The organism is Microcoleus sp. AT3-A2 (assembly GCF_036705685.1).
Taxonomy (GTDB): Bacteria; Cyanobacteriota; Cyanobacteriia; order Cyanobacteriales; family Microcoleaceae; genus Microcoleus.
In genome coordinates, this window is record NZ_JAUBVF010000047.1 from 1 (window position 1) to 50042 (window position 50042).

The window sequence follows — 50042 nt, forward strand, 5'->3', positions numbered from 1 at the left end:
ACTAATTATAAAATGGAACCGAAAAATAAAAAATAAAGGTAACTTAGTTAATGCAGTTTAGATGTCGAACAGCTTATGCCGGACAATTAAATCAGGTGTTTATGAATATTCTGGCTAATGCGATCGACGCCCTGGAGAGTTACAACCTCGATCGCGGGCCCAAAGCAGCGAAAGCCAATCCGATCGCGATCGCCATAACCACAGAATATTCAAGTCCCGATAAAATAATTGTGCGGATATCTGACAACGGCCCCGGTATGCCAGAAAATGTCAAAAAACTGCTGTTTGACCCGTTCTTTACGACTAAACCTGTGGGAAAAGGGACAGGATTGGGACTGTCAATCAGCTATAAAATTATCGTAGAAAAGCACAAAGGTATGCTGCGCTGCGATTCGACACCGGGATTGGGGACGGAATTCTCGATCGAGATTCCGCTGCAGCAAGAAGTCAGACAAGCTGTACCGTTTGTTTCGCGGAAAATATCGGAGGCAGCTTAGAAAGGGCCTGAGAAAATTTTTTTCTCATTAACTACTGTAATTCGGTAGAGTTATAGTATTATATGTAATAATGCCAAAACCAATACTGCTTTATGCAGCTTAAACCGTCGGCACTGCCGATACTGTATAACCGAAACACGGCGGGACTAAATATGTTCAGTGACTTGCAAATTATTTACGAACGCGACCCGGCGGCGCGCAACTGGCTGGAAGTATTATTTTGCTATCCCGGACTGCAAGCACTTTTTTTGCACCGGATAGCAAACTGGCTTTATTCCGCTGGGCTGCCGTTTGTACCGCGCTTGATTTCCCAACTGAGTCGGTTTTTAACAGGTATTGAGATCCACCCAGGAGCGAAAATTGGTAGGGGCGTGTTTATCGACCACGGCATGGGGGTGGTAATTGGCGAAACTGCGATCGTTGGAGATTATGCTGTCATTTATCAAGGAGCGACCATTGGTGGCACGGGTAAAGAAATAGGAAAACGGCATCCAACCCTGGGAGAAAATGTAGTGGTAGGGGCCGGTGCTAAAGTTTTAGGAAATATTCAAATTGGCAATAATGTTCGGATTGGTGCGGGTTCGGTGGTGCTGCGGGATGTCCCTAGCGATTGCACAGTTGTAGGAATTCCCGGTCGCATAATTTCTCGGAAAAAGCAGGTGGAAGATGCTCAAAATTCTCAAGACATACCGGATTTGGAAGCTCAAGCGATTCGAGCTTTGTTCGATAGAATTAAGGATTTAGAAGAGCAGGTTGATTTTTTAAAATCTCAATTATCTCCGCTCAAAACAACTCAATCAGAGCAAGCAGAGGTCGAAAAATATGAATTATTCCTCTCTTCGGATTTATTCATTACCCAGTTTTTAGATGGTGCAGGAATCTAGTAAAGCTTGAATTTATATAGATTTTTGCCAGCCACACTATCCTGCTGTCATTGGACAAACTAACTTTTATTCTTTCAGTAACTGGCTATGACTATTGCTTCTCTTTCCACTAAAACTTTTGATGAAACGAGCCGCCATATATTTCCTCGCCGCTCGCACTTGCCCAACAGAAGCAATGCTCTGTGGCGGATTGAAAGTGGAGTAGTGCGAACTGTAACGTGGCTTGAAGATGGCACAATTATCACCTTGGGATTGTGGGGGCCTGGTGATACGATCGGCAAACCGATATCAAAATGCGATCCTTTTCAAATTGAATGCCTCACTAAAGTCGAGGCAATTTTACTATCGGGCGAGCGCTGGCTAAATAGAGATATTTTGCTCACTCACATTCAGCAGGCTGAAGACTTTATGGTAATGCGAGGTTACAAAAGAGTTGATTTTATGCTCTATCAACTATTAATTTGGCTGGCTAAGAGGTTTGGTTCTGAGGTAGAGCAAGGACATCTGATCGATATGATTTTAACGCATCAGGACATTGCAGAAATCATCGGTACAAGTCGCGTAACTGTCACTCGCACCCTCGGTCATTTTGAGGAGCAAGGCTTGATCGATCGTCTGCCGCTCCACCGGATTATTCTGCAACCTTCAGATGTGTGGCACTACGAAATCTAAAAGGTTATTAACTGTTAATAGTTTACGAGCGCCGATGTAGGTGATAGGAATGCGCTGGAAAAGAATGTCTTCGGTGACAATGCGATATTCGAGCAAATTCAGAGTTCTCTAGACAGATAATTTGTAGCGAATTTGCGTTAATTGAATTTTCTCATCGACTTGTCAATAAGTTCAAAAGCAAGGGCGACGATCGCACTTGCTTTTATATTTCTCCTGATGTCTTTCTTCTCACTGCCAACAGAAGCGATATCTCGCACCTGTTGACTGCTGCCAAGTAGGTGAGTATGAATAAACTTAACGATGACACAGCATATATCCGCCTACCTACTTAGCAATTACTTTAAGGCGGTATTGCCTGTAAAATACTCGCTCCGTGCAACATTTGAGACTTTCGGGCTCTACCCGCTTCGGGGTGTTCCCAAGACGGTGCAAAGGGTGGAACCAAGAAGGAGCAAGCTTTCCACCCACCCTGTACCCCCACGCCGAGCATCAGGCAGTTTCCGCCCCTGTGTCCGTGCTGCTCGTAATACCGACAGTGCCGACAGCTTAAATTCCCTACATTTACGTTGCTCACGGGATTTCTCCAACCGTTTTTGTAATAAAAATATACTAACACCTGTATGTCTACCGGAATTATGTACTATTATATAATGTACAATTTAAACTCGATCGCCAGTGGGGAATGTGGAACTATCTTCTAGAGTACAATATGCCCTGTTAGCGCTCTTGGAACTGGCGAGTCACTACCCGAAGGATTCGCCCCTAACAGTAAACGAAATTACTGTTTCTCAAGAGATACCGGAACGCTATCTAGACCAAATTCTTGCTGTGCTGCGGCGTGCAAGTATTGTCCAGAGTTTGCGGGGTGCTAAAGGCGGTTATTTGCTGGCGAAAGATCCTTGGCAAATTACTTTGCTAGAGGTGTTTTCGACACTCGAAGGATCGGGCAGTGGCCCGGCCCAAAAAGTTTCGGAATCTGTAACAATAGAAAAAACTGCGGTGCTAGAAATCTGGCAGGAAGCTCAACAGGCATCTTGGGCTGTTTTGGGGAAATACACATTACAAGATTTGTGCGAACAGCGGGATGTTCGCAAACAAGCACATCCCATGTACTACATTTAAGGGGAGATAGATTAAGCCATGAGAATTGCTAAGGATGTTACAGGAATAATTGGCAGAACTCCATTAGTTCAGCTCAATAAAATTCCCCAAGCCGAAGGAGTAGTTGCTCAAATTGTGGCCAAATTGGAAGGGATGAATCCGGCTGCTTCGGTGAAAGATCGGATTGCGGCGAGCATGATTCATGCGGCAGAAGATGCGGGGTTAATTCAACCGGGGAAAACTATTTTAGTAGAACCGACTTCAGGAAATACTGGAATTGCTTTGGCAATGATTGCGGCGGCGAAAGGCTACAGTCTGATTTTAACGATGCCGGATACGATGAGTTTAGAGCGCCGATCGATGCTGAAAGCTTATGGAGCTCAGTTGGAATTAACTCCGGGACATGAAGGGATGTTAAGCGCGATCGCCCGTGCGGAAGAAATTGTAGAAGAAACCCCCAATGCTTTCATGCTGCAACAGTTTCGCAACCCCGCTAATCCAAAAATTCACCGTGAAACAACGGCTGAGGAAATTTGGGAAGATACAGAGGGTAAAGTAGATTTTTTAGTTGCTGGAGTTGGCACCGGCGGTACGATTACTGGAGTTGCTGAAGTAATTAAACCGCGAAAGTCCAGTTTTAGGGTAATTGCAGTTGAACCAGCCACCAGCCCCGTCCTTTCTGGAGGCAAATCTGGTGCTCACAAAATTCAAGGGATTGGCGCAGGATTCATCCCAGAAGTGTTGAAACCAGAGTTAATTGATGAGGTAATCGCAGTTAGCGATGCAGATGCGATCGCCTACAGTCGCCGACTTGCCAGAGAAGAAGGATTTTTGTCAGGAATTTCTGCAGGCGCCGCTTTGTGTGCCGCAATTCAAGTCGGCAAGCGTCCCGAAAATGCGGGAAAACTGATAGTTTTTGTGCAGCCTTCTTATGGCGAACGCTACCTCAGTACAGCCTTGTTCAAAGATTTAGAATTGCCAACGATCCGCGAACTCGAATCATTAGTCAGCAATTATTAAATTGTAGGTAGGGCCTTGGTGACAACTTAACGTCAAACCGACCGTCTCTCTTGTTGTATCGAAGTCGAGATCCCCCCTCACCCCCCTTAATAAAGGGGGGACAAGATTCTTCTCAAAGTCCCCCTTCTTAAGGGAGGACAAGATTCTTCTCAAAGTCCCCCTTCTTAAGGGGGATTTAGGGGGATCTCGACTCGGCTATAAACAAAATATACAAAGGTTTTTACGGGATTTTTGACAGCAATACTCCTGGCATTACCCTACTTTTCAGACTTGATACAATTTCCAACTAGCCATCGCCAACATTCCGTAAATTACAAACTTTAGTGGGCGTTGAGGCATAATTTGGCAGAATTTAGCACCTACCAAAACTCCCGGCACCGAACCCAACCAAATCGGCAAAACTAAACTCCAGTCTACCGTTCCGAGGCTGAGGTGTCCCACAGATGTAAACATCAACAAAATTGCCGCCTGGGAAATATCTGTACCCACCAATTTAGAAGTATCCAGGCGGAAAAAAGCAATCAGCAACAGTGCAAACATAGCACCGGAAGACACGCTAGTGATTCCCACTATGCAGCCTAAAATTGCTGCCGCACTCACAGTACAAATACGGCCATAATTAGTATTTAAGTCCCATTCACGGGGCGAAGGCAATTTAAAATTAGGGAAAAATGTTTTGACCACTAATTGGGTCAGCGATAAAGCGACAATGAGGGCGAGCCCTACTCCAAGACAGCGCAGCAATATGCTGTCTAAGTTCTGACTGCCGCTGGATTTGATGCAGTGTAAAATCCACACGCCAGTCAGCGAACCGGGCACGCTGCCCAAAGCCAGCCACTTCACTATTTGCAAGTCGAGGGTTTTTTGCTGCCAGTGTTTGAAGCCACCAACAACTTTCATCAGTGTAGCAGCTACGACATCCGAACTAATAGCAATTGATGCCGGAACCTGGAAGACGAAAATTAACATTGGGGTGATGAGCGAGGCTCCGCCGACTCCGGTCAAACCAACCAGAATGCCCACAAAAAAGCTGAGAAAGGATAGTAATAAGTAGTTCACTGTTATGCCCAAAAACTGTGTATTTAAGCGCTGCCAACCAACCAACCAACAAATAGATAACTGGCGCGGCTCCGGCAACACAGCTACACAAGCAAAATCTTACTCGCCTTCCAATCTTTCTAGTCAGGAATTTTGCTATTCAACGCTTGAGACTTACCGCGCTTTCAGCTACAGAATTTTTGGTAAAAGTAAGTAAAGACCAATAAACAAAACTACATAACTTGTAGTGCAAAAGCTCCCTGATTTTCTGATATCTACCTGTGTAACTGATTAAAAACCCTCGATTTATTTATGGGGTTTATATTCGACTTTTTACCTTGAAGTGACGAGCGTCACAGGTAAAGCAGAGCTGAGGTTAACCGACTGTTGGCTGGAAAAGAAATCGGGAGTATCGAGAACATTAAAATGAATCAATGCCACAATGACAACTGTGAAGGCAGTTGATGATATTAAACCCGTCAATAACTCTTTTTTGAGGTTTTTTTCCTTGGGTTTGTCTGTAACAATATCTAAAGTTCCTAGCTGCATCAACAGAATTCCCGCAATATTGGAAAGCCAGTAGCCGACAATTGTGCAAGGAAACAGTAAATCTGGGGAAAGCCAACTAAAGATATACCCAAAGGCGTAGGCAATTGGCAGATTGAAAAATATGTCGTTCCACCAACATAGCGGTGATAGCAAATATCCAATTGCCAGAAGCAACCCGCCTCGGATTTTTTTAAACCAGACTTCCTTAAAGCTTTTAGCTTGTGGCAACTGTTGGGTGAGTTGTTCTGCAAGCTGGTACTCTTTGCTGACTTTTTTAGCGTTTTCCACGTTGATAACTCATAACTCTATCGACTTACCGTAGTTTAGCATCCCTGCAGAGCTATGTCTAGTAAGTCAATCGAGTTACCGTATTTTCTTGGTGATCGGCTGAAGATACTTTGTTTCCGGTAGAAAAATATCTATCCGGGAGAGGTTGTTGAGAATGCTGCCTGGTGTGGGTTTAGGCTGCGATCGAGAAATTGAAAGCTTCAGGCAAATGCTTGACAGTTTGCCAAAGATATGCAATATCGATACCCCAGTAAAATTGCAGGTAAACGAGCAAAAGCCCGATCGCAACTGTCACGCCTAGCAATTTAGGGACTATTTTCGCGACAGTCTCCAGCACTACGAATGCGGCCCAGATAGCAGCACCTAAGATGAGAATGGAAGCACTCGTGGCAACTATATCGCTATTCATGATTAACTCCTGTTGACAATCAATCGGGTATTACAAAACTACTTGGGCTCAGGGCAGTTGCCAAAATTGAATAAATTACTCCAATTCCCAATAAGCCCACAGCAAAACTGAAAAATAAAACCATGGCGTCTGGGGGATTGTAGGTATCGTGGTCAATTTGGTGGCGAACGGTGAAGTAGTGCTTAGTTGAGATTAAGACTGTCGCCCAACCTATTAGAGAAAAGATTAAACCCAACTTCCACCCCATCGCCTGGCGGTAATGTGCGGGCATTTGCACGACGCGAAGTCGGATGATGACGACGCCAAAACCCATGAGGGCGATCGCGGCCCGCATCCATGCTAAGAAGGTGCGCTCATTTGCCGATCGATCGATCGCCCGCGACAGATTGGGCTGCTTTGGTTTCTCATCATCTACTTGCATCGGTTGGAACGATAATTGCACGCGATCGAACTCTTTAATATTCATCTTAAACGGTCACCATTATTCAGGTGCCATCAAACCTTCTAAGCTAGAAGGAACGGTGAACATATAATAAATTACCCCAGCGCCTAAAATGGCGATCGCCAGACTGAAAAGAATTACCCAGCGATCGGTAGGTTCATAAGTATCGTAATCGATATCGTGGCGGACGCCGAAGTAGTGCTTAGTTGAGAATAACACCGTCAGCAAACCCACTGCTGAAAAAAGCAAACCCAACTTCCAACCATTGCCGGGAGTTGGCAGCAGAGGGGCATGGAAGGTGCGAAGGCGGACGATAACAACGCCAAAACCCATCAGCGATATTGCTGTCCGCATCCATGCTAAATAAGTGCGCTCGTTTGCCAAGTGATCCCGCACCCGCGACGGATTTGGTCGCCTAATCTTTTCTGTATTTACTTTCGTGGATTTCCAATTTAATAGCATAGATTAGCCTTTTAATATTAACTCCAAATATCAAGGTAAATTGATAGATTTCTGCTGGGACGATTATCCGCCGGGGATAGCTCCCCGGCGGGTTGTTGCGTTGGAACAAACTTTACACAGCCGATCGCATTACAAGTTCACCAAAACTAATCATTTTCCTCAGTTGGTGCGTTGGGAACTTGTGCATCTATGTAAGCCTGAGTCACATCAGGAACAAACCAATTCGCATCCCCAGGCTGGAAAACTTTAGCAGTAGGAACGTTGAATTCTACAGCGCCCGTATCGGGATTAGCTATCGCTACAACTTGAGTTCCGTCAACTATCTTAACAGCTAGACCGCCAGTCAATTCTTCTGAAGGTTTATCGACAGACCTTAAATCGGTTGCTTTGAGATCGCTGGGCAGATAAATTCCATCGCAATCCCATTTATGTTCAGTTGTTTGGCCGTCAGCTAGAAAATAAAGGGCATTCTCGTAAGTAGAAGAAGCGGCTTTTTTGCCTTTCGGGCCGTAGACAGCCAGGGTTTTTCCTGTCTCGTTGCGGCACTGACCCCAAGCTTTTCCCGTTTCTAAAGTGTATTTTTGAAACTCCAATTGAGAGATTTTTTGCTGAAGTTGCTCAGGGGTATAAGTCTGGGCGAGATTGGGCGCATCTTTCGCTGTCCTGAGAGTGTTTAGAGCTTGAGTCACCTCTATGTAATCGGGATTTGTCGCATATTTTGGCGTTTTTGGAGCGTCGGCCCAGGAGGGGGGAACAAATACTAAATTGGCGGCCATTACCAACAGCACTAAAACAAATTTGAAGATTTTCACAATTTTTGTCCTTTTCTAGATTGTCAGGTTTTTTCCAACTTTCTGTTTGCTTGCTATCTTAGGACTTAGGCCAAAACGATATCTCTTTAACTGGTTTGTCGGAAAAACCAAATTGTGCAGAAGCGAAAAATCGGTTTTTTCAGCATTCTACCTATTGTCAGAGTCGCTCTGCGTAGAGTAGGGGCGAAGTGTTCGGGCGATATTTTATGGATTAATCCTCAAGTTTTTAGCTTGGTTGGATTCACCACTACTACAGAATTTATTGAGACAAAAGGTATATTGTTGCCTAAGTCGGGCAATTGGCTAGCTCAAAAGATGGTTTCAGCTTTCGTGAATACTTGAGGCTAAATTAGTTTGAAGCTGCTTTTAGCTTGGTTACTCACTTCATTATTAACTTAGCATATTTGTTGATAAAATTCAAGCGATATAGCGCAAACTTTAAGCAAACAATTGTTAAGGCAAAAGTGATGAGTTAGGACTTATGATTTATGGCAAATTATCTATCTATAGAGGGAGGAAAGTAGCAGAAAATTGGCGAATACTTAGTTAGATTGAAATGCCGGGAGCAGGCGATACGTACCGCTTTCAATCAGAATAAATATTCCCAAGCCAATTAATACAAAAGGGACAACAGCCTGGCTATACCGAGTCAAAATACGGGCGATCGCCCTTTGGCGAGTTAACCGGTAAGCGGCATAAGACCAAACACCTACCATCACCGAGAAAACCGCCAAAATCACCACCAAGCTCGGCAAATCGCTGCTAGCAAACAGCGGCAAATAAATACCGATGTTGTCACCCCCGTTGGCGACTGTTACCGCAGCCACATTCAAAGTTTGGGGATTGAAAAGATTGGCGAGTTTTGACAGAACAGATGAGTTAGATTGACGGTTAAATTCGCCCGATACGGCTTGTACGTCATTTTCCTCATTTTCTCTCTTGACTAAGTGACTGATGCCGATCGCGATCGGAACCAAACCTAGCAAGCCAATCCAAGCTTTCGGCACAATTAAACCGCCAAAAAAACCGGGCAAACTAGCAGCGATGAGTGCTGCAAATCCGAGGTACTTACCGACAAAGATATGCCGGGGGCGGAAAGTATCATTTACCTGGGCGAAGAACAGCATCGAAAGCACCATATCGTCTATATTGGTTGCGGCAAAAGATGTAATCCCGGTAATAATCGCTGCTGCAATCCAATTCATGTGCTGTCCCTGCAATTTTTCTAAACTTCTGTTTCGCTGGTGTTACTTCTGCTCATAGTTATCAAACAGAAACCGCACCCAACTAAAGATATTATACTTAAAGTTGGGCTTGCCAGAGTGCCGCTTTTCACCAGAATTGCCATTCCCAATCCGATCAAAACAAAAGGCACAAGCTGATTGCCGTAACGAGTCAAAGTATCTGCGATCGCCCGCATTTGAATTAACCGATAAGCAGCGTAGCACCAAACGCCTACCATCCCGAAGAATACAGTTAGAACCACCGCCAAACTTTCTAAAGTATTGCTAGCAAAAAGTGGCACATATATCCCGATATTGTCGCCCCCATTGGCCACCGTCACCGCTGCTACGCTGTAAGTTTGAGGAGACAGAAAATTGCTAAAAAAAGAGTTCTCAGATTTCTCTAATTCTCCCTCAACTTCCGAATCGTCAGTTTCTGAATTCAGCAAGCGGCTAAGCCCGATCGCAATTGGCAGCAAACCCAGCATTCCGATCCAATCTGGCGGAAAGATTAAGCGGCCAAAAAAGCCGGGAAGGCTAGCCAAAACAAGTGCAGTAAAGCCCAGAAACTGACCGAAGACGATATGCCTGCGCCGAAATACTGCATTCACCTGCGAGAAAAATAGCAGCAAAATCAGAATATCGTCAAGGTTGGTAGCCGTAAAAGCTGTCATCCCCGTAGAAATTGCTGTTAGTAATTCATTCATTTATGTGTCTCCTCAGATTTTTTATTTCGTTGTACTTGCTGGGCTCGTATCTTCGGAACGGGCAAGATGCCCGTTGCACAAAAATTAAATTTTATTGTGGGCTGTTGATCGGAGCAACGCCTTTGAAATGCTGAGCGAGAATGCTGCAATATCTCAGTAAAAGCCCCGTTGCTTAAAAACTCTTTCTCCGAACAGCGAACTGGTAACTGTTAATCAAAAACGATCGCTGTCAAAGGGAACGGCTTTCAATCGAACACCGCCGTAAATTGGATTTTCTTCCTCGAATTTGGCGTGAATTGCGTCAATACCCTGCTGCATCGATCCCGTCAGTTCAGGGGAACGCAGCCGCTGCCAGAAAAACCATCCGCAAGTAACCACCAAGTACATCAAGAACAAGTAAGGAAACGCATCGTAAGGAGCTTCGGGAGGTGGGAACATAGTGCTGCCGGGAATGCCCACGCTGCCCGCAATCGGAATCATCATAAATGCGATCGCCACAGCCGAAAATGCTACATCCCGCAGGCGCAATTTACCAATTTTGTGTAGGTAAACCGGGGCTGCGATCGAAATTAAGACGTACACGGTTAAAAATCCGTAGCTGCAAATTGCCCCCAAATAACCCATACAATCGAACAGTTTGATGTCAAACATAGACATCACAGCAGGCACCAAAAATGTCAGAAATGTACACAGGGTTACTGCAACGTGGGGAGTTTTATTAGACGAATGCGCTACACCTAATGAAGAGTGAAACAAACCGTGGCGCGCCATCATAAAAAACACTCTCGCGGCTGGATTGATGCTGCCGAGCACGCAAGCAAAAAAGCTAAATAAAGCGCCGAAAGCAACTAACTGTCCCAGCCAACCCATCCCGACTTGTTGCGCTAGAAAAGTCAGAGGTTCTTCACTATTAGTAATAGAAACTCCAGTACCGCTAAAACCCAAAACCTCAATATAGGTCATCAGAACGAAGAATAAGCCTGCCATGACAGCACTGCCCATCACAGCCCTGGGGATATTTTTTAAGGGTTTTTTCGCTTCGTCGCCCAGAGATGTAGCGCTTTCAAAACCAGAGAAACCAAACATTACTAATACAAGTCCCGTCGCTATGTTCCCCGGAGTTACGCCTTCCAAAGTTAATTGGGACATATCTAAGGCAAAACCTTTGTGCGCCCAGATGATAATTCCTAAGATAAAAATCGCCGCCACTGATGCCCCCTCCAGCCACAGCATCGCCATAGCTGAAAGCTGGATATCTTTATAACCTGCATACCAAGCAACGCCAGCCCCGATCGCTAACAGCGTAATCGGTGACGGATGGATGCCTAAATGACCGATGAAAGTACCCGTAAAGTTGGCAAAACCACACAAAACGGACATCGCAGTAAATAGATAAGCCAGTACCAAACTCCAGCCGCAAATTACGCCGGCAGTCGGGCCAAGTCCTTTAACAATATAAGAATAAAGAGAACCGGCAGAAGCCGATCGACTCGCAAATTGGTTGATATTGATGCTGACAAATACTAGGCCCATCAAGCCGATGAGAAAGCTCAGCCAAGCCCCGTTACCCGAAAGAGCGACAATTAACCCTAGATTAGATGCGGGTATAGTTGTAGGTGCAATCACCGCAAAGGATTGAGCTAAAACCTCCCCGAAGGAGAGGCAGTCCGGCTTTAAGCCGTGTGTACTCTGATTTTTTGGTGTTTTCTTAGTCATTTATCTTCTCTATTTTTGTCGATCGACTTTTGGCGATCGGCTTAAAATTGTCGGTGCTGCTTCAGCATTGGGCCCTGCGTTAGAAGCTTGAACATAACTGTAATCCCCTTCTGGGGTAGAATCAAATGTTGTTTTTTATCGAATTAATAAATACAAGTGATGCAGTGCCGCCACAAAAGAACTGTTGGAATAGCAGATGTATCTGTCGCCAAAATCTCAAACCCTTGACGTTAAAAGGAAACTTTAAATAACGGCTGGCAACCGTGCTTTTTTGGTAATTCCAACCTGTACAATAGAGTCGAAAACTTCAGGTCAAAGCTTAGCCGCAAGAGATTTTAATCTCAAAAAATAACTGTATTTAGTAAAAGGGTACTCAGCATGGCCGGAATGACACTTGACCAACTGCGAGTTTTTCTAGCTGTCGCGGAACACCTGCACTTCAGCCGCGCAGCGGAGGAACTTTACATTACCCAACCCGCTGTCAGCGCGACCATCCAAAGCTTAGAGGCGCAATACGGAGTAAAACTATTTCACCGCATCGGCCGCCGCATCGAAATCACAGATGCTGGGAAGTTGCTGCAAGTTGAAACTCAGAAAATTCTCGACCAAGTTGCTTTGACTGAGAGAGGTTTGCGGGAGTTGAACGACTTGCAGCGAGGCGATTTAAACTTGGGTTGCAGTCTGACCATTGGCAATTATTGGTTGCCTGATAAACTTAGCAAGTTCAAACAAAAACATCCTGGTATTTGCGTGAATTGTACTCTGGCAAATGCCGAAGAAATTTGTGCGGGTACGGCGACGGGAACATTTGATTTGGGTTTAGTGACGGGAGACATCAAAGCTTCGCTTAAGAGCACGCTGGAAGAAGAAGTTGTAGGCAGCGAACGCTTGCTGATTGTAGTTGGCAAATCTCACCCTTGGTTTGAACAAACAGATGTGAGTTTAGCGGAAATTGCGAAAACGGATTGGGTGATGCGAGAATCTGGTTCGGGAGTTCAGCAAATGTTGGAACAAGCTTTGCAAAGTTGGGAAATTAATCCCCATGAATTGAATGTAACTTTAGTGTTGAACAGTAGTGAAATGGTAAAAGCTGTGGTGGAAAGTGGCACAGGTGCAGCGGCTATTCCTGAATTGATGGTAAAAAAAGAATTGCAGCTATCTACACTGCGATCGATTAAAATTATAGATAGCAAACCAAGTTCTAATGTATCTTTTGAAATAATTAAACCTGTTTTAAAACTGAAGCACCGACAGCGTTTTCAAACTAGAATTACTAAAGCTTTTGAAGAGATATTAAGTCAAGGTGCTGGTAATTGCTAATTCAGGACTTAGGCACGAATACTCAAGAAACCTATTTTTTTACCGACATCAAAAGCTAAACTCCCTGTATTTTCGTAAAGAAACCCGGTTTTTGGCTACCCCTGCGTCCACGATTATAATTATCTCTCAACCAACTTCCTCAAGTCCAATAAATTTTTACCCCCATCACCAACAATCAGCGGCAATTTCCCATCCCATTTTTCTATAGCCTGCCTTTCCAAAAGTTCCGGAGTCAAATTGTCCCGCAGCAACCTTTGCACTTCGGCTTCTCCCTTGGCTAAATTCACCTTAGCGTCCGCCTGTTTTGCTGCCTTCAGCGCTAAAAACTCCCCTTTTTTTGCCTCCTGTTCGGCAATTTGTTTCGCCTCCACTGCCTCGCTAAACCGCTCAGAAAAGTGAACGTGTACTAAAGAAATATCGTCAACGGCAATGTGATACGTAACCAGCCTCAAGGTCAAAGAATCATCAACTGCGGCTTTAAGTTCTCCCCGTTTAGTAATTATTTCTTCAGCCGTATATTTTGCCATAACTGCTTTTAATACTTCTTCAACAGCAGGCTCTATAATGCGAGCTACGACTTCTTTCTCGTCACCTATTTGTTGAAAAATAGCATTTGCTTCTTCTGGGAGAATATGCCAGTTGAGCGCTACATCCGTGAAAACATCTTGCAAATCTTTTGAGGAAGCTTCAGCGGAACTTTCCTGTTTTTGCACCCTAACGCTCAACTTTTTTACAGTATAAACTGTGGGTACTATTACGTTAATTCCTTCTCCGAGTACCTGTTCTTGCACTTTACCAAACTGCATCAGCACGCCCCGTTCTCCGGCGTTGACAATGACAAAGAATTTGGACAAAATAGATAAAAATACTATCAATAGAGCTAGCTTAACAGCTAGGTAAACATCCTTATTTTTTTTAGTGCTTGATTTGAGTAAGTCAACGTTACTGGTAGATTCTAAAACCATATTTCACCCCGAATATCGCACTTAATTATCGGCTCAATATTGACTGAATAGATATTTTATTTTCCTGCCCTCAACAACTGTTCAAAATCCGCTGCTGCCAAAGGAGGACTGAACAAATATCCTTGCATTATATCGCACTTATAGCGCCAGAGAAAATCTTTTTCTGCTTCGGTTTCAACTCCTTCGGCAATTACCTCAAGACAGAGACTATGCGCCATTTCAATAATAGCTTTCACAATCGCTGCATTTGTGCAACCATCGGTTATCTTGCTGATAAAACAGCGGTCTATTTTTAAAGTATCGAAGGGATATTGCGTCAGATAGCTTAAAGAAGAATAGCCAGTTCCGAAATCGTCAAGAGATATACAAACTCCCAAATTTTTCAAGTGTTGTAAAGTCGCGATCGCACTTTCGGCATCTTCTACCATCAAACTTTCTGTCAGCTCTAATTCCAAACTGCTCGCTTCCAAACCAGTTTCTGCTAAAATTTGGGCAACTCTACTGCTGAGATCCGGTTGGTGAAATTGGCGTGGCGACAGATTCACCGCTATTCGGAGCGGAAAACCAGCATTTTGCCAAACTTGCATTTGCCTGCAAGCTGTCTTTAAAACCCACTCGCCTAACTGTACAATGAAGCCAGTTGCTTCGGCATGGGGGATAAATTCTGTGGGCGAAATCAGCCCTTTTTCTGGATGTACCCAGCGCACTAAAGCTTCTGCGCTCATAATTTTACCAGTCTGGACATTGACCTGCGGCTGATAGTAAACTTGGAATTCTTCTCGTTTCAGTGCATTGCACAAACAAGTTTTTATCTGCTCTAATTTGTCGGTCGTATTTTGGGTATATTCGCTGCTTTGCGATCGCAAAGTATTGTACTGTTCGGCGACAGCTTCTTGTTTTTTCAAGCGGCTCGATATCGCGCCCACAAGTTCAGCTTTACTAAAAGGTTTAGTTAGGTAATCATCTGCTCCCAATTCCATACCTTGCCGCATTTCAGAGCGATCGGCTTTACCTGTGAGAAAAACAAAAGGTACTGTAGCAGTAACAGGATTCGATCGCAAAGCCACTAGCACCCCATATCCGTCAAGTTCTGGCATCATCACGTCGCAAATAATCACGTCGGGAACATTTGACACCGCCGCATATAAACCTTTTGCTCCATTTTCTGCACCCGTCACGTCGAAACCTTCAGCTTTGAGGAGTTTGAGAATATTCTCCCGAATTACTTGCTCGTCCTCAATCACTAGAATCTTTTTCATACGTCATTCCCTGAAAGCGGTATAATTGATAGGCGTTACTGAACGCGATAAGCGTCCCAATAACTGAGAACGCACAGATCGATGGGCCCAACAGCCGAATATTTTCCGACACAAATAGCAAACACCGGAAAAACGCTAATTTTTCAAGCACAACTAGATTAATGTTTCTCTGCTTACTCAGTGCCGTCCGTATTATTACGAGGTTAATTAATAATCTCTCAACTAATTCTAGGCGATCGATAGTTAGCAGCGCCTTAAATAACTGCTAAACTAATTGTGCCACCTGAACGATTGTCTGCAAACAATCTCAGCCTATTTATAGCAGTTGCCAAAAACCATGCAACTGTAAGCAAGTTCCAAACCCTTGCGGAGTCAGTCTTCCCCATTCTTCAATGTAAAATCTCAACTTTTCAATCTCAAATGGTATTACCTACTGGATTCCCTGAACCCGCCCAGATTGGGGTCATAGAAGTTAAGCAATATCCTCAGTACCGCGCTGTCACCTACACCCATGCGGGCGATTTGCGACAAGCAACTGGCATCGCCTTCAATCCCTTATTTCAACACATCAGCAACAACCAAATTGCGATGACAACGCCAGTAGAAGCGCGCTACACCGAAACTTCCGGGCCAATCGATGCGGTTCCCCAAGCAAAAGTTTCGTTCCTCTATCCCGAACCAAATATCGCCCCCAGCAGCGTTAACTCCGCTGTAGAAGTCACAGATACTTCGCCGATGACGGTTGTCAGCATCGGCGTAGGCGGGGCCTACACTTGGGAAAGCTACGAAAATAACCTCCAGAAACTCAAAGATTGGCTTCAAGAACATCCTGAATACGAAATAGTCGGGCCGCCGCGCCGCTTTTTTTACAATTCCCCGATGACGCCGGAAGCAACTAAAATCAGCGAGGTACAAATTCCGATCAAGTGCCGCTGACGTGAACAACTAATTCGCGAATGTGACCCCGCTGGCGGTGTTCCCACAGGTAAATTCCCTGCCAAGTTCCTAACAGCAACCTGCCGCGATCGATCGGGATTTGTTCAGAAGTATGAGTCAGCGCCGTGCGAATGTGTGCCGGCATATCGTCTGGGCCTTCGGCATCGTGAATGTAGCGATCGCCCTCCGGTACCAGTTTAGCTAAAAAGTTAGCCAAATCCTTAAGTACATCCGGGTCAGCATTTTCTTGAATCACCAAACTAGCAGAAGTGTGGCGCAAAAATAAGCTACAAAGTCCCGTTTTAATACCTGAATTAGCCACCGCATCTTCTATCTTAGGAGTGATTTTGCACAGAGATTTCCCTGTAGTTTGAATCTTGAGTATCTGTTGATAGTGATTCATTCGATTTTAGATTTTAGATTTTGGATGAGACTGATGCAAAAGTCTTCTGTCGGCGGAGGTAGACTTTGTTTGTGTACGATCGATTTCTAATCGCACTTATGAAAAATAGTCTACAACAGCTTGGGCGATAGCTTCCGTACCATTTTTATCCAATTTATCCGACAAACAGGGCGGATGCAGCGGTTGTCGCAAAAACTCCCAATCCCCCTCAAAAAACTCCCTCGCCGTCAAGATTTGATGTTCCGCATAATTTTGAATCCCTTCCAGCAACACCGCAGCTTCTGCAAAACCTTCTCTCATTATAGAAACAACAGGTATTTCCAAGCGCAAAGCTTCCGCAAAAGTGCTGTATCCCGGTTTAGAAACTAAGCGCCCGCAGACAGGCATAATATCAACCGGACGCGGTAAAATCGGGAAAGATTGTGCAAACTCCTGATTTTTGACATAAATCAAATTCGGCAAATCGGGAGCTCCCGCATCAAAAGTAATAAATTGCCAGTCACTAAATTGCTGTAAATTTTGATAAGGAATTTCCTCTAAACCCAATCCGCCGAAAGTCAACAATACAGTTTTTTCCAGCGGTGTTTCGATCCCGAATACTTCCCGAATTTTTTCGTTACTGTAGCGAGGATTGCCGCCAGTCAAGCCAACATCTTGAATATTTGGGAAAGCTGCCATCGGTTCGTGCAAAGGAAGACGAAAAAGCCGATCGCACATTCCGAAACATTCACCAATCCAATCTGCCATTTCTACAAATTCCCCGCCCCAATCGCGATAGATAAAATCCCACCCAAAATTGCTCATCATCCAGCAAGGAACCCCAGCCGCTGCTGCCATTCGCGTTGCCAAAGGAGGAATATCTGCCAGCACCAAACCCACCCGATTTTGCTTGATAAAATTAACTTCGCTTGCAATTAGGGAATTTTGCTTTTTCCGAATTTCCCGTAATTTTTCCAGCGTCGCGTCTTTATCCATATTCAAACTGTCAGCTTGAACGACACCCACATCAAAAGCGCGGGGACGGTGTATAAAGTCGCCACCAATATAAGATTCTAGCAGCCAGCGAGGTGCTGTTGTTGTGATAATTAGTAAAATATCTGGATTTAATTCTTGAATTTTTGCAGCTACGGAGGAGACTCGGACAGCGTGGCCGAATCCGTGATTCGTGATGGCAATATATAATGTTGGTCGAGACATTGATAATAGGGAATGGGGAATGGGGAATGGGGAATTGGGAATTGGGAATTGGGCATCGGGGAGCGGGAATTGCGGTAGAGACTGGAAGGCAACAATGCCAAGCTTCAAGCGACGCACCACCCACAATGACACAATTAATAACGAATGACTAATGATTAAGCGGTTGTGTATTTTACTTGTATATTCCTAACCTTGCTCAGAGCAACTGCCCAGAAGAGTCTTATTATTATTGACTATAATAAAATTAGTTTTTAATGATGAACGCCACTCCTCTCTTTATGAATAAATTAAAACTAAAATTTTTCCTCATAACTTAATTATAAGTGTACAGGCATCGAATATGCCAGAACTCATCAATCGGACGCACCCTCAGACCAAACAGGCAATTGATTAATCTTGTCCAGAGTTATATCTACATACTTTTTACCGTCCCCCGCCAGATTTTCCCCAAAATATCCCTCATCGCCGTCGTGCTTGTGAGGGCCGCTCAAAGCTGCTGCATAGCGGCCTTGCAAACGAGCTTGATTGAAAGGAGAATTCGCGTACCAGTACCAGCGACTCGGAAAAACTATGCCGCCGATATCCTCAATTGAATCGCGAGTGCCGCGAAAGTGGAAAATGCGATCGGCCTCTGCAAAACCATTTTCTCCCGAAAACACGCCTCCAACCGACACAACCGTAATTTCTGCCTTCAGCCATTCTTTAAGATAGGGAGTAGCACCCAAAGCAACTTGTGCACCGCCGCTAGTGCCAATTAAAATAACTTTCAAAGGTTTTTGAGGATTAACTGAAATGGGAGATTTAGCATTCATGCGATCGATAATTGCCTTAGCCATTCCCTGATTGTATGCAAAACCGTAGCGATAATCTAGAGAAATTGCAAACCTCCAGAGATTGCGAATTTTGATGAATATATCCCCCGCAATCGGCCCGCTTTTTGCCTGTTCTGCAAACCGCCAAAAAGGACCTAGCCACCGCACTCCTCCTAAACTTTTGTTAGAAACTGAGTAAGGAAAAACATCGCCCACTGCTACGCACTGCGGGTGACTTTTAACTAAGTGCTTGAGAAAAAACTCTTCGCCCGGGGTTAATTCGTCCCCCGAAAAATCGCCAACTCCTGGTAAAAAGATGATATAACAATTGAGTGGCGCAGACTTACGCGCTTCTAAATTGCCCTTGTTTGAAGGCAATATCTCCGGCGGATTTTTCTTGATACCCAACGTTTCGGCACTTTGATTCAGCCACCATATAACCGTCCCCACCGGCGAAAGAATTCCCCAAATTATTAGGATTACACCTGCGATGAGCAACAAATTTAAACTTCCCCCCCGCAGCCATGCAAGTATGCGTAAAATCAATCTTAGCATTTAATTAAATCTGGTAGAATGCCAATTAATTACCTAATTACGTAGAAATAGTTCGGTGATTCTGCTGTATTAGACATTATTTTGTAAAAGTTGTCAACTATCTTGAGGAGCAGGAGTTCAACGTGAAGGGAGAAGATTCAATCGCAGGTTTGGGCGCAACGCTTTGGAATGCACTTTCTTTGAACGGCAATTTTTACGAAAAAACTCCCTACACTCGCAGAACTAAGCGAATAGCTTTAACAATTGTAATTTTAGCTGCGCTGTCCCGCGTGTTGGGTAGTGCAGTCATCTTGTTGATCAACCGAACTGAGCTATCAGTATTATTTCTAGGACTTTGGATAGAGGGTTTCGCTATCGCGGGGGGTTATTATTTTTGGACTTTCACTATCTTTAAAATCGGGCAGTGGCTGAAATCGGGACACGTAACTTATGGGGAGTTGCTGGTTCCGATCGGCTTTGCCTACGCCCCCCAAGTGCTGAATTTCTTAACGTTAATTCCTTTGCTGGGAGAAGGAATACAGCGGATATTAGCTGTGTGGAGTTTGCTAGCTGTAATTGTAGCGGTTCGCCAAGGTTTGGATATTAAAACTCGCTGGGCGGTGTTAATTTGTTTTGTGGGTTGGCCGTTGATTCAAATTGCGATCGGCTTTGTGGAAGTATTTGAACAGTTGCTTTCACGATGGCTTTAATTAATCAATACGGAAGCAGTATAGTAAACTCGCTGCCCTCTCCAGGTGCCGACTTGCAAATTAGCTTTCCTCCATGCTGTTCTACCACAATTTGATAACTAATAGACAATCCCAAACCAGTCCCCTTACCTACCTCTTTAGTAGTAAAAAACGGGTCGAATATTTTACCCCGCACCTCCGAACTCATACCCACACCATTATCAACTATGCGAATCGCTACTTGACTGCCTTCCGCGACTTCAGTCCCAATCTGAATTGTTCGAGTGTGTGTCGAGTCAACTTTACTCCCTCTTTCGCGAGACAAAGCATCAATAGCATTAGTCAGTACATTCATAAATACCTGATTAATTTCTCCCGGATAGCAGTTCACTAAAGGCAAATTTTCGTACTCCTTAATCACTTGAATATCAATTAATTTGTGATCCAAAATCATCAACGTGCTGTCGATACCTTCGTGGAGATTAACCCATTTTCTATCTGATTCATCTAGTCGAGCAAAGTTTCGCAGCGACAGCACAATATCGCGAACCCTCGCAGCACCAACTCTCATGGAATCAATCATTTTAGTGAAATCATTCATCAAGAAATCTAAATCTATTTCCTCACTTTTATTTACTATTTCGGAGTCGTAATCTGGGTATTTATTTTGGTATAAACATATTAAATCTAGTAAGTTTTGAGCGTATTCATTGGTATAGTGTAAATTCCCATAAATAAAGTTAATCGGGTTATTAATTTCGTGAGCAATTCCCCCTACCACTTGCCCTAAACTGGACATTTTTTCACTTTGAATTAGCTGCAATTGAGTGTGGCGGAGTTCTTCCAATGCAGTATGCAAATTCTCAGTTCTTTCGGCTACTCGCGTTTCCAGAATAGTATAAAAGCGAGCATTTTCTAGAGAAATAGCTGCTTGTGCAGACAAGATTCCCAAAATTTCTAGCCTGTCGCTAGTAAAAGCACCCTTTGTTAAATTATTTTCTAAATAAAAAATTCCCGTAAGGTTGCCTTGATGGATAATTGGCAATACCAGGATAGATAGGGGTTGATTGGCCACAATATAAGGATCAAATTGGAATTTATCGGCTCGCGTAGCATCATCTAAAACCAAGTATTGTTGGGTTCTTTCTACGTAGTTAATCAATGAAAGTGGGAGGCTCTCCGATTCTGCAATCGGGAGAGATTGTAACACGTTTACATCATTAAACTGACCCGTAAGTCCAGCTTCTATGAATAATTGATTACCTGTCTTGGCAAGAAATAATACTTTTTGAGCGCCTGCGTTTTCCTTTACAAGCTGTACGAGTTTCTCTAGCAAACGGCTGAGAATAATTTCGCTCGAAACAGCTTGAGATGCTTTGACAACTGTGGACAAATCCAGCACCAAACTATTGTTGATAGTAGTTTTGGCAGTCGTGAGAGCAACATTTTTAGATATTGTTCCTTGATTGCGATCGACTAAATAATGATAACGGGATTCTAAGTCTTTAACTTTGGCTGTAGCTCCCCAGCGGATGTAAGCATAATAAGCTTTGGTCAGATAAGCTCGAGCACTTATCTCTTTATCCAAAGATTGATAAAACTCTCCAGCTAATTCATAAGCTAATGCTTCTTCGTGGATGTAACCGTTAGCAGCCGCTCCTTTAATAGCTAAGTCATAATAATCCATGGCTGCAAGTTTATCGTTGATAACTCGCGCTTTTTCTGCTTCAACTAACTCGTATTTATGCTGATAATTCATGGGTGCATGGTAGACCCACTTTTTCATAAGTTGCTGATTAGAGTTAACAATAGCTAGGGAGGCTTCTTGATTGTCACTGTGAGGATAGTGAGCGAGGAGGGCCAGCGAATAGTAGAAATTGTGTACCCCAACAGTGATTAAGCCGATCGCCCCATCTGCGTATTCTGCCGCTAATTTACCGCAGGCAACAGCCGGAGCATAATCTTTAAATAAATAAAGCAGCATCAATTTAGCAACATAAGCTGCAAACAGGGACATTCGATTATTTTCTTCCTGCCAACGCGATATCACAGCCGGTTCATCCAAACTGTCGCTAACTAATCGTACTTCCTCTGCTGTTTTGCTTCTTAAGCTTGAAGCAATTACTTGCCATATTTTAGCATAACCTATGGCAAATTCGTGTTTATTTTTTAGCAAGAATTCCATATAAATTCTTTGTTTCTCCTTGACATATTCTACCGATTCTCCAACCAAAAATATATTGGTAATGTAGTGCATAGAATTATAAATTGCCCATTCTAAATCCCCAGTATCTACACCAATTTCCAGCCCTTCTATAAACGAAGTAAGTGTATTTTTAGTAGACTCTTTCCAGATTTTTATATGAGCATTAAACATTACATAAACCTTAGCTTTCTGTTGGCTAGCATTAAATTGTTCTAGCAGCTTTAAAGCTATTAATCCAGCGTAGTAGCCAGCTTCGATGTCGCCTTCGATGCCGCACAGCATCATTCCATAAAGAGTATAGGGAAAAGTAGCTAATGCTGAATGACCGTGATCGATACAAAGATTGACCATAGTCAAGACGAGGGAGGACACAATTTCAGGTTTGGCAATATAAGCAGGAGGATAGAGGGCTGTCAGGATTTCCATAGCTGCCAGTTGATAAGGATCTGTCATAACTGGCAGGTTTTCTAATTCCTCAATTCGCGGCAGTTTTGGCACTGCAATGGTTTCGTTGTCTAATAGGTTTACTCCCAGCATTGCCAGCACTTCTAGACCTGTTTCAACAGCTTTTAGCATCTGGCTTTGAGCTTGATAAAATAGGATTCTTAGCTGATACACTTTAACTATGTCAAGCTGGTGTTTCGCCGATCGCAAAACCACTGCTGCCAAAACTTCTGCTTGCTCAAAGTTGGTGTTTAAATATTCCGCTTCCAGCGTCTCTACATACAGCCGCAGGGTCATGTTATAGTTGCGATCCCAGCTATCAGGTGCTAATAACGACATTCCCGCATTCAAATACTTAACAGCGGGTTCATAAGCGTTAGCTGCTTTTGCCTTATGTCCAGCAATTAAATTTAATTCGGCTAATTCATCTTTTCCTGATTGCAGGCTCAGACAATCAATTCCTACATTCAACTGGTTAATAATATCAAAAATTCTCTCTTCTACTTGATCGGCTGGCGTATTTTCCAACAGCAATTTACCGATGCTAAGATGAGTCGCTTTCTTTTCATCATCAGGAATCAGTGAATATGCAGCTTGCTGGACACGATCGTGCAAAAATTTATAACTGACTCGCGAAGAATCGAAAGTTAAATTAACTCCGGCTTCTCCATCTAAAAATAAAGGAATTAGGTAACTCTCATTCAATGGAAGTATTAACCCCGCTTGCAAAGCATCCCAGAGTTCAGTCGCAGTGAGTGATGGAGATTTTGCGTTAACAGTAGAGAGAACATCTAGAGTAAAATTGTCCCCAACACAAGCGGCTAATTTCAAAATTTCTTGTGTAGTCTTTGGCAGTTGTTGAATGCGACTGGCTACCAGTTCAACTACACTCTTATCTGTGATGCCAATAGCCTGAATCTCCTCAATGTTCCACTGCCACTGCCCTTTTATTCCGGTAGACAGCAGTCGGGTAAAGTCAAATCTCAAAAGTTTTTCTTGATAAAGAGTGTTGAGCAATTGCGTCAAGAAAAAAGGATTTCCACCAGTCTTATTCCAAATTAACTCCGCTAAAGGTTGAATTCTTTCTGAGTCATTCAATGTCTCCGAAATCAACTCAGTCACCTGGGCCAAACAAAGAGGCTGCAGCACTAAATTGTTGATAATAATCCCCGTTTCTTGAAGGTACTCTACTGTTTGCATTAAAGGATGTGTAGAGCTAAATTCATGGTCTCGATAGGCTCCAATTAATAGTAAATATCTGCTATCTGGGTCAGTCGCCAGCAATTGCATTAATTTCAATGTCGCTGAATCTGACCACTGCAAGTCATCGATAAATATGACTAATGGATGATCTTTTTGCGCGACTACGTGAATAAATTCTTTGAATAGCCTGTTAAAGCGGCTTTGTGCTTCTGTGGGGGCAAGTTCCGCAACCGCAGGCTGTTTGCCAATTAACAATTCTAGTTCGGGAATCACGTCAATAATTACTTGTCCGGAATCGCCTAGTGCGGCTAAAAGTTGATGTTGCCAATATTGTAATTTTTCGTTATTTTCCGCAAGTAACTGCTGGATCAAAGATTGAAAAGCTTGAATTAAAGATGCGTAAGGTATATTCCGTTTGAATTGATCAAATTTACCTGAAATAAAATAGCCCCGCTGTCTGGTGATGGGTTTTTGAATTTCGTTGACTACTGCCGATTTGCCTATACCTGCATAACCCGACACTAGAATCACTTCAATTTGGGAAGGGGAAGAATTTTCCTGGCAAGGATTAGCTACACGTTCAAACGCTGCCAATAGTTGGCTGACTTGTGTTTCCCGACCGTACAATTTTTGAGGAATCAAGAACTGACTCAATATATCTAAGTTTCCGGGCGTAAAATTGACTATTTTGCCTGTTGTTTCTAACTGATGTAAACAAATTTCTAAATCGGCCAACAATCCGCCTGCTGTTTGATATCTATTTTCGGCATTTTTAGCCATTAATTTTATCACAATTTGTGAAATGGCTGGTGGAATGTCTGAATTAATTTGATGAGGTAAAATTGCTTGAGAAGCTATGTGACTGTAAACTATTTCTAACGGGTCGTTGCTCATAAATGGCAATTGACCTGTCAGCATTTCATATAAAGTGATTCCGAGAGAATAAAAGTCGGTGCGGTAGTCGAGGGTGCGGTTCATTCTCCCGGTTTGTTCGGGAGACATATAAGCAAAAGTACCGACTATCGAGTTAATATTATTAATTTGGGGATTTTCTTTGGACAATCGTGAAGCAATCCCGAAATCTGTCAGTTTAATAATTCCTGTTTGGCTGTTGATGATGATATTGCTAGGCTTAATATCTTTGTGAATAATTTTTTGAAGGTGTAGATATTCTAAGGTTTTTATGAGTTGAATGCCAAACCTCAAACAGGTGATGACTTCGAGCTTTTTTCTGGACATGAGGAGATCGAGAGATTCGCCCTCAAAGTCTTCTAAAAGCAAGCCGAGACGGTTATCAAAGGTTTCTAGGCTAATGACTTTAACTAAGCCAGGATGGTCTAAATGTTGGCGAATGCGATACTCGTGCTTGATCCGGGTAATTGCATCGAGGGTCGGATATTCAGCTTTCAGGATTTTGAGTACAGTTGTCTCCTGCTGGGTGGGGATTTTTCCTCGATAAATAATCGTTTCTATACCTTCGTGGAGAATAGAGTGGATTTGGTACTGCGATAGAAATTGCATGGAGTTCTCCTCTGAGTTGGAAATATATCTGATCCGAGTCGCTATTCGCTGTTGACTGTTGGCTGACGGCACGACTACCGTCAATCGTCAAAAGTCTTGACAGGGCAACCGTTATATGCTTAGCTTAGTTAAATGGTTTACTTAGAGTAAAAAAATAAATTTTATTTCCTGGTATAAAATTTTGATATATAAAAAATTATAGTATTTATGCAACAAAGCCATTTTGCTACTATTATTCTCAATTAATAGTCGTTGGTGGCGGACGGCAACCACACCCCTACTATTCGGCTCTCCCCACTGTCCCTCCCCCTTTAGCAAGATACATTGTTAGAGAAGGAAATACACAAAAATTTACATCTATAATTTGTGTAGTGTTCCAAATCGCTCCTCACCAGCAGCGATACAGCCCTCGCCAAGACAGTAGGATAGAAAAAATATGTTTGAACGCTTTACAGAACAAGCCATTAAAGCAATCATGCTAGCCCAAGAGGAAGCGCGGCGCCTCGGTCACAATTTTGTAGGCACCGAGCAAATACTTCTGGGGCTCGTCGGCGAAGGCACTGGCATCGCTGCAAAAGTATTACTGGATATGGGCCTCAACTTGAAAGAGGCGCGCAATGAAATCGAAAATATCATCGGTAGAGGTTCGGGGTTCCTCCCGCCGGAAATTCCTTTTACGCCGCGCGTCAAGCGCATTTTTGAGACTGCGCTGAACGAAGCACGGCAGTTAGGCCACAATTACATTGGCACCGAGCACATCCTGCTGGGGCTGATTCAGGACGATGAAGGGGTGGCGGCGAAGGTGCTGCAAAACTTGGGAATCGATCGCCAGAGAGTCCGCACGCAGGTAATTCGTGCCGTGGGAGAAGTCGCGGCGGTACCCGGAGGTAGGGGAGATAGCGGCGATCGCAAAATCCCGACTTTAGAAGAATTCGGCACAAACCTGACCAAGTTAGCCGCAGCAGGCAAACTCGACCCCGTAGTGGGCCGCGAAAATGAAATCGAGCGCGTGATCCAAGTGCTCGGCCGCCGCACGAAGAACAATCCAGTGTTAGTAGGCGAACCGGGAGTCGGCAAAACAGCCCTCGCCGAAGGCCTAGCCCAGCGGATTGTTAATAGAAACGTCCCGGAAATTTTAGAAGACAAACAAGTAATCAGCCTCGATATGGGTTCGCTGATTGCTGGTACAAAGTTCCGAGGCGAATTTGAAGAACGCCTGACGAAAATCATGGCCGAAATTCGTGCTGCCGGCAACATCATTCTGGTAATCGACGAAATTCACACCTTAGTAGGTGCAGGCGCAATTCAAGGCAGCATGGATGCCTCCAATATGCTCAAACCCGCCCTTGCTAGAGGCGAATTGCAGTGTGTCGGCGCCACTACCTTGGACGAATATCGCAAACACATCGAGCGCGACGCTGCGTTAGAACGCCGCTTCCAACCGATTAAAGTCGGTGAACCGAGCGTGGCTGAAACAATAGAAATATTGTACGGCTTGCGATCGGCTTATGAACAGCATCACAGACTGACAATTTCCGACGCAGCTTTAGAAGCAGCGGCCACACTGTCAGACAGATACATTAACGATCGGTTTTTGCCCGACAAGGCGATCGACTTAATTGACGAAGCAGGTTCCCGCGTCCGCGTGATGAATTCACAAACCCCGCCCGAAGTTAAAGAACTCAAAAAGCAACTGCCTGCAGTCACAAAAGAAAAAGATGCAGCAGTGCGCGAGCAAGACTTCGACAAAGCTGGAAAATTGCGCGATCGCGAATTAGAAATTGAAGCCGAAATCGCCGAAGCTACGATCAACAAAAGCCAGCTCAAAACTTCTCCCATCGTCACCGAAGAAGACATCGCTCACATCGTGGCTAATTGGACGGGAGTACCAGTCAGCAAGCTGACAGAATCCGAATCGGAATTGCTGCTGCACATGGAAGATACTTTGCACCAGCGCTTGATCGGTCAAGAAGAAGCTGTCACCGCAGTTTCTCGGGCCATCCGCCGCGCGCGGGTAGGCTTGAAAAATCCGAATCGCCCGATCGCCAGTTTCATCTTTTCCGGCCCCACAGGCGTCGGCAAAACGGAACTTACAAAAGCCTTGGCAACTTATTTCTTCGGTTCCGAAGAAGCCATGATTCGGTTAGATATGTCCGAATTCATGGAACGCCACACGGTTTCTAAACTCATCGGTTCACCTCCGGGTTACGTTGGCTACGATGAAGGCGGCCAACTAACAGAAGCAGTCCGGCGCCGTCCTTACACGGTCATCTTGTTCGACGAAATCGAAAAAGCTCACCCGGATGTCTTCAACATGATGCTGCAAATCTTGGAAGACGGTCGCTTGACTGATGCTAAAGGTCGGACAGTAGACTTTAAGAATACGCTGCTGATCATGACCTCCAACATCGGTTCGCGAGTGATTGAAAAAGGCGGCGGCGGTCTCGGTTTCGAGTTTGCTGAAAGTGCTGCTGACGGTCAGTATAACCGCGTTCGCAGCTTGGTAAACGAAGAACTGAAACAGTTTTTCCGTCCCGAATTTATCAACCGCTTGGATGAGATTATCGTCTTCCGCCAGTTGAACAGGGAAGAAGTCAAGCAGATTGCGGACATTATGTTGCAGCAAGTCTTCAGCCGCTTAACCGAACAGGGTATTACTTTGTCGGTGACAGACCGTTTCAAGGACTTGTTAGTTACAGAAGGCTACAATCCCAGCTACGGTGCTCGACCTTTGCGCCGCGCAATCATGCGGTTGTTGGAAGATGTACTGGCTGAGGAAATGCTGTCTGGGAAGCTGAAAGACGGCCAAAAGGCGATCGTTGATGTAGATGAAAATGGTCAGGTTAAGGTGTTGCCCGATGGTTCATCTGAGCCGAAATTGCCTGAATTCGCATTAAGCCATTAATGCACTCTACCAACGGATAAATACTGTTGATTAAAAACCCGGTTTCTCGGAGAAGCCGGGTTTTTAATTAAAAAATACCAGTTAAAAAAAAGCAACTTTAGGCAAGCTCCAAATCCTTATATAATATCAAATCCGGTAGCATCGTCGGGCGTAAAATTCCGTCAACAATCACGGACACAGCAACCGGAATTGATATAATTAATCTGCGTTAATCTGTGTTTATCTGCCTGTATCTGCGGTTAAAAAAAGAGAAATTTTCGGGTCGCAGATGACAAGGGATTGGCGCAGATTCACGCAGATCAAGAGAATAGATATATGAATAATTCCCAGGTAATAGATTTGAGATAATTATAAAATCTAAAATCTAAAATCGTATGAGTTTTGGCTCTTTTATCCCAACACATTATCTACAGCAATTTCTACATCTGGAAAAGCTAGAATAGATAAAGTCTGACCTCGCTGGAATCTTTGAATATTTTGGTATCCCGATGGAGAAGGTTGGCGATAAACTACTACACATTGCTCGTTAATATCTACTAGCCAAACTTCTACAATATTGTCTTCAGCATAAAGAGGAATTTTGATATTTCTGTCAGTTTCAGCGGTTGCATCCGCTACTTCCACAATTAGTAAAATATCCTCAGACTGAGGATGTCCCGATTCGTAAAAATCATCGCGCCGCCGCAGCAAGGAAATATCCGGTTCCGGTTCCGAGCGATCGTCCAATTCTACCGGATCTTGAACTCCAATGGTTACTCTCGATAATAAGCGGATATAGAATAACTCTGTCAAACGCTTGACATGAGATGTATGCCTTCTACCGACGGCGGCCATTTGAACAATTTCTCCTCGAATTAATTCAACTTTATCATCTTTTGTCAAGATGCCAGCTTCAATCATCTGATGATATTCTTTTACTGTAAATAACCGCTTGATTAACTGAGTTGTCATCATTGTTTCGTACAAGAATATTGGAGTTTTTGCCTGCGACCCAGGTTTAATAATGTGATTATACTATATCGACCAGTAGTCGTTTAGTAGGGTCGGCATTGCCCGCCTTACAATCGACGAATCTAATCCCACGATTGCAATTGCCCAACCCAATGCTGTACAAAAGCCGAAATGCGATCGCGCCTCGTTTCAAAAGTAGCAGCAATCCAGATAAACACAATCCCAAAAGCCAAACCAATCGCCCATTTAATCAGCGGATAATCGAATATCAGAACCACCAACTGATAGAAAACATTGATTAAAAAAATTCCCGTTCCCACAAACAAAAACGCCCGAACTCGCAACGCCAAACCCGCTGCAATAGCCGCCAGACTAAAAGCCCCCGCAACTAAACCGTGGCTTTGCTGAGTAAAAAGAGGCATCCCGCAAATCAGCGCAGTGGCGAGCATTCGCAGAGTGTGGCGCAGCGGTTTTTCTGCTGGTAATTTGAGAGTGCCATCGAACTGAGTAATGTAAAGTAAAGAAAGTCCTAAAGGAGTAACATAAAACTCTGGCTGAGTCAATCCTATTTGCCAGAACCACCGCAGCATTATCCAGTCAATTATCGCCACACTCACATAGGTAAAACGGGCTTCCTCCCTTTCCCAAGCCAGGAAAAAATAGAAGGTAGCAGCTATCAGCAAGCTAATCGGATAAAACTTAGCCGGACTTTCCAAAATAGTAACTATTGGAATCAGCGAAGCAATTACCTGCCAAGGTTTTTTTGACCAACCCCAGTTGTCCCAAGGCAAAATGTAAATGAAATAAGCTAATAGAGAAGCGAGGGCAACTTTCCAAGGCCCCAGCGGCCCGGAAATATACTTAACTAAAGGTGTATTGATCCAGTAAAGCCGGATGCCAAAGGCTTCTAGCCAACCCAAGTAAATCCAAATTTCTGCCCATTGGCGATCGAGGTTATTTCGCCCTTGCAAGAAAGCGTATTGAACTAATAAAGCACCAGTGACTAATCCTAAATTGAGGCCGGACTTAATATCATCGGCAGAAGCCCAAATCAGCAGCAAACTGCTCAAAACCCAGTGCAGGTGAGCAAAGATTTTTAACTCTGCATTAGTTAAATGTAAATAATTACTGAGCCAAGGAGATAAAATGCGATAGATATATGTTAAAGTTGTGCCGAGAGTTGCCAGGACAATTAAGCCATCTCCAAAAGCTCCTCCTGGTGTTTGAAAAAGTTGATATAGTAGCGATTCGTAAGCAGCAACGGAAACGCCAATTAATCCTAAATAAACCAAAGGTTTGAATTCTGGCTCACGCCTACCAATGCCGATCGCAATTAAAGACGCCCCCAACACAGTTAAACCAGTCCAATTCGTCAAAGTGTGCGATCGGAAAGTTAAACCCAATACCCCGTAAACCAAAGGTATAAAATGAATGCTAGGTAAATTTGTTCGATCGGGGTGGCGTCGCCTCCACCAATCCCCCAACAATTGAGTAAACAATCCGAGAGCGATATTAGCAACTGCCAAATTAATCGTCGTGCGATCAACAAAACTCAAACCGACTGCTGTTAACAACTCCAAACTCCAAGCCAAGGCATAAATTGCCAGAGGGGAAAGCTGACGTAAACTTCGGAAAATAATCGCAGCCATTATCACCAAAATAGCAGCCAAAACTTCAGCAGAGGGCAGGAAACTTAAGCTACTACCTGCGTAGAGTTCATAGGAATAAAAAGTAATAGTTGTTAACAGCAAGCTTGCCAGTAAGATGGCCCACCCATCTAAAGCTCGATCGTAAAGTTCACCTAATTGAGAAGGCTCAGGTAAACCGCTGGAAAAACGAACAATCATGCTGCGAAGCAACCACAGACACAAAAGAGCGATCGCCCCGGCAATTGCCCAATCCCAACCCGACACAAAACCTAATCGATCGATCGCCGCAGCTACGAAACTCAAGCCAAACCCGACTCCAATCACAGCCGCTGGTAGCTCTACTAAATAGTAAGTATTGACCAACATTAAGACGGCTGCAAAGCCAAAACCAATTAACCGATATCCCGGAAAAGTAAAAATCAGAAATTGTGCGAATATTAAGGCGATCGCACTAAAGGTACTGGCAACTTGTTTGTGAGCAGCCTCAGTATATTTAGCAACAGCAGTCAAAGCCAAAGGAGTCGCCAGCCAGAGCAAACTCCACTGAGGGCGATAAGTGGCAGTACCCGCAATCACATAATTTTGCAACAATATAAAGCTGCATCCTGCTAATACTAAGCCCAGATACCAGGAAGTTTGAAACCATGCAGGATGCCAGCGAAAAAATGCAGAGTTTTCTCGGAAACTTGCCGCTTTCATCCAGACAAAAAATCCCCATTCACTCGCCATGAATATTAATAATATTGCTGACCAAATATTGGGTGTCAGGTTTGGGAAAAATAACTCAATTGCCGAAGCGATCGCGCCTAAACCCATAATGTGAGTTACAGGAACCAAAATTGCCGGATTTCCCTGTTGTTGAGCCGCAGAAGCCGGCCTCGAAACTCGCCGGGAATTATCGGAAATTATGTATTTCCAAGTAATCCAACCTAAAATTAAAGTAGAGACTAATAAATTGAGCGATCGCCAAAACGGATTAACAAAACTAATAACAGTTAAAACACTCCCCAAAGCGAGAGCAATGTTTTCGCCAAAACTGGCAAGTTGAAACTTTCGCTTGCGGTAGAGCAACTCGGCCGCACTTACCATTAAAATTAGATAAGGCAACAGCAGAACACTCCAAAAAGCCCAAGGAGTTTCCTGAGAGTTTGTAAGCTGACTTAAAAATGCAACAAATTGTGTTTTAATCCCTAAAGGAAGCACTCGCCAAAACAGCCAAATACTCTGAAGTCCCACCGCCTCTAGCATTAGCAAATCAAACTCTTGCCAAAACCGCACTAAACGGTTATAAAAAAACCAAACAGCCAATCCGCTAACTGCGATCGCCTGTAGCGGAATGTCGCGGAAACAAACTAGGTATCCCAAACCCAACAAACCCCCTCCCGCTAATTGCCAGTAAAAAAAATTGCTGGGATTTGGCTGGTCGGATATATTGTTTTCAATAGTCCTAGATGCGAGGGGGTTCTGCCAATCCAGCCATGCTAAAAGCACGCCACAAATCGCCAAAGCTAAACCCATTTCAGCGATATTTACATCCTTGACAAATATCGCTCGACCCAGTAAAATTCCTAACGAATAAGCTACTAAAGCTGCTTTTTTGTAAGTCAAAAAATCTCTGCTCAAACTGAAAGCAGCGGGGAATGTTTCAGTATTTCCCCCAAGTTGGGTAGATTGCAATCGTTGTTGCTGAACTTGATAAACTGTAATAGCAGCAGTTCCTACTGTACCCACATAAACCGCAGTAAGGGCAAAGCCGGCCAATGCCCACCAAGAGTGCAAATAACTCAATCCCAAGTGATTTAGGGCGATCGATCGAGTGATGTTTTTTCCTGAACAGCTTTGATATTGATATTTGATAATTCGGGCAGTTATCCAAGTCAAAATAAGTGCCGCTGCGATTGCTACCGCCCAATCCCAAGGATACCGCCACAATCCAAAAGTATCCATTGCCCAAAAATTGATTGGCACTAGCAACAGCGTCACTTCTTGCAAAGTTTGAGCAGTCAAGTGCAAATTCTGCTGTCTGTTTGCCCAACTGCTAATCGCCCAAAAGGTTAAAGTATAAGCTAACAAAACTCCATATTGTCCGGCGGCAGGAAATCTTTCCCACTGACTGGCAGCTAAGACTCCAGAGGAGACAACTACCATGAACACTCCTAAAAACAACAGCCACACCACGCTAATTTCTGCCATTAGCGAGTGCAAAATTTGAGCGATAAAATTAGGGGTTTGAGTAGTTTCTGTTGGCCTAGCAAGGCTTTCTCTGCTGCTAGGTACTGCTTGAGGTGTTGATAAGGCAGGTACTTTTGGCTCGGCAATAGGATCTCGCGGGTTTTCAATTTCAGAAAAATCTACAGCGGGCTCTCTGATTGGGCAGACTAAATACTGTCGGCACAATTCCTCAACCTCAGCGGGCGAAAGTAAACCTAGCCGCAGCCACGCATCTAAACCTGTCAACAACTCAGGATGCGACGCTAAGATGCTCAATTCAATTTTGCTCGATCGATCTTTGGGAGACGACATTGGCTTAAACTTGTACTAAGTACCTTCAAGCTATAGCCTAGATTAATGTCGAGCGAATATGGCAACATTCCGACATCGCAATTGGCACAATAAGTATTTATAACTAAAGAGCTGTATCAACCAGTGTCAACCGGTGAAAAAATAACGCTGATGGGCCTAAACCAGCGTGCATCAGCGGTGAAAAACTCCAAATTAGGACACAGCAGCGGTGTCCTTACCGATCGACATATTTCAATAAAGTGTCCACACTAGCATTGTGGTCTATGAAAGAAAACAAATGTTTGAAGAGGAGTTTTCCATCTGCATCCAAAACAAACTGAGCAGGCAAAGGAGCACCTAAAGCCTGACCGACTTGATAAGCCCGAAAAACTTGACAGCCTGGATCAGAAAGCAGAGGCATTTTCAAGCCTAAATCTTTAACCACAATTTGGCTTTGGCGATCGTCGGTACTGGCAACCATCAATAATTCTATATTGCGATCGGCAAATTTTTCCCAGTTTTCATTCAAAGCTTTAATGTGAGGAAAACAGAAAGGGCAATATTGCTTTTCTGTAAAAATCCGCGTAAAAGCCAGAATTACCGGTTTATCGCCCCGATAATTCGACAGCCGCACCAATTTGCCATTATTAATATCCGGCAATTCAAAATCTGGCGTCCTCTGTCCCAGCTTCAGAACATTACTTGCCGGAACAGGCAATAAATTTTGGAAAAACCGCTGATTTAACAAGCCGCTAAAATTAGTAGAAGTCAGCATATTTCCTAATTGGGTAATTGCTAATTGCTAATTAAAAATCCGGTTAAATGAATGCCCCGGCGCGTAGGGACACGACACTGCCGTGTCCCTACAAATATCATCTGCTTAAACCGCTGCAAAGAATACCTTAGATTTGACGGGATCGGGAGTCATGGTTTTGTCACCGGGCTGCCAGCCAGCGGGACAAACTTCATCGGGGTGAGACTGGACGTGTTGGATAGCTTGCAGAGTACGGAGAGTTTCATCCACGTTGCGGCCGAAGGCAAGATTGTTAATAGTAGAGTGTTGGATGATGCCTTCTTTGTCGATGATGAACAGACCTCTGAGGGCAACGCCTGCTTCTGGGTCGAGGACGTTGTAGTCTGAACTAATTGTTTTTTTGAGGTCAGCAACTAAGGGATAGTTGAGGTCGCCAACACCGCCTGACTTGCGGTCTGTTTGTATCCAAGCGAGGTGAGAGAATTCGCTGTCAACGGATACGCCGAGGATTTCGGTATCGATTTTCTTGAAGTCCTCGAAGCGATCGCTAAATGCTGTAATCTCAGTCGGACACACAAAGGTGAAGTCCAAGGGGTAGAAGAACAGGACTACATACTTTTTGCCTTTATAGTCTGACAGTTTAACAGTCTTGAATTCCTGATCCACTACGGCTGTTGCGGCGAAATCGGGTGCAGCTTGACCAACCCGGAGGCATTCACTGGTCATAAATTTTGTTTCCTTTTTTACGAACTGTTACAAATATATCATACTCATAACGACTACAAGTATCTTCTTGAAAAACCAAAAAAACACGCTCTCAATACTGAGAGCGCGGTTTTTTTGATTAAATAATGGCTCAGGCGGGATTTGAACCTGCGACCTTGGGCTTATGAGTCCCCTGCGCTAACCACTGCGCCACTGAGCCAAATCTACTTCACGATTTACTATCGTAGCACGGTAGGGCTAGCTATGTCTTGTTTTCAAACAACACTATTTCTAATAACTTCCAGTAAAAGTTATGAGTTTTGGTAATCATTCAAAACCCATAACTTCCGACCAGTCGTTACCGAGAAGCGCTGGACGCATCGTCGGGCAGTAAAGCCATTGGGTTGATAGCACCCTGTCCGGCGGGATGAATTTCAAAGTGCAAGTGCGGCCCGGTACTGAAGCCCGTGCTGCCCATTTCTGAGATCTGTTCCCCTTGAGCAACTCTCTGACCTTTTTGCACCAAAATTCGGCTGTTGTGGGCATAGACAGTCTCAGTGCCGTCAGGATGGGTAATTTCCACCAGATACCCGTAGCCGCCGTCGTTCCACTGAGCATAGGTAACCACCCCGTCTGATGCTGCCACAATTGGCGTGCCGATCGGCCCTGCAATATCAATTCCTTTGTGCATCCGTCCCCACCGCCAACCGTAGCCCGAAGTAAGAACGCCCTTAGACGGCCAAATAAACCCGTTAGCCGACTGTTGTTTGCCGTTAGGCAGATAAGTATCAGGGTTCGACAGCGGAGGCAGTTCCGGAGAAACCATGCGTCCCAAAGACGGGTTGCTCAGGGGGTCGTAACCCTCAGATCCCAAAGGAGCAGTTGCTACCATAGGCTGCTGCCCAGGAGAGGTTGGCGTCAGGTTTATCGGTTCCAGTTCCGCTGCGCGAGCGGGGTCTAAACGCTCTTGCTGCTGCTTCTGAACCTGCTCAGACCAGGCCCTCGATGGCGGTCTGCTGATTTCATTCTGCACCGCCTCAGTATAGTCGGGGGTGTAGAGATATGGATTGACACTTGGCATATCCTCAGACGGGTTGACCGAGGGCCCGTCATTTGGAGCCAGGGACACCGCATTGGCGCCGATCGAATTGCGCGAGGCACGATATTCCTCTCGCAGCCTGACAACTTCTGCTCTCAAGCGTTCGGAATAAGGGTTGAGAGCTTCTGCATTGGGGAGAGCCTCCGAATTCGACTCGGGTAAAGCGCTAGTTGGATCGGCATTTGAACCCTGGGCGCTAGTATTTGCCACGAAGCTGATCGGCTGCGGGTATTCTCCCGTAGCGATGGCGGTAGCAGTTGCACTGGCTGGCGAGGGCAGGGCACGGGTGTCAACTGCACCTGTAAATGTTGGTTCGCCTTGAAGATCCAGCTTCCGTGGATCGCTAATGGTTTGGGAAACTTGAGTCAGCGGAATGCTGTTAATTTGGGGAACCATCGGCGCTGAAATATTGTTCAGACCTTCCAGGTTCTCCAGGGGAGAGACAACAGGCACTGTGGGCGCGGGAGCGGCAACGCCAGCACCGGCTATTTCCGAGGTAGACGAGCTGGGGTTCAAAGATGCGGGAACCGAACTTGCCGCCCAGACAGATGTAGAGTTGGAGGCAGAATAAGAGGCTGCCGCCTGCACCCCTGGATTTTTTAACCCAACTGGGGGAATTTTGAGCCGTTGATTGACATTCAGAAAGTTGGGGTTGCCGAGCTTGTTGACGGAGATCAGATCTTTGGGCGATACGCCGTGACCTTTGGCGATCGCATCTACCGTATCTCCCGGACGCACGCTGTAGAGAACCTCAGCCGGCGCGGCGGTACTTCCTGCAGGGGGGACTAGCACAGCCGAGGGCAAACTGGGTGTTGCCAAAGACTGTTCAATTGACTCGAATGCTCGATCGGGCGATGCTGCTTGACCTCCCCCGGAATTGGGAATTACAGGTGTGGCATCAAGGTCAGGAATAGTTGTCCCAGTTGCATATCCGGGGGAGGTCAGCGTCGGTGCTGACTCCGGCACAAATGCCGCAGATGTAGATAAATTTGCTCCCCCCTCCGACCCGAACATCGTTCGACCCGATTCTGTGGTGCGGTTTTCCTGTTTTTTCAAACTGTCGATCGCCCCGTCTGCATTCGGGATCTCGATCAAACTTTGTTCCGGCACCGTCGTGACCAGCGGGGTCGCTGCGGTTGATGGCAGCGCTGTCATGGCTGCATTATCCAATGGCTCGGAGCCAGTCAGATTTAACTCTTGTTCGGGATTGACCGTCGCTGCGCTATCTAGCGAAGCCGATGTGCTATAGCCGGCGTTCTCTTGTGGTGTGGCTTCCGTCGCAGTCGGAATTCTGAGCTGTTGGCCAACTTGGAGTATGGTATCGGGTTTGATGTCGTTGGCAGTTGCTAGTACCAACGGTTCAACTTCATAATCCCGAGAAAGCTCCCAAAGGCTTTGCCCCTCCTGCACCTTAACCGTCACCGGCTCAGAAGGTGATCCGGGCTGTTCGGCCCTGGAACCGTCAACTTGTGCGGACGTAACGGACCCGTTGGCCGATACTGGCTGTACTTCAGCGGTGGATTCCGATGTCGGTGCGAGTTCAGACGCGCGAGCGCTGTCTCCATTTCTCGGTAGCAGGATGCCAGAAGCACCTACCGATATTGCCAGCCCGATCGTGGCGAGAGAGCGAACTCTGCCTGTGCTGAGCGTTGTCTGTTTGGATGGTTCCGCAGAACCGTCTCTGTCGATTTCACTAGCCTGAACAGGCTTAATTTGGGGATATGTTCGTTTCAAAAAAACGACCTCCTACTGAGAAGCGCTAACTGTCCTTGGAAACACTCAAGGGGATCGCATGACGCTGAATTTAAATCAACAAGCAAAAATATTCTGATTGTTGACAGCTATCATGCTTAGGCCAGATTACCTTGCTTTTTTAATTTAGACAAGCTCAAACCGTCAGAAATTTTTAAATTCTCGGTCTAACCTGCTGCAATTAACCCCGAAAGCCTTACACTGCAATAGCTGGAACGAATACATAAAATCTTCATTCCCGTAAGGCTCTGAACTCTTACCTATTATCCGACTTTAGGCTAATTTCCGGACAGGCTACAACCGTATATTTACTAGATATAGTGTTCTGACCTAAGCTGGTGTTCGCTGACGCCCTAAATCGCTAAAATTATTTATTTTTTTTGCTGAATCCTCTTGGCAGTCATTTGGTGTTGCTGATAACAATCTGTTTTTGAATGAATAAAATATATTAATGTCGGCTATCTAGATTTTCACCGCTTTGATACAAATTTCTTATATTTAAAAGAAGATTTGGCAGCCTGCTGCAGGTATTAAATATCTATATATTTATGTGTTGATAATGGTTTATCCCAGCTCGCCCAACTGTCGTTTTGCCTCAAATAAACCCACAGCGGCGCTGACGGAGAGGTTCAAACTCCTGACTCCAGGCTGGCTCATCGGAATAAAAACTGTGGCTTCGCAGGCATCCAAGACGAATTGGGGAATCCCTACAGTTTCCGAGCCAAACATCAGCCAGTCGCTGGGCTGAAATTGGAATTGCGCGTAATTGCATCGCCCGCCAGTGCTGAATCCGATCGCTCGTCCCCCGCGCTGCTGCCGATAGGCCAGAAAAGCCGCTAAGTCTTCGTGGCACTGGAGATTGACGTAGGGCCAGTAATCTAAGCCGGCCCGTTTCAGGTAGCGATCGCTAATTTCAAACCCCAGCGGGCCCACTAAATGCAGTTCTGTGCCTGTGGCAGCGCAAGTGCGGGCGATATTGCCAGTATTCGGGGGGATTTGCGGGTGAATCAAGACAAGTTGGGGCATGAAGCTAATTAAAAGCGAAAAATACAACTATTGGGAAACTTATAAAACTACCCACAGGTAGATATACCTTATAGCTTTTATTTATAACCTTTGTCGAGCTCTATTGATTAAATATTCTAATTCGTTTTTGGGCCTCGCTCTGCAACTTTTGAGATGGAGGTTCGGGCTATTTGTATTGGCTGAGTAGGCATAGCCAGGGGGCTAGTGAAAGCCCCCGTTATTATAACGGCGGGTACTTCAGGCAACTAACTGGGCGCACAAGTTGTCTTCTAGCTCCCATTCTTGGTGAGCCATCCCCTGAATCCCTTGCAGAATAATACTGCGGGTGTCCGAACCGCCCTCGTGTAGCTTCAACCACTGCTGGGCCGTGTTGCCTTCCCGGAGAATCTTTTTGAGTGGCGAGAGAAAGCAACTAAAGCCGCGTTTTTTGGCTATAGGCCACACTTCGCGGTAAATTTCCTCAATCCAATCTCGTGCCAGAATAGTTCTGCCGTCTTGCCAGTGGGTAAGTTCGGCATCCAAACTTTGCCGGGATGCAGCAATTTCGTTGGCGTCTGTGAGAGCAACTAAGTCTTGGTTGCGGGTGGCCGCCGGTAAGGTGCTGACTTCTAAGGGGTCTAAGCTGGGGTCTTCCATCATCTGCCAAATGCGAGCTTCTAGTAAGGCAGTGATGGCTAACAAAGCCAGAGGATTGACTTCGAGGTCGCAAATTCTCAGTTCGAGGCGGTTGAGACAGTAGGGGCGACGATCGCCATTTGGTCGCACTGCAGACCACAAATGGCGGACGTTTTGCATAGTACCGAGTTCTAGCTGTTCTTCAGTCCACTGGATGTAATGTCTGTGACTTTCAAACAGGGGGACGATGGCGGGAGTTTTGGGAAACAAACCCCACCGAGTGGAGTGATAGCCCGTGACTTCGCCGTCGAGGAAGGGGGAAGATGCGCTCAAGGCAAGGTATAGCGGTGCTTCGACGCGGGCAAGGCGGATGGCGCGCATCAGCATTTCTGGTTGGGAGATGCCGATGTTGATGTGAATGCTGGCAGTGACGACTTTGGTGCCGTAGGTTTGCTCGATGTAGGTGTGGTAGGGGTTGTTGGGATCGGATCTGTAAAATCGATCGCTCCCCCCCAGAGACAAGGTACTTCCCGGCAGCAAGGTATAGTCGCCCAATTGTTTGAGATACTCGCGCAGCCGGACTCGCGGCTTGACTAAGGCGCACAGCAGGCGATCGTAGCTCGACAGCGGGGCGGTCGTGTACTCCACATTGCGGCTATCAGGCTCCCGCACAAATCCCTCTAGATCGGCAACTATGCGATCGGAGAGACCGACAACCTCACCTTCGGGAGTGCCGGTATACATTTCTACTTCAAAGCCTTTTGATAGCAGCACGTTTATTCCTCAGCTAAGTTGAGTGCTAGTTTCTAGTATCCCAAAAATTGACCTGTTCATACTATCTTCCACGAGGCAGAGTTGAATTTTTTCGCGAATGGCACTGAAACGGGGTTTTTCGGCGCCCGCTTTGTTTGAGCGTTTGTGTGTGAGTTGCGATCGGGCTGCCGCGACAAATACTGCCCTCACAAAGAGTTTCCGAGGCGGTTTTAGACTCAAAAACGCTGTTTGTTCGATCGCGGGCGTATTTCATTCGTCATTGGTTACGATCGCACCTATGGTGAAGAGAACCCTCCCCTGGCTCAGACACAACTGAGAAAGCATTGCCTACTGCCTTTCTTTCTTCTAGCTTCTTCCTTCTCCTGTCTTCCTTCTTCTCTTTTCCCTATTCCTCCTCCCCTATTCCTTCTCGCCTATTCCTTCTTCCTTCGACATCTGTTTTCTGCCTTGAGGGGGATAGCCGCTGATATATCTTGGGTGCGATCCTAAAAGAGGACTCTGCAATATTTTTGAGCTATTATTAACCCCTAAAAATCCCTGTGAAAGAGCCAGAGAAAACCCCTCCCAATTTTTGGAATATGCTAAGCAATTTAGCCTTAGTCCGGTTTTTGCTTTTATTTGCTTCAGGTTGGGCTGGACTGCAACTTTTAGCTTACTTTGAAACAGCAGTCGCGGTTTTCACGATTGCTGCTCTCGTGGCTTTTTTGCTCAACTATCCGGTGCGAACTCTCCAGAGATTTTTACCGCGAAGTTTAGCTGTCGCCTTCGTTGTCCTGCTCACCATTTTAGTTTTTGGCGGTCTCACCGTCACTGTAGGCGTCACTCTTTTATCTCAAGGGCAGCAATTAATTGACAGCATGACTGAATTTGTGAATGCTCTGGCGCCTCTGTCCGAGCGCATCGAAGCATTCCTGCGGGCGAGAAACCTGCAAGTTAACCTACGAGTTATTGAGGAACAACTGCGAAATCAAGCTTTGGCTGGAGTTGTTTCGAGTATTGCTTTTTTACAAGTATTTTTAACCAATTTATTGAATTTAATATTAATTATGGTAGTGGCTTCTTTCATGTTACTTGATGGAGAGAGGCTGTGGCTGTTAGTTCTAAAATTTATACCCAGACATCTGCACAGGCGTTTAAGTGTAACAATAGAGAGAAACTTTTTAGGATTTTTTCAGGCACAAATCCTGTTAATGTTATTTTTGACAACAGCAAGCTTTGTAATTTTCCTGCTGTTAGATGTGAGATTTCCTTTAATTTTAGCATTTCTTATCGGATTGTTTGATTTAGTTCCGGGAATCGGAGCGACGCTAGGAATTAGCTTAGTGTGTTTTATTGTATTGTCTCAAAATGTGTGGCTAGCTTTAAAAGTATTGGTAGCTTGCATTGTTTTGCAGCAAATTCAAGACAACTTTATTCAGCCGAGACTCATGCAAAATTCCCTTAACCTGAATCCGGTAGTGGTGTTTTTTGCCCTGTTAGTAGGCGCGAGAGCAGCAGGGTTTCTAGGCATATTTCTGGCTATTCCGCTAGCAGGAGTGATAGTTAGCTGGTTTGAAATTGAAGAAATGCAAGCGGAAGGTTAATTGATACAGCCATCCTATTTTATATCAAATCCGGCTGCAAAATCCGATTCTAACTTGCCGACTAGAAGTCCCCTGCTTCAAAAACTCTCCTGTACCCAAAGCGACACTAAAAGTAAAGAGAAAACAGCAATGTAGGGTACACCTTACTGCCTAAAATCAATGAATAAATTGCAAGTCGGTAGGAAATCTTTCTTCTTCTGGTTCTGGATCATAAATGTAATCGCAGTCAAAACGCAGAGCTTGAGAGTGGCGACTGATAGAAAATCCGCAATTACTCACCATTTCTGTAGTAAAAGTTGCCATGACTAACTCAATAAGCCTTCTATAGGAAATGTTAGGTAGTTGAACGTAATAGGTGCGTCTGGCAAAAAAGATTCTCTCATCTTTCGGGAGAATTATGCCATTAATTCTGTGTGCGTGTTGAATCGGCTTAATATAGGTTTCAATAAACTGCGACTGATTTTTTTGTAGTCTCGCTAATCTTTCGTGTTGCAACCAGCTCATTTGAAACACAATTTTAATAAATTCAAAGCCCAAAATGTAGTTAAAAACATTATTACGTTCTTCTGTACTCAAGACGAAGCGGAGTGCAGATTCTAAATATTGATCAGTTTCTCGGCGCGATTGTTGAGCTGAGTGGATATAAAATTGTTTGATGTAGCTTCTTAAATCTGATTCGTTTAATTGTTTTTTGACTCGAAATCTGATTAAATACTCTTTGACTCTGTGTAGAGTATCTACATCTTCAAACATTTTTGAGACTAAACCGTCGGCTGTATAATCATCTAAAAATTCTGCTTGCAAGTCTGGAGTAGATGCACACAATATGTAGCAGAGGGACAAGACATAGCGCCGTTGGTTCCAAGGCAAGCTTTGGGCCCACTCTTTAACTTCTACAGGGAGTTTTTGGAAGACGGTATCTGTGTGGGGGAGTTGAGCAAGGTCGGCATATTTATGTTTTTGTTTAATCATTGCCTGAAACCTTATATTAGTAAGTATACAGAGTAGTAGATCGCAGATGATGGGAGAGGGGAGCTGCGAGGGAGGGCTGCAAGTTATTCTGTCTTATTTTCTTGCCATCTATCTAAATATACATTCTGGAGGGAACACAGGGCGTGATCTGTCTCACACTTTAGCGAATTTTAAATCACAAACGCTAGCTCTTCGCATCACATTTGGGGGCGACGAGTGTCACGCATAAAGCTTCTTCACGTCACCGGAGCAACAGTGGGTTTCGTTGAGGATTAAATCGGGTGATTTCTAAGTTTTTGTTAGTAATGATTACTGAGATAAATCATGAACTTGACTACAAGTATTTTCCCGGAAAATCAGTCCCAAGACTTAACTTTTCGCGATCGTCTCCTGCAACCAGTGCGACAGTGGCTCGATAGCATTGCAGTGGGAGAGCCACCAGTAACTCAGTGGTGTGCCAACTTATACCCGCACGGTGTCATTGTGAGAGAGATATCTAGTTATTGGGACACCATTTTTTCCACCTACCGCCTATGTCCAAGCTTAATCCTGTGTATGAGGAATTAATTGGGTTAAGCTTTCGCTCGCTCTCGTTTTTGGGCGGGGTCAGCCAGAACAGATACAAGTTTCCGACAATAGCAAAACTTAAGTGCCAAATAGTTCGCTAAAATTAACCATAGTTAATCGCCCTTGAGGAAGTTTTATGTTGGCCGTTAAACGAGCGCTTAAACTCAATAACAACGAAGCGACTTTGATGGCAAAACACGCAGGATTCCGGCGCGTAGTATTTAATTTTGGGTTAAGCTTGCGGACTCAAATGTATAGCGAGGGGAAACTTACAGACTCGAAGGTACTCAACGAAGTCAAAAAAGTTCTCACCAAGCACGTCAAGAAACAGCCTGAATTTGCTTGGATGAACCAGTTGTCTAGCCGAGTCTACCAAAACGCATTAATTGACTTGAAAGATGCGTTTAGTCGATATCGTTTGGGGAAAGCAGGTCATCCAAAATTCGCCAGTCGCCGAAACGGTCAATGTTTTAGGGTCGATTCATCCAAGGGGAAAGTTCTGCTAAGTGCTGGCAACACAATTAAGATGCCTACCTTGGGAACGTTTCGGCCGCGCGTGCCACTAGAATGCGGTTACGTGTCTCAAACTTTCACTATCTCAAAAAAAGGAAGTCGCTGGTTTGTATCATTCTGTGTTGATGCAGAACGTCTACCAGTTGAGCAATCTCAGGCAGCCGTGGGAATCAATGTAGGTATTAAATATGCGGCCACCCTGTCAAACCAGCAAGTCTTTGACGCACCAAAACCTTTGAACCAAGCGAAAACCAAGCTTGCCACTTTACAGCGAAAAGCGTCCAAGCAGGTAAAAGGTTCCAATAACCAGTGGAAAACCTACAATAAAATTAGCAGAATTCACGCCCAAATAGCTTGTATTCGCTCAGATTTCCTTCACAAGTTAACAACTTATTTAGCTAAAACTTTTAAGCTCATCAAGATTGAAGACTTGAATATAAAAGGTATAATGGCAAATCACAAACTGGCTGGGGCAATATCCGATTTAGGATTTTACGAATTCAAGCGCCAACTTTATTACAAGTGCAAAATGTATGGAGCAACTTTAGTCCTGGTAGACCAAGGGTTCCCTAGTTCTAAAACCTGTTTCTAATTGTGGCACTAAAAAAGATATGCCACTAAGCATTCGGACTTTTGACTGTCCTGCTTGTGGCATCTCTATTAGATCGTGATTTCAACGCCAGCATCAACATTTTAAACTGAGACCCCTCGGCAGCCAGGGGGATAGCCTACTTATCTTGGGATTAGCCGTCTACCCAACAGCGTAGGAAGTAAACTCCGAATTGTGTCTAAAGATGGCTTTAGATAAGTTTAGATAAGTTTTACAAAGCAGTAGTGAGCAACCCAAAATTTTAGCTCCTAGTTCCAGCTCCCAGATGTATCTGTGGAGTAAATCTAAAATCTAAAATCGACTGAGGTATGCGGCGAAGATCTAACCCTGTACTACTGATTGAGGGGTGTCATACCTCGATCGCCCATTGATCTCAATTATTTATGGGATCTATCGCTCTGGTAGTTGCGAAAGCCATAATTTAAGCCATAATTGTTGATAATATCAATGGATGCCTCTCGATAGGAGTGGGTATCCATCGTGGCGCTTAACCCAAAAATAACATCAAACGGTAGCAGCAAAAACAACAACTATAAAAATAATTTAATAATCTACGTGGGCTCAGGGAAGTGAATATGTTTAACGCAACTGAACTGCTGATTAAGGCTTTTGTCAATCGGTTGATTGAAGGCTACCGCCACACTTATGGCGGGTTTAAATCTGACTATGGCGAGATTATTGCTTGGGTGGCGAGTATGGCTTTAGAAAATATTGCTAATAGCGATGCTCTTTACCATAATGTCGAACACACTATTTTAGTGACATTGGTGGGACAAGCAATTCTGGGTGGGAAGCACATCCGCGAAGGGGGTGTTTCTTGCGAAGATTGGCTGCACTTCCACATTGCTTTGCTATGTCACGATATCGGGTATGTTAAAGGTGTTTGTCGGCAAGATAGAACAGATTTGGGAATGTATGCGACGGGAATAGGCTCCCTGAAATTAACGCTGCCTCCGGGGGCGACGGATGCTAGTTTGATGCCTTATCATGTCGATCGCGGAAAAATGTTTATTGACGAGCGTTTTGGCGGTCACAAACTGATTGACGCTGAGCTGGTTAAGCATAATATTGAGCTGACTCGTTTCCCAGTTCCTACTGATGCAGATTATCAAGATACTGTAAATTATCCGGGTTTAGTTCGTGCTGCTGATTTAATTGGTCAGTTGAGTGATCCGCGATATTTGCAAAAGATTGCGGCGCTGTTTTACGAGTTTGAGGAAATTGGGCAAAATCGGGTTTTGGGCTATCAGAATCCGGGGGAGTTGCGGGATGGTTATCCGAAGTTTTATTGGAATGTGGTTTATCGGTATGTGAAGGATGCGATCGGCTATTTGGAACTGACGCAGCAGGGGAAACAAGTGGTTGCTAATCTGAGCGCCAATGTGTTCCGGGTGGAGCATTCTCAGGTTCCAGAGTCTGCTGTGGCTGTAGTTAGCTAGGGTTTGGGCGGATGTCCGGCGATCGCTTTTTTTTCGGATAAGTAGGTCGCTCTAATTAAACGTAAAATGCTCTTCTTTTATATCGCCGCAGCACTTAAAGAAGTCGTGGTTCTGGATATTCTTTTTTTTTAGCTCGGCTTACTTAAATCTGAACTTCCCCCTGCAAATATATTTACACAGGCTCAAAAGCCTCTAAGCACAAAGGTTTCAATGGTGGAGTAAAAAATTGTGTACCCATGTAGATGAGTGATATCTGTTTGTGATCGGCAATTATATTGAATCTACAACAATTGAGCGCGATCGCCTGCGTCAGCTATTGCTTATAAATGGGTACAAATTTTCAGATCAACAGTTGCATCCTTTGTAGAGTAAAAGTTTTAGGACTGTTAGTACATTTGTATGGGGAAAGTGCTGTTTAATCGGCTCACTGAATATCTGCGCGTCACAAGAAGAGTAGCCTGATTTTTTGCGGGGAAAGCAGTGGGCGAAAATGGAAGCGATCCAACGCTTGCAAGCAGTAGGATTGAGCGATGAGCAAATCGCGCAATGTTGGGATCTGACGCTACAAGAGATTAGACAAGTCGATTTGACAGAATAGAATATAAAGCGCTAATAATCGCTGATGGACTCCCCGGCTCAAGCTAGGATAGAGCATCCGATATCCCGTTTTGGCAAGTCGCCCACCCTGGAGAGTTGCGGAACACGCGATATAGCTCTTAATTCTAACAGGTATAACCGATTTTCCCACTGGGTAAAAATAATAGGTAAGTCATTTTAAAAGAGATTGACCGTGAGATTCATTAACCCCAAAATCGAGTTTGCATTCAAAAAAATATTCGGCTCCAACGAAAGCAAACCAATTTTAATCAGCTTTCTCAATGCCATGATTTATGATGGGAACCCCACCATTGCCGACCTAGAAAATATCGACCCGTATTTAGCATCGAGAGTTCCGTATCTCAAAGACTCTTACCTGGATGTCAAAGCTAGGCTTGCAGGAGGCGCAACTGTAATTATCGAAATGCAAGTTTTAAATGTAGCATCTTTTGCGAAACGGGTGGTTTACAATGCTGCGAAAACTTACTAAACTCAACTGATTCGCGGTCAAGGTTACTTTAAGTTAAAACCTGTAATTGCTTTAACAATTACTGATTTTGAAATATTTGAAAATGACCAAGAAGTAATTCCTCAATTTGTGTTTAAGGAGAAAAAGCGTTTATTTGATTATGTCGATCCAGAGATTGAACTGATATTTATAGAATTGCCCAAATTTAATAAACAATTAGATACTTTAGAAACTTTGACTGAGAAGTGGATTTATTTTATGAAAAATGCTCCCAGCTTGGAAATAGTGCCGTCAACAAAGGAAACAGTATCGGAAATACAGCAAGCCTTTGCGATTGCCAGTGAAACTAATTTGAATCCAGAGGAGTTGGCAGATTTAGAAGAACGCGAAATGTTTATTCTCGATCAGCAGGGTGTCTTGCTCAATGGAATTGAAAAAGGCATCGCACAAGGCAGAGAACAAGGCATCGCAGAAGGTAGAGAACAAGGTAGAGAAGAAGGAGTCGCGCTAGGAATGAGAGAAAAGGCTCTAGAAATTGCTAGGCAACTTCTGAATGTCCTTGACAATCAAACCATTAGTCAAACTACTGGTTTGAGCGTTGAAGATATCCAAAACTTGCGGAAGGAATAGAAAGGAAGGGAAAAAGTACGATCGCATAAGTAGTGCACCTTTTCTCGTTACCAGGCTGAGCCTAGTAGCGTAGGTTTTTGAGGGTTTGCCTCTTGGATTGAGAATTACGCTAAACATTAACTCTCATCCACTTAATGCTCAAGGATGAGTCTGCCCTCAGTCTAAAGGAAGATTTCATTAAACCAGTAAATTCCGTATGATGCTGTAAAAGTCAGTTATAGGGGAAAGCTATCTCCGACTCTAGCTCCGAATAACTGACCAATCTTACAATATAAAAAAATACATCTCATGACATCAGTCACTCCCAATCAAACTTCCTCTCAATACGAAGTTAGCGAACCAGAAGAAAAAATTGAGTCTCTGGTAGAAGAAGTTAAGGCAGAAATCGAAATCGATTTAGAGTTCCTTTACACCAGAGATATTGAATTCCGACAAGAAACAATTTATTTCATTGTAGTCGATCGGTTTTACGACGGCGACCCCGCAAATAACGAAGGCCCCAATCCAGAACTTTACGATCCAGAAGGGAAAGATTGGGGCAAATATTGGGGCGGCGACTTGCAGGGAGTTATCGACAAACTCGATTACTTAAAAGATATGGGAGTTACCGCAGTTTGGCTGACTCCACTGTTCGAGCAAGTTGAAGCATTATTTGTCGAACAAGCTGCAATTCACGGCTACTGGACTAAAGATTTCAAGCGACTAAATCCCCGCTTTATTGCCACAGGCGACAATCCTTCTATTAACCAAACACAAGAAAGTAAAGATACAGTATTTGACAAATTAGTATACGAGTTGCACCAGCGAAACATGAAACTCGTGCTCGATATTGTCTGCAATCACAGCAACCCAGATTTTAGCGGTAAAAAAGGGGAACTCTACGACGACGGCGTAAAAATAGCTGACTTTAACGACGATGAAGATGACTGGTATCACCACTACGGCGAAGTCACAAACTGGGAAGATGAATGGCAAGTCCAAAACTGCGAACTGTCGGGTTTAGCAACTTTCAACGAAAATAATATTGCCTACCGGAATTACATTAAGTCAGCAATTAAACAATGGCTCGACAGAGGTGTTGATGCTTTGCGGGTTGATACAGTCAAGCATATGCCTATTTGGTTTTGGCAGGAATTTAATGCTGACATTTTAACACACAGACCTGATGTTTTCATTTTTGGCGAATGGATTTACAGCGACCCTAGAAACGATCGTTCTGTGGAATTTGTCAACGAGTCGGGGATGACTATTTTAGATTTTGGTCTGTGCGTGGCAATTCGAGACGTATTGGGGAAGGGTGCCGAGGCAGGATTTAAGTTAGTCCAAGATGTCTTGAATTTGGATCACCGCTACTACGGGGCGACGGAGTTGATTACTTTTATTGACAACCACGATATGCCGAGGTTTCAGTCGTTGAATCCCGATCCTGAAATGCTGCTGTTGGCGATAGGTTTAATTATGACGACTCGCGGCATTCCCTGCATTTATTACGGCACCGAACAGTATCTGCACGATGATACAGATGGGGGAAATGACCCTTACAACCGCCCGATGATGGAAAAGTGGGATAGTGATTCGGCGATTTACCGAGAGGTGCGGTTGCTGTCGGGATTGCGACGGCTGAATCCAGCTATTTCGATGGGGAGTCAGTGGCAAAAATATCTAACTCCTGATGTTTATTGTTACGTGCGCCGCTATCGCGATTCTGTGGTGTTTGTTGCGATGAATCGTGGCAATCCTGTTACAATTGAAGAGGTTGATACTGAGCTGCCTGATGGAGAGCATACGGAGGTTTTATCGCGCCGCAAGTTTGAAGTTAAAGATGGGATGCTGTACAATTTAGAGTTGGGTGCGCGGGAAGTAATGATTTTTAGCCGCGTCGGAGAGCGAGTTAAGGCGACAACTATTGTGCGGGCGCAGCTTAACAGCGTTAGAACTCAGCCTGGGGAAAGAATTGTGGTGATTGGAGATTGTCCTGAATTGGGGAATTGGGATATTAGTAAGGGCTACCCGTTGGAGTATATCAATACTAATACTTGGTTTGGGGAAATTCCTTTTAATGAAAGTGCGGGGAAGCTGATTTCTTATAAGTATGCGCTGCTACGGGAAGGAATGTCGCCGCTGCGAGAAAATCTGGTTTGTCGCCGCTGGGTTTTAGTTTCGGAAGGGACTGTGAAATGGCGGGATAAGTGGGCGAGTGGACGGGAGTCTTAATAGTTTTGATTTGTGAGTTTTGAGTGAAACCGTTTTAGGCACATAAACCGGGTTTGATGAACGAAAATACTTCCTTAAGGCTTTCGATTATCTTTTTAAAACCCGGTTTATTTAGTAGGTACGTAACTGCTGTGAGATTTAATTATTAAATGCACCTCATAATTCCTTACTTTTTAAATATGACTTAGGTAATAAAGAGTTTGGCTTTTTCTCTATAGCAGTAAGGTGTGCATTGTGCATCCTCCAGGCGTGAGTTGTGGTGCGCTTCGGCGCACCCTAAAGTTTTATTAAGTAGTCAAACAAAATTAATTCCATAAACAACTAATATGATATAATAAAAAATATTAAGTTGTGTTCAAAGAGGTTTTATATGTTTTTACTTCGAGATATCAATCCACTTTCGTTGA

At 44.4% G+C, this 50042-nt stretch carries 40 protein-coding genes, 1 tRNA gene and 1 pseudogene; 17 read left to right on the forward strand and 25 right to left on the reverse strand.

Translation table 11 applies throughout. From position 1 onward, the window contains the following. Window positions 1–50 precede the first annotated feature (50 nt). The 3 genes from QUB37_RS21645 to QUB37_RS21655 all read left to right on the forward strand — a co-directional run bounded on the left by QUB37_RS21645 (window position 51) and on the right by QUB37_RS21655 (window position 2053). Window positions 51–497 (forward strand): ATP-binding protein, encoded by a 447-nt coding sequence (locus QUB37_RS21645; RefSeq protein ID WP_333165946.1) that lies wholly within the window; start codon window positions 51–53, stop codon window positions 495–497. Between the two features lie 152 nt (window positions 498–649). Beyond that, on the forward strand, window positions 650–1381 hold the full coding sequence (gene cysE, locus QUB37_RS21650; RefSeq protein WP_445251314.1) for a serine O-acetyltransferase: 732 nt from the start codon (window positions 650–652) through the stop codon (window positions 1379–1381). A gap of 87 nt (window positions 1382–1468) precedes the next feature. Next, window positions 1469–2053: a Crp/Fnr family transcriptional regulator gene (locus QUB37_RS21655; RefSeq protein ID WP_333165951.1), complete on the forward strand. Its 585-nt coding sequence runs from the start codon at window positions 1469–1471 to the stop codon at window positions 2051–2053. A gap of 340 nt (window positions 2054–2393) precedes the next feature. Here QUB37_RS21655 and QUB37_RS21660 read toward each other — a convergent pair whose 3' ends face one another. Beyond that, window positions 2394–2627: a hypothetical protein gene (locus tag QUB37_RS21660; protein WP_333165954.1), complete on the reverse strand. Its 234-nt coding sequence runs from the start codon at window positions 2625–2627 to the stop codon at window positions 2394–2396. A gap of 110 nt (window positions 2628–2737) precedes the next feature. Between QUB37_RS21660 and QUB37_RS21665 the strand changes: the two genes are divergently transcribed. Both QUB37_RS21665 and cysK read left to right on the forward strand, forming a co-directional pair. Continuing rightward, window positions 2738–3175, forward strand: coding sequence for an Rrf2 family transcriptional regulator (locus QUB37_RS21665; protein ID WP_333165957.1), 438 nt, complete (start codon window positions 2738–2740; stop codon window positions 3173–3175). Between the two features lie 18 nt (window positions 3176–3193). After that, window positions 3194–4174, forward strand: coding sequence for a cysteine synthase A (gene cysK / locus QUB37_RS21670; protein WP_333165959.1), 981 nt, complete (start codon window positions 3194–3196; stop codon window positions 4172–4174). A 264-nt stretch (window positions 4175–4438) separates the two neighbouring features. Here the strand turns inward: cysK and QUB37_RS21675 are convergent, their stop codons facing one another. The 6 genes from QUB37_RS21675 to QUB37_RS21700 all read right to left on the reverse strand — a co-directional run bounded on the left by QUB37_RS21675 (window position 4439) and on the right by QUB37_RS21700 (window position 8174). Next, the gene (locus tag QUB37_RS21675; protein WP_333165960.1) at window positions 4439–5233 is read right to left on the reverse strand and encodes a sulfite exporter TauE/SafE family protein; all 795 of its coding nucleotides are present in this window, start codon (window positions 5231–5233) and stop codon (window positions 4439–4441) included. 312 nt (window positions 5234–5545) lie between these two features. After that, window positions 5546–6049: a hypothetical protein gene (locus tag QUB37_RS21680; protein WP_333165963.1), complete on the reverse strand. Its 504-nt coding sequence runs from the start codon at window positions 6047–6049 to the stop codon at window positions 5546–5548. A gap of 172 nt (window positions 6050–6221) precedes the next feature. Beyond that, the gene (locus QUB37_RS21685; protein ID WP_333114783.1) at window positions 6222–6458 is read right to left on the reverse strand and encodes a hypothetical protein; all 237 of its coding nucleotides are present in this window, start codon (window positions 6456–6458) and stop codon (window positions 6222–6224) included. Between the two features lie 19 nt (window positions 6459–6477). Further along, window positions 6478–6924: a YidH family protein gene (locus tag QUB37_RS21690; protein WP_333114785.1), complete on the reverse strand. Its 447-nt coding sequence runs from the start codon at window positions 6922–6924 to the stop codon at window positions 6478–6480. A gap of 15 nt (window positions 6925–6939) precedes the next feature. Beyond that, window positions 6940–7362 (reverse strand): YidH family protein, encoded by a 423-nt coding sequence (locus QUB37_RS21695; RefSeq protein WP_333083967.1) that lies wholly within the window; start codon window positions 7360–7362, stop codon window positions 6940–6942. A gap of 146 nt (window positions 7363–7508) precedes the next feature. Beyond that, window positions 7509–8174 (reverse strand): hypothetical protein, encoded by a 666-nt coding sequence (locus QUB37_RS21700; protein ID WP_333165967.1) that lies wholly within the window; start codon window positions 8172–8174, stop codon window positions 7509–7511. Window positions 8175–8288: 114 nt separating this feature from the next. On the opposite strand from QUB37_RS21700, the gene QUB37_RS21705 reads away from it, so the two are divergent. Beyond that, the gene (locus tag QUB37_RS21705; protein ID WP_333114789.1) at window positions 8289–8516 is read left to right on the forward strand and encodes a hypothetical protein; all 228 of its coding nucleotides are present in this window, start codon (window positions 8289–8291) and stop codon (window positions 8514–8516) included. Window positions 8517–8716: 200 nt separating this feature from the next. Here QUB37_RS21705 and QUB37_RS21710 read toward each other — a convergent pair whose 3' ends face one another. From QUB37_RS21710 to QUB37_RS21720, 3 genes are all read right to left on the reverse strand, one after another. Further along, window positions 8717–9379 (reverse strand): cadmium resistance transporter, encoded by a 663-nt coding sequence (locus QUB37_RS21710; protein ID WP_333165969.1) that lies wholly within the window; start codon window positions 9377–9379, stop codon window positions 8717–8719. A gap of 20 nt (window positions 9380–9399) precedes the next feature. Beyond that, window positions 9400–10104: a cadmium resistance transporter gene (locus tag QUB37_RS21715; RefSeq protein ID WP_333165972.1), complete on the reverse strand. Its 705-nt coding sequence runs from the start codon at window positions 10102–10104 to the stop codon at window positions 9400–9402. 213 nt (window positions 10105–10317) lie between these two features. Beyond that, on the reverse strand, window positions 10318–11820 hold the full coding sequence (locus QUB37_RS21720; RefSeq protein WP_333165974.1) for an APC family permease: 1503 nt from the start codon (window positions 11818–11820) through the stop codon (window positions 10318–10320). A 387-nt stretch (window positions 11821–12207) separates the two neighbouring features. On the opposite strand from QUB37_RS21720, the gene QUB37_RS21725 reads away from it, so the two are divergent. Beyond that, window positions 12208–13140, forward strand: coding sequence for a LysR family transcriptional regulator (locus tag QUB37_RS21725; protein WP_333165976.1), 933 nt, complete (start codon window positions 12208–12210; stop codon window positions 13138–13140). A gap of 119 nt (window positions 13141–13259) precedes the next feature. Here the strand turns inward: QUB37_RS21725 and QUB37_RS21730 are convergent, their stop codons facing one another. Continuing rightward, on the reverse strand, window positions 13260–14105 hold the full coding sequence (locus QUB37_RS21730; protein WP_333165979.1) for a prohibitin family protein: 846 nt from the start codon (window positions 14103–14105) through the stop codon (window positions 13260–13262). Between the two features lie 56 nt (window positions 14106–14161). Then, window positions 14162–15364 (reverse strand): EAL domain-containing response regulator, encoded by a 1203-nt coding sequence (locus QUB37_RS21735; RefSeq protein ID WP_333165981.1) that lies wholly within the window; start codon window positions 15362–15364, stop codon window positions 14162–14164. Window positions 15365–15784: 420 nt separating this feature from the next. On the opposite strand from QUB37_RS21735, the gene QUB37_RS21740 reads away from it, so the two are divergent. Next, the gene (locus QUB37_RS21740) at window positions 15785–16300 is read left to right on the forward strand and encodes a heme-binding protein (protein ID WP_333165983.1); all 516 of its coding nucleotides are present in this window, start codon (window positions 15785–15787) and stop codon (window positions 16298–16300) included. Here QUB37_RS21740 and QUB37_RS21745 read toward each other — a convergent pair. The 3 genes from QUB37_RS21745 to QUB37_RS21755 form a co-directional block, all read right to left on the reverse strand. Beyond that, complete coding sequence (locus QUB37_RS21745) at window positions 16287–16703, reverse strand: secondary thiamine-phosphate synthase enzyme YjbQ (RefSeq protein WP_333165987.1); 417 nt, start codon at window positions 16701–16703, stop codon at window positions 16287–16289. The two genes, QUB37_RS21740 and QUB37_RS21745, sit on opposite strands and share 14 nt — an antisense overlap. A 96-nt stretch (window positions 16704–16799) precedes the next feature. Next, window positions 16800–17900, reverse strand: a complete 1101-nt coding sequence (locus QUB37_RS21750) for a glycosyl transferase (RefSeq protein WP_333166022.1) — start codon at window positions 17898–17900, stop codon at window positions 16800–16802. 353 nt (window positions 17901–18253) lie between these two features. After that, entirely contained in the window at window positions 18254–19267 is a 1014-nt protein-coding gene (locus tag QUB37_RS21755) for a hypothetical protein (RefSeq protein WP_333165989.1), read from the reverse strand. Between the two features lie 122 nt (window positions 19268–19389). On the opposite strand from QUB37_RS21755, the gene QUB37_RS21760 reads away from it, so the two are divergent. Beyond that, window positions 19390–19956, forward strand: a complete 567-nt coding sequence (locus tag QUB37_RS21760; protein WP_333165990.1) for a hypothetical protein — start codon at window positions 19390–19392, stop codon at window positions 19954–19956. 4 nt (window positions 19957–19960) lie between these two features. Here the strand turns inward: QUB37_RS21760 and QUB37_RS21765 are convergent, their stop codons facing one another. Then, window positions 19961–25309, reverse strand: a complete 5349-nt coding sequence (locus QUB37_RS21765; RefSeq protein WP_333165992.1) for an AAA family ATPase — start codon at window positions 25307–25309, stop codon at window positions 19961–19963. Between the two features lie 436 nt (window positions 25310–25745). Between QUB37_RS21765 and QUB37_RS21770 the strand changes: the two genes are divergently transcribed. After that, window positions 25746–28214, forward strand: coding sequence for an ATP-dependent Clp protease ATP-binding subunit (locus QUB37_RS21770; protein ID WP_333165995.1), 2469 nt, complete (start codon window positions 25746–25748; stop codon window positions 28212–28214). 390 nt (window positions 28215–28604) lie between these two features. On the opposite strand, the gene QUB37_RS21775 is transcribed toward QUB37_RS21770, so the two are convergent. From QUB37_RS21775 to gshA, 8 genes are all read right to left on the reverse strand, one after another. Next, entirely contained in the window at window positions 28605–29165 is a 561-nt protein-coding gene (locus QUB37_RS21775) for a Uma2 family endonuclease (protein ID WP_333166024.1), read from the reverse strand. Between the two features lie 122 nt (window positions 29166–29287). Further along, a complete protein-coding gene (locus QUB37_RS21780; protein WP_333165998.1) occupies window positions 29288–33337 on the reverse strand; it encodes a hypothetical protein in 4050 nt (1349 codons plus the stop codon). A gap of 214 nt (window positions 33338–33551) precedes the next feature. After that, entirely contained in the window at window positions 33552–34091 is a 540-nt protein-coding gene (locus tag QUB37_RS21785) for a redoxin domain-containing protein (protein WP_333165999.1), read from the reverse strand. A gap of 105 nt (window positions 34092–34196) precedes the next feature. After that, window positions 34197–34796 carry a peroxiredoxin gene (locus QUB37_RS21790; RefSeq protein WP_190663488.1) on the reverse strand — a complete coding sequence of 200 codons (600 nt, stop codon included), beginning with the start codon at window positions 34794–34796 and terminating at the stop codon, window positions 34197–34199. 126 nt (window positions 34797–34922) lie between these two features. Beyond that, window positions 34923–34995 (reverse strand) — tRNA-Met (locus QUB37_RS21795). Between the two features lie 138 nt (window positions 34996–35133). Next, on the reverse strand, window positions 35134–37608 hold the full coding sequence (locus tag QUB37_RS21800; protein WP_333166002.1) for a peptidoglycan DD-metalloendopeptidase family protein: 2475 nt from the start codon (window positions 37606–37608) through the stop codon (window positions 35134–35136). A gap of 582 nt (window positions 37609–38190) precedes the next feature. Then, entirely contained in the window at window positions 38191–38652 is a 462-nt protein-coding gene (locus QUB37_RS21805; RefSeq protein ID WP_333166003.1) for a tRNA (cytidine(34)-2'-O)-methyltransferase, read from the reverse strand. A gap of 237 nt (window positions 38653–38889) precedes the next feature. Beyond that, window positions 38890–40041, reverse strand: coding sequence for a glutamate--cysteine ligase (gene gshA / locus QUB37_RS21810; RefSeq protein ID WP_333166006.1), 1152 nt, complete (start codon window positions 40039–40041; stop codon window positions 38890–38892). A 539-nt stretch (window positions 40042–40580) separates the two neighbouring features. Between gshA and QUB37_RS21815 the strand changes: the two genes are divergently transcribed. Beyond that, entirely contained in the window at window positions 40581–41624 is a 1044-nt protein-coding gene (locus tag QUB37_RS21815) for an AI-2E family transporter (RefSeq protein ID WP_333166008.1), read from the forward strand. Window positions 41625–41780: 156 nt separating this feature from the next. Here the strand turns inward: QUB37_RS21815 and QUB37_RS21820 are convergent, their stop codons facing one another. After that, window positions 41781–42596 (reverse strand): cobyrinic acid a,c-diamide synthase, encoded by an 816-nt coding sequence (locus tag QUB37_RS21820; protein ID WP_333166010.1) that lies wholly within the window; start codon window positions 42594–42596, stop codon window positions 41781–41783. Window positions 42597–42920: 324 nt separating this feature from the next. On the opposite strand from QUB37_RS21820, the gene QUB37_RS21825 reads away from it, so the two are divergent. The 6 genes and pseudogenes from QUB37_RS21825 (at window position 42921) to QUB37_RS21845 (ending at window position 49635) form a co-directional block, all read left to right on the forward strand. Next, window positions 42921–43163, forward strand: coding sequence for a hypothetical protein (locus QUB37_RS21825; protein ID WP_333166012.1), 243 nt, complete (start codon window positions 42921–42923; stop codon window positions 43161–43163). After that, window positions 43130–43264 (forward strand): Mo-dependent nitrogenase C-terminal domain-containing protein, encoded by a 135-nt coding sequence (locus QUB37_RS29905; RefSeq protein WP_445300049.1) that lies wholly within the window; start codon window positions 43130–43132, stop codon window positions 43262–43264. Before QUB37_RS21825 ends, QUB37_RS29905 begins: the two co-directional genes overlap by 34 nt. A gap of 35 nt (window positions 43265–43299) precedes the next feature. Further along, on the forward strand, window positions 43300–44268 hold the full coding sequence (locus tag QUB37_RS21830) for an RNA-guided endonuclease TnpB family protein (protein WP_333166015.1): 969 nt from the start codon (window positions 43300–43302) through the stop codon (window positions 44266–44268). A 593-nt stretch (window positions 44269–44861) separates the two neighbouring features. Beyond that, a complete protein-coding gene (locus QUB37_RS21835) occupies window positions 44862–45725 on the forward strand; it encodes an Npun_R2479 family HD domain-containing metalloprotein (RefSeq protein WP_333166017.1) in 864 nt (287 codons plus the stop codon). A gap of 790 nt (window positions 45726–46515) precedes the next feature. Next, a pseudogene (locus tag QUB37_RS21840) lies at window positions 46516–47421 on the forward strand (Rpn family recombination-promoting nuclease/putative transposase). 288 nt (window positions 47422–47709) lie between these two features. Further along, window positions 47710–49635 (forward strand): alpha-amylase family glycosyl hydrolase, encoded by a 1926-nt coding sequence (locus tag QUB37_RS21845; protein ID WP_333166019.1) that lies wholly within the window; start codon window positions 47710–47712, stop codon window positions 49633–49635. The last annotated feature ends 407 nt before the right edge of the window (window positions 49636–50042 follow it).

Coding starts and splice junctions, on each gene's coding strand:
- QUB37_RS21710 (WP_333165969.1), bottom strand. CDS start 9,379: ATGAATTGGATTGCAGCAGCGATTATTACCGGGATTACATCTTTTGCC.
- QUB37_RS21820 (WP_333166010.1), bottom strand. CDS start 42,596: ATGATTAAACAAAAACATAAATATGCCGACCTTGCTCAACTCCCCCAC.
- QUB37_RS21765 (WP_333165992.1), bottom strand. CDS start 25,309: ATGCAATTTCTATCGCAGTACCAAATCCACTCTATTCTCCACGAAGGT.
- QUB37_RS21780 (WP_333165998.1), bottom strand. CDS start 33,337: ATGTCGTCTCCCAAAGATCGATCGAGCAAAATTGAATTGAGCATCTTA.
- QUB37_RS21835 (WP_333166017.1), top strand. CDS start 44,862: ATGTTTAACGCAACTGAACTGCTGATTAAGGCTTTTGTCAATCGGTTG.
- QUB37_RS21845 (WP_333166019.1), top strand. CDS start 47,710: ATGACATCAGTCACTCCCAATCAAACTTCCTCTCAATACGAAGTTAGC.
- QUB37_RS21735 (WP_333165981.1), bottom strand. CDS start 15,364: ATGAAAAAGATTCTAGTGATTGAGGACGAGCAAGTAATTCGGGAGAAT.
- QUB37_RS21730 (WP_333165979.1), bottom strand. CDS start 14,105: ATGGTTTTAGAATCTACCAGTAACGTTGACTTACTCAAATCAAGCACT.
- QUB37_RS21755 (WP_333165989.1), bottom strand. CDS start 19,267: ATGCTAAGATTGATTTTACGCATACTTGCATGGCTGCGGGGGGGAAGT.
- QUB37_RS21740 (WP_333165983.1), top strand. CDS start 15,785: ATGGTATTACCTACTGGATTCCCTGAACCCGCCCAGATTGGGGTCATA.
- QUB37_RS21720 (WP_333165974.1), bottom strand. CDS start 11,820: ATGACTAAGAAAACACCAAAAAATCAGAGTACACACGGCTTAAAGCCG.
- QUB37_RS21690 (WP_333114785.1), bottom strand. CDS start 6,924: ATGAATATTAAAGAGTTCGATCGCGTGCAATTATCGTTCCAACCGATG.
- QUB37_RS21725 (WP_333165976.1), top strand. CDS start 12,208: ATGACACTTGACCAACTGCGAGTTTTTCTAGCTGTCGCGGAACACCTG.
- QUB37_RS21750 (WP_333166022.1), bottom strand. CDS start 17,900: ATGTCTCGACCAACATTATATATTGCCATCACGAATCACGGATTCGGC.
- QUB37_RS21830 (WP_333166015.1), top strand. CDS start 43,300: ATGTTGGCCGTTAAACGAGCGCTTAAACTCAATAACAACGAAGCGACT.
- cysE (WP_445251314.1), top strand. CDS start 650: ATGTTCAGTGACTTGCAAATTATTTACGAACGCGACCCGGCGGCGCGC.
- QUB37_RS21715 (WP_333165972.1), bottom strand. CDS start 10,104: ATGAATGAATTACTAACAGCAATTTCTACGGGGATGACAGCTTTTACG.
- QUB37_RS21785 (WP_333165999.1), bottom strand. CDS start 34,091: ATGCTGACTTCTACTAATTTTAGCGGCTTGTTAAATCAGCGGTTTTTC.
- QUB37_RS21645 (WP_333165946.1), top strand. CDS start 51: ATGCAGTTTAGATGTCGAACAGCTTATGCCGGACAATTAAATCAGGTG.
- QUB37_RS21655 (WP_333165951.1), top strand. CDS start 1,469: ATGACTATTGCTTCTCTTTCCACTAAAACTTTTGATGAAACGAGCCGC.
- QUB37_RS21685 (WP_333114783.1), bottom strand. CDS start 6,458: ATGAATAGCGATATAGTTGCCACGAGTGCTTCCATTCTCATCTTAGGT.
- cysK (WP_333165959.1), top strand. CDS start 3,194: ATGAGAATTGCTAAGGATGTTACAGGAATAATTGGCAGAACTCCATTA.
- QUB37_RS21745 (WP_333165987.1), bottom strand. CDS start 16,703: ATGAATCACTATCAACAGATACTCAAGATTCAAACTACAGGGAAATCT.
- QUB37_RS21770 (WP_333165995.1), top strand. CDS start 25,746: ATGTTTGAACGCTTTACAGAACAAGCCATTAAAGCAATCATGCTAGCC.
- QUB37_RS21825 (WP_333166012.1), top strand. CDS start 42,921: ATGAACTTGACTACAAGTATTTTCCCGGAAAATCAGTCCCAAGACTTA.
- QUB37_RS21805 (WP_333166003.1), bottom strand. CDS start 38,652: ATGCCCCAACTTGTCTTGATTCACCCGCAAATCCCCCCGAATACTGGC.
- QUB37_RS21790 (WP_190663488.1), bottom strand. CDS start 34,796: ATGACCAGTGAATGCCTCCGGGTTGGTCAAGCTGCACCCGATTTCGCC.
- QUB37_RS29905 (WP_445300049.1), top strand. CDS start 43,130: ATGTCCAAGCTTAATCCTGTGTATGAGGAATTAATTGGGTTAAGCTTT.
- QUB37_RS21775 (WP_333166024.1), bottom strand. CDS start 29,165: ATGACAACTCAGTTAATCAAGCGGTTATTTACAGTAAAAGAATATCAT.
- QUB37_RS21695 (WP_333083967.1), bottom strand. CDS start 7,362: ATGCTATTAAATTGGAAATCCACGAAAGTAAATACAGAAAAGATTAGG.